The organism is Agarivorans sp. OAG1 (genome assembly GCF_037076485.1).
In the GTDB taxonomy this organism is placed as follows: Bacteria; Pseudomonadota; Gammaproteobacteria; order Enterobacterales; family Celerinatantimonadaceae; genus Agarivorans; species Agarivorans albus.
The window spans coordinates 3,480,004-3,537,674 of record NZ_AP028990.1 but is presented as its reverse complement, the minus strand read 5'-3'; the positions used below and the strand labels follow the sequence as shown (position 1 = coordinate 3,537,674).

Genomic DNA, 57,671 nt, shown 5'->3' with positions numbered 1-57,671 from the left:
TTCACCAAGACCGCCAGCACAGCCGTATACTTCATCTCCAACCTTAAAGTTGTTTACGCCTTCACCAACCGCTTCAATTGTACCCGCGAAATCCATTCCCAAAACACCTGGGAGCTTAGGGTGAAAAGGTAAGGCTTCACCCATGTCACGAATCATCATGTCGATGGTGTTAATACTAGACGCCGCAACCTTTATTAACAGGTGACCTGATTTAAGCTCTGGTTTAGCTATTTCTGCTGTTTCAAATACCTTGCTGTCACCGAATGCGCGAATCACAGTTGCTTTCATGATGATGAACCTCTATCCGTTATTGTTTGTCATTGATTGCGGTTCAGTATAGGCAGCATGTTTAGTTTGATAAGAAGGACAAATACAAAATCAGTTTTAAGTTTTTGTTAATAATGAAGTGTCACTTGGAATAGTGAGACCTATCAGGCCCGAATAACATTTTTGAAGTAGGTTTTTCAGCGACCTTACCTTAACTACATTATTAATTTTTTATTAACACTGATTCTGCGTTTCACTTTCTTATCCCTGCTCAGACATAGCAGTAGACTTCTCGGCGATAAACGCCCTAGGTTGAGGAGCCTAATATGCATTATGAAGGTAAAATCTATCGTCCTTGGATGGAAGCCAAGAGTGTACTTATTCAAACCACGCTAGGTTGCAGCAATAACCAGTGTACCTTCTGTACTATGTTCGACGACAAACGTTTTAAAGTGCGTGAGCTTGAGGCGATCTTTAAAGACATTGATGAAGCGAGATTGTTACATCGCAAGGTCGAGTCAATATTTCTTATCGACGGCAATGTAATGGCGATGCGCACCGAAAAGCTGTTAAAGATCCTTGATAAAATTAAAGTGACCTTTCCTGAGCTAAAGCACTTGGCGCTGTATTCGGGCTTTAATGATTTTCGTCGTAAGAGTATGTCGGAGCTAAAAGATTTGCGTTCGGCGGGGCTAACTACAGCTTATTCTGGATTAGAGTCTGGCGATCCTATTGTGCTGGAGCGGATTAAAAAGGGCATGACACGTGAGCATGCAATTAAAGGTATGGAGATGGCGCGTGAAGCAAATATTCAAGTGCTTGCCTCGTTTATCTTTGGTCTTGGTGGCAAAGAGCGTTCTGTTGAGCATGCAAAAAACACCACTAGTTTGCTTAACATTATGCGTCCAGATGCGATTGCGCCAATGGCGCTTGCTATTCAACCTGGTAGCGAGTTGGAGCGGGAGCTACATCGGGGAGAGTTTGCTCTACCCACACCGCTACAGATCTTAGAAGAGGAAAAGTACTTGCTGGAAAACATGGATGATTTCCCGTGTTATTACTGGGGTGACCATGGTAACAACATAGCGTCTATGCGCGGGGTTTGGCCCGAGGTTCGCCAATCTTTCTTGCAGAACATTAATCAGCATATCGCGCATAATCCAATGGCGAAGAAAAATGCGATTGAGACCTATGCATGGTAGAAAGTTGCCCAGAGATTTAATCTAAAAACATTCAATATCAAGTTAATAAGCGGCTGCACTAGAGCCGCTTTTTTATTGGTTTAAATAAAGCTTAAAGTGACTTTTTAATGCTAGTTTGCCAATCACCACCACCTGTTATTTCTCAAGGTTTTTCTTATTAAGCGAGTTTCGGTTTGTAGTGATGAACTGCATTTTTTATGTTCAGGTTAGAAACACTTTTCGACCTTGCTGTAGCCATTCATTAATTAGGTTTCTCTTATGTTTAACCTCTATATTAATCATTAAATTCAATGGCTTATATTGTTAATCTTTTCTTTATTTAGTTTCGTTTTTTCTTTGATTGTTTAAACAATGAGCTAGGAATACTTTGTAGTTAGTTATCCACGGGCTGATAACGAAACAATCATAAAATGGAAGGAACTGAATATGGCTTACCAAGGCTACACAACATTTAGCGCAAAACAAGATGACGCGATTTTATATGTCACTTTTGATTTTGGAACGGTTAACGTACAAGGCCAGGAGATGCTAGCTGACCTAAATGGTTTGGCGCTGCGTTTAGAACGCGACCGCAGTGTAAAAGTGGTGGTATTTCAATCGGCAAATCCAGAAATTTGGGTATGTCATTATGATACGGACTTGCTTAAAGACATGTCGACTGAGGCGGTATCTCGCGAAGACGCAAAACTACTCGACTTACAAGCAGTACTTGAGCGCATTAGCAAGTTGCCTCAAGCGACCATTGCTAAACTTGAAGGCTTTGCCCGTGGCGGCGGTCATGAGTTTGCCCTAGCTTGTGATATGCGCTTTGCAGCACGCGGCAAATACAAATTCATGCAAATGGAAGTGGGCATGGGCATCTTGCCATGTGGTGGCGGTGCTTCACGTATGGCTCGCCAAGTGGGTTTGGGCCGCGCTTTAGAAATTGTATTAAGTGCACGTGATTTTAGTGCTGACGAAGCAGAAGCTTACGGCACCATTAATAAGGCTTTAGAACCCGATGAAATTGGTCCTTATGTTGATGCGCTCGCGCAACGTATATCTAAGTTCCCTGCAGAATCAATTAACGCTTGTAAGCAGATGGTGTACGAGTCAATCGATAAACCGATCGATGAAGCGCTTAAAGCAGAAGCATATTGGCTATACCAAGCTACCAGTAAAACACCTGCAGTTAAGCGTTTCCAAATTGCCGACGAGCAGGGCTTAGAGCACGATATCGAGAACCAGCGTAACTGGGAACAGTTAGTTATGAACGTTCAAGATATTAACTAGAACAAGCTAACAAGAAAGCTCCTACGGTGTTAACTCGAAAGAGAAACGCGGAGCTTTCTTATTTCTATAGCTCATCAAGCCAAGCGCTAAAGCGAATAGTTTATTCACCCCAATCAACAAAATAAGAGGTTCACTATGCTAGGTGAAAGCCATTCATTACTGCACGAATTTCCCAAGTCTAAAGCAAGTATTTTAAGCTTAGTTAACAGCGACGAAAATTTTGCTAAAGATGCTCAGCACTACGAAGACTTAGACAATAAAATTAGAGATTTAGAACTCAGCAATTCACCGATTGACGACCAAGCTATGCACCAGTTGAAGCACGATCGCTCCTTGCTAAAAGACTCGCTTTATCAGCGGATCTTGCAAGTGGAAACGGAACAGTAAGAGCAAATAGTTAATAGGCTCAAGCCTTAGCGCTTGAGCCTACTGCTGTGATTAGTTGTTTAAGGCGCTGGGTATTCGTTGATAGCAAACGCCGGTGTTGCTACACCCTTAATATCTTCAAGCTCTACGGCAAAAACGCCGCCACTTAGCGGATAATCGCGTAGCTGTTGCTCACTCATGCCTTCACGAGCGCTCACCACATATAAGGTGCTTAGGTTTGGTCCGCCAAAGGCACATTTAGTGACATTAAGAGCTGGAATGGCAATTTGCCGTTCTAGTTTTCCTTCTGGCGTATAGCGGCTTACTTGAGCACCATTGTAGTGGGCTACCCAAATGTGTTGCTCTGCGTCGATAGTGATTCCATCGGGGTTGCCAAAGCTGCGGTCAATCTCCAGCCAAGGCTCTAATGCTGATGCATCACCATCATCAGTTAACTTGCTGCGAAGAATGGTAAAGTTTTCGGTATCTACAAAATATCCATAGCCTTGTTTATCACAAAAGGTTGGGCCATTGGTAACCCAGTATTTCTCACTTAACGAGCTAAGGCTAAGCGCTGGCGTTAAGCGGTAAAACTTTCCTGAGTCTTGTTTAATTTGGCAATCCATTGAACCTAACCAAAGATCACCATTTGGAGCAACCCAAGCATCATTAAGACGGTTGTCTGGTAACTGAGGTTCTGGGTCTAGTAAAGGATAAACCGTTCCGTCGCGTAACAGTTTAACGCCGTCGGCATAGGTGGCGACAAAGGTGGTGCTTTCTCCGGGTATCTGGGTCGGTAAAACTGCGCTAATCATTGGCTTTTGCGACCAGCTTTGTTGCTCTCCTGAGCTTGGCTGATAGCGGTGTAAAGTTTCTTTAAGAATGTCTACCCAATAGAGCGCTTGCTCTTGCTCTATCCATACAACGCCTTCGCCTAAACGCGCTTCGGCTGGCCAAATACATTCCACAGTATATTGCTTCGACATTCTTGTTCCTTTGCTACACATGCCCACTGAATGGGATTATCTCATCTCATTTAACCCTTATCGATGGTAACACTTCGTAGCTTGGGGATGTTTTGTTTCATCGGGTTTCAGCATCTTTGTGAGTTAAGGACAGGTGGAGTTACGAGGTGCTTGTAGAAGAGGGCGTTATTATTAAGAGCGCTTAAACACTTGACCGAACAGCTATAGTCGGCCAAGTGCTTTAACAGCTTATTTCTCTCGCTTAATGCCAATATCTTGGTAGTTAACTTGGCTAATGGCTAAACCCTGCCAGTTACCAAAGGCTTTAGCTTGGCTTGTTTTAGCTTGATAAAAATAAGGTTGGCGCAAAGCGGCTTGCTCTGCGGGCATGGCAAAGTACAAACGGGCACTTTCGCCATTTAGTTGAGCGCTAGTGAGATAGGCGACGAGTGCATGCTCGAGCGCGTGGTAATCACTTTTCCAAAGATGAATTTTGAGCCCCTGATTGGCAACCGGATAGGTGCCGCCATCTTCGGCGATAAAGCGCTCAAACCATTGTGGATAGGTATTGGCTAGGTAACGTTTAGCCTTAGGTTCGACTAAAGCTAGGCTCGCCGCCGCCTGATCGAGTTCTGCATACTCCCACCAAATAGCTGGAGCGCCATTGGGAAGGCGACGCCATCCGCCTTCGCCTTGTTCAATAAAGGCAGCTTGCAAGGTGGCCTGAAGGCCTTGCTTACTTTGGTTAACAAGTTGCTGTTGGCCTAAATACTCGGCGGCTAACCAACTCATCCACCAAGATTTAGCCGTATGACCAAAATCATTATGGCGGGCAGAGTCTGGTTGGTAATTATCGCCATGCTTGGTGCCCCAAAAACGGAAATCATCGGGGCGCAAAAACTGCTGCGTGATGGTGTTAAGCAGTTTTGAAAGATCATTATCCCACTGGCTTTTGTGAGGCTCTGGTAGCAATGGCGATATTAGCAACATATAGGCGTTTATTTGGTCGAGTTGCGCCACAAGCTCAACTTCTTCTCCAGTGCCGTTGGTGGATGCCGCATTTACCCAGCGCAAGCGCTGTTGTTGCTCGTCCCAATATTTATCAAATATATAATCTTTAACTTTTAGTAGATCATTGAGTACTGCTTTATCGCCGGCTAAGTAGTAGTAAAAGGCCATGCCTAATTGAGCGTAGGCAAGGTCTTGAGTGGTACGTTGTTTAGCTGAAAATTTTGATTGTCCGTTTTCGGTCACGCTCACTACCGAGCCTTGCTCTTCTAGTAAATGCGTGCGTAAGTAGTCAACGCCAGCCTTGGCGAGTTGCAAGGCCTGCTTATCACCAGTGAGGTGAAAGATCACGCCATAAACAAAGGTGTGCCTAGCCTGCATGCGGGTGTAGCTTTCTCCTAAATGGGGCTTCATCCAGCTGGGAGCCGTGTTGAGCTCAGAACAGGGGCTAGCTTGAGTAAAAGCTGAGCCGTCGTTACAACGAAAAGTTGGAAAGTTACCTATCGGTGAACCATGGGCATCTTGGTGTAACCAAAAAGGAGCCAGCTCGTTTTCTACGCTATCAAGCCAACGCTGGGCAGAAGGGATTTGCAAATCGCCCGCTTGGGCATTGCCGTTAGCAATTAAACACACACTGAGTAATACTCGTTTCACAGTCTATTTCCTCAAGCTAAAACGCCATCGCTTAAGAGTTTATCTGAGCATGAATAGAAAAAATCAGTGTTAGTACACAGTTTTAGGTGACTTATTGATAGATAAGATGGTTGGAAGATAGGCGATAGCAATGCGCTATCGCCTATAAGGTTTACCCGCGTTGTTTCAACTGCTTAACACTGTTTTGAACACGTCGATAAAACTTGCCTAAGTCTCTATCGGTGGCTCGTCGCTCAGCTACGCTGGCGGCGTTAAACTGTTGCTCACGCATTAGTTTGTGGTAGTTCACTAAGCGCCTTTCATCTAATAAGCCCTGGCTTATGGCTTGCTGCACTTGGCAGCCGGGCTCACTGTTGTGTTGGCAATCGGCGAACTTACATTGCTCGGCGAGCTCAGTAATATCGTTGAAGGTGGCATTTACCCCTTCTTCACAATCGCTGAGTTGTAGCTCACGCATACCGGGAGTGTCTAGCAGTAAGCCGCCGTTCTCCATTAGATGCATTGAGCGCGCCGTGGTTGTGTGCCTGCCTTTGCTATCGGCTTCTCTAATTGCCCCTGTTTGGCTAGTTTGTTCACCTAACAGCGTATTAATTAGGGTAGATTTTCCCACCCCTGAAGAGCCCATAAAGGCAACCGTTTGGCCCTGCTTACACCAAGGGTTAAGTTTGGCCACCTCGTTGGCATCCAGCGAGTTGACTGCTTCAACCATTAACATGGGATCAAGCTTTTGTACTTGCTGGATAAAGCTGGGTACGTCGTCACAAGTATCGGCTTTAGTTAGCACCACCACTGGGTCTACTTTTGCTTCATTAGCTAAGGCCAAATAACGTTCAATACGGCTTAGATTAAAGTTATTGTTCAATGAACATACGATAAATACCGTGTCTACATTGGCGGCAATTAGCTGTAGTTCAGCACGGGTACCTACTGCCTTACGGCTAAATAAGGTAGCGGGTTCGAGTTGCTTTACAAATTTAGCCTCGGGTGTATTGGCTTGCTCTAACAATAACCAGTCACCTACGGCCATTTTAGGCATATTTGGGTGAATGGTGATGCGTTGTAAGCCAAGTTCACTGGCGACCAAATATTCACTGCGGTGCTGTTCAAATACGCGCGCAGCAGTGTACGAACTTAGTTCGTCTAAATTAAGTTGTTGTTGAAAAAAGGGTTTCCATCCAAGTTGAGATAGAGAAAAAGAAATACCCATTTGAGATTACCCCAAGCACAGTTGTGCTATAAAAAGAATATAGGGGTCGTTGTTACGCCCCGGTAATAACCGGGCTGAGCAGGAGTAACAGAGTTACGCTTGTTCCTGAGCCCGAGAAGGTGTGATTACAATCATTTTGTATCCTCGCTATTGACTAAAAATCGGCTAAATAATAGCAAATGATGTGGGCGAACCCCACAATTACTTGAATAACTATTGAGACAAATCAGGTCTTGGATCTTTAAGGCTTAACAGCCACACTGTTTAAAACGATCTTATGAATAACTGCGTATAGCTTATTAAAGCTTAATTACTAACACGAGCAAGAGAAGTGGAGTAGGGTATGCATTATTTTCGACCCGCACGTGAACGCGGATCTGTTGATTTAGGTTGGCTTAAAAGCCAGCACAGTTTTTCCTTTGCCAATTATTACGACCCCAAACACATGGGGTATTCAGTATTGCGAGTTATTAATCAAGATAGTGTTGCGCCCAGTAAGGGTTTTGACACCCATCAGCACAAAGATATGGAAATCATTTCCTACGTAACCCATGGCGCCGTTGAACATCGAGATAGCATGGGTAATCGTTATCAAGTTCCTGCCGGTGATATTCAAGTGATGAGTGCAGGCACTGGGCTTAGTCATTCCGAGTTTAATTGCTCTGATGTTGACGATTTAGAGTTTTTGCAAATTTGGATTAAACCGCAGCAAACGGGTTTGGCTCCTGCCTACCAGCAAGCGCGGATTAGCCAAGGGGAGTTACTAACCCCACTTGTTACTCCTGATGGCCGCGATGGTTCACTAATTATGAATCAAGACGCAGCACTCTATCGCCTTGCTCTTAAGCCGAATAGCCAGTTTGAATTAGAAGTGATGAAAGCGTGTGGCTATTTGCATGTGGTAAGCGGTGCAGCAAACTTGCAGCAAGCTTCTGGTAGTGCTTATACGGTTCGACCCGGCGATGGGGTTGGTGTATCAGGTGAAGAAGCCTTAAGCATAAAAACGGAAAGCTACGCCCTAGAAGCGCTTTGGTTTGATTTGCCCAGTGCCTGAACCGCGTAATTGGCAGATTTTATTATCCATTAAGTAATATCTATTTCTTAGTTAAACCCTTATGCATAGGCAGTGTTAGCGTTAACAATTGTTTGTCTTGTTCACAAAAAAAACATAAAAACGTACAATTTTTCATCACTCATAATGATAGATTGCATTTTAACTTGGGCTTTTTCCTCTTACTGCTATGGTTGCGCTGCATATAAAAGCAACTACAGCAAACAACAAACAATTACTTGAGCTGTTAGGTGAGGGGTGTTCATAGCCTTAGCCAACACCTGCCACTCAGGGCCAACTATGTAAGAGGATAAATGGAATGATCTCAAATAAACCCGTGCTGGCTTTATTGAGCCTAGCGCTATGGTCGCCATTAAGTTCAGCAGAGTTACTACAAAAATTTGAGCTGGAAAATGGAAGTTTGTTACCCGGTTACTCAAGCGCAATTGATAGTCCGTTTAACGGTGTTGCAGCTTATGCAAACAATGATGGCGTGCAAGCAACAGCGCAAATTAGTAATACACCCGGCCAGTTTCGGTTAGATATTAGTGGCGCAAGTAGCGCCAATAATGCAGCGGGTATTAGTGTTTACCTTGATGATAAAAAAATAGGTGCAACAGAGTTTGTGGGCACTGCTGCATCGCTGGGTAGCATTAGTTTCAAACTAGACACGATGCCGCTTAACTCGAGCCTTTCGTTTAAATTAGAAACCGATGATGGCAGTAACGATACCTATTTAGATTGGTTTGAGCTGCATCGCGTAGGCGATATAGCTGCTTTGCCTGCGGCGCCAGTATTGCCAAGTGATGGGGCATACAATACCGGCGTATACCGCAATATGTTTGCCGAGCTTGGTTACTCAAAAGCTGAGGTTGAAGCCCGTGTTCAAGCGGTATATGACCAGCTATTTCATAGTACTGATACCACCAATAAAGCGATATTTATTCCGGTGGGGGATGATATGGCCTACATCTGGGATGTAGGCAACAACGATGTTCGTAGTGAGGGCATGTCTTATGGCTTGATGATGGCGGTGCAAATGAACCGTCAAGACGACTTCAACAAGCTTTGGAAATGGGCGCACACGTACTCACTAAACAAATCGGGTGTAAATAAAGGCTACTTTGCTTGGAAGGTAAGCACTGCCGGTGATGTACAAGATGCCTACCCAGCGCCCGATGGTGAAGAATACTTTGCCACAGCTTTGTTTTTTGCTTCTCACCGTTGGGGTGATGGCACGGGTATCTACAATTACAGCGTGCAAGCTAATCAGATCCTTGATGATATGTACGGTAACGGCGAGATGCGTTACAACAATCAAGGTCAGTTAGAAGAAATTAGTCTGTTTGATCACAATGAAAAACAAATTGTGTTCTCTCCAGCCACACCTTCCGACAGAAACTGGACTGACCCTTCCTACCACCTCCCTGCATTCTATGAATTGTGGGCGCGTTGGGCGAACAACAACAATCAATTTTGGGCGGACATTGCTACTACCAGCCGCGCATTTTTGAAAACCACCGTTAACCCAGCCAATGGTTTAAGCCCCGATTATGCTTATTTTGATGGCACTCCGCATGGCGAGTTTCAAGCTTGGAAAACCACCTTCCAATATGATGCTTGGCGCACCGTTGGTAATGCCGCAATGGACTTTGCGTGGTGGCAAAAGGATCCCTGGCAAACTCAATATGTAAATAGCTTGCAAGCCTTCTTTAAGAGCGAAGGGATAGACTCGTACTCAAGCCTGTATGAGCTTAATGGTACGCCTTATCAAAACAATAGTGACCACTCACCTGGTTTAGTAGCGATGAATGCTTTAGCTAGCTTAGCGGCTAACGATCAACAAGCTTGGGAGTTTGTGCAAGCCCTTTGGGATACTCCAGTACCTAGTGGTCAGTGGCGTTATTACGATGGCACCTTATATATGTTTGGCATGCTGGCATTAAGTGGTAACTATCAGATTTATTGCCCTGCTGGAGAATGTGATGCGGTAGTTCCACCTACCGAGAATCGATCCCCTGTGGCGGTAAATGACAGTGTTACAACTGCTCAAGATACGCCGCTAGTGGTTAGTGTTTTGCAAAATGACAGTGATCCGGATGGCGATACTATTAGCATTGTGAGTTTTACCCAAGCAAGCAACGGCAGTGTTAGCCAAGTAGGTGACGGTTTAAGTTACTCGCCAAATAGCAATTACTCGGGCAGCGATAGCTTTAGCTATACCATTAGCGATGGGCAACTAGAGGCAAGTGCTACTGTGTCTGTTACGGTAACAGACACTACGGTGAATAATCCCCCTAGTGCCTGTTTTACTGTGAGCAGCGAAGCGACAACAGTTGGTCAGTCAATTGATTTTGACGCTAGTTGCGCAAACGATGTAGACGGTGATGTGCTGAGTTATGCTTGGAGCTTTGGTGATAATAATGGCGCCACAGGGGCTACAGCTAGCCACAGTTACAGTGCTGCTGGTACTTATCAAGCAAGCTTAACGGTAAGCGATGGTAAAGGTGCTAGTGATATTTATAGTGTAAGCATTGATGTTAGCAACTCAGATAATGGCCCTGGCGGCGCGGTGTGTAGCTATACGGTAGATAATGATTGGAATAGTGGCTTTGTGGCCAGTATTACTATTAGCAACCAAGGCACAACTGCGATGAATGGCTGGCAAGTGAGCTGGTCATACAGTGACGGCTCTTCCGTTACTAGCAGCTGGAATAGCACGTTAACAGGTAGTCAGCCTTATGTGGCTAGCTCGTTATCTTGGAACTCGACCATTCAACCTGGGCAATCGGTGACCTTTGGTTTACAAGGCTCTAAAGGCACAGTAAACACACCAGCTGAAGTTGTCACACTTGGTGGCTCAAGCTGTAATTAAGCCAATTGATTAAAGCAAAATAATTTAAGAGAGGCATTAGCCTCTCTTTGGTTTTTAGCGCTCTAATGCAAAAATCCTTATCATAATTTTGTGAATGTTAACGTTAACTTTTTGTTAACCTTGTTCACAGTTCTGTATAAAATTTGTACGTTATTTCTTTTCTCTTTCATGATCACTTTCATTCTGCCTTGGATAATTTTTGAGCGCTGCTATGGTTTGTGCTGCATTCAGCCTTTGCTCTAGTTACCAATACTAATATGAGCGATCTAATCGTTTAAAAACCAAATAATATTCGATGGCTGAACTGCGTTATTGCATAGATGAGGATAAAAGGAATGATCTTTAAAAGAACAGTATTAACGCTGTTAACTATTGGGGTGTTATCTCCAGTATGTTCGGCCGAAGTACTACAAAAATTCGAAATGGAGAATGGCAGTTTACTGCCTGGTTATTCGGGACTAATTGACAGCCCATTTAATGGTGTAGCTGCTTATGCCAATAATGATGGGCTTGAAACATCGGCTCAAATATCAAATGTTCCGGGCGAGTTTCGCCTTGATATTCGAGGAGCAAGTAGTGCCAATAATGCCGCTGGTATTAGCGTCTATCTCGGCGGCCAAAAAATCGGTGCTACAGAATTTTCGGGGACGAGTGCCTCAGTAAATAGCATCAATTTTAAGCTCGAAACTCAGCCAAGTTCGGCTAATCTTCAATTTAGACTAGAAACCGATAACGGAAGTAATGACACATTTCTCGACTGGTATGAGTTACACCGAGTCGGTGACATTGCACCGCTGCCCGATGCCCCCGTTTTACCTAGCGCAGGCGCTTACGACACCGGTGTATATCGCAACATGTTCCAAGAACTTGGTTACTCCAAAGCCGAAGTAGATGCCAAAGTACAAGCGGTTTACGATCAGCTATTCCATAGCAGCGATACGACTAACCAAGCGATTTTTATTCCGGTTGGCAACGACATGGCCTATATCTGGGATGTGGGCAACAACGATGTGCGTAGTGAAGGCATGTCGTACGGCATGATGATGGCGGTACAAATGGGCCGTCAGGATGACTTCAACAAATTGTGGAAATGGGCGCACACCTATTCGCTCAATAAATCGGGTAACAACAAAGGCTACTTTGCATGGAAGGTGAGCACTTCAGGCAATATTCAAGATGCTAACCCGGCCCCCGATGGTGAAGAGTATTTTGTAACCGCCTTATTTTTTGCCTCTCACCTTTGGGGAGATGGCAGCGGTATTTTCAACTACAGCGCGCAAGCGAATCAAATCTTAAAAGACATGTATGGTAACGGCGAGACCCGTTACAACAACCAAGGTCAGTTAGAAGAATTTAGTTTGTTCAACCATGCGGAAAAACAAATAGTGTTTTCTCCGGCCACACCAACCGACAGAAACTGGACTGATCCTTCATACCACTTGCCAGCATTTTATGAGTTGTGGGCGCGTTGGGCCGACAATAACAATGCGTTTTGGGCTGATTTAGCGGTGACCAGTCGCGCCTTCTTAAAAACAACGGTTAACCCTGCTAATGGTTTAAGCCCCGATTATGCTTACTTTGATGGTACGCCACATGGTGATTTCCAAAACTGGAAAGATACCTTCCAATACGATGCTTGGCGCACCGTGGGCAACGCAGCAATGGACTTCGCTTGGTGGCAAGCCGACCCTTGGCAAACTACCTACGTAAATAGTCTGCAGAGCTTCTTTAAGAGTGAAGGCATCGACTCTTACGCGAGTTTGTATGAATTAGATGGAACGCCTTATCAAAACAATTCTGATCATTCCCCAGGCTTAGTGGCCATGAATGCGATGGCGAGTTTGGCCTCTAACAACCAACGCTCATGGGAGTTTATTCAAGCTTTTTGGGATACTCCTGTACCAAGCGGAAAATACCGCTACTACGACGGTACCTTGTATATGTTTGGCATGTTGGCACTAAGTGGCAACTATCGAATTATTTGTCCAGCGGGTGAGTGTGATGTAGTTACCCCTCCACCATCTGATGGGAATAACCCTCCAAACGCCAATAACGACAGCAGCGCGACCATCGAGGATACCGCGGTAAGTATTGCAGTGCTGCAAAATGATAGCGATGCCGACGGTGATGCTTTATCTATTACCAGCTATACCCAAGCGGGCAACGGTAGCGTTAGCCAAGTTGGTGATTCGTTAAATTATTCTCCTAACAGTGGTTTTGTTGGCAGCGATAGTTTTAGTTACACCATTAGTGATGGCCAAGCCAGCGCTAGCGCAACCGTGACTATAACTGTTACAGCCAATGATAATGGAGGCACACCGCCTACAGAGGGAGAATTACTTGAGCAAGTTGAGTTGGAAACTGGGGGGATTACACCGTCTTATCGCCAACCTATTACGTCACCATACGCTGGCGTTATTCTTTACGGAAATGGTGAAGCGATAACGGTTAGCAGCAGTAACTTAGCAGCTGGCGACTATAGCTTGGTGATTAATGGCTCATCCAGCAATAACACGGCAGCGGGTATTAGTGTTTATGCCGACAATGTAAAAGTAGGGACAGCTAGCTTTATTGGTACCAGCAGAACCGAGCAAACGATTGGTTTTAGTTTAACTAGTGCAGCAAGCTCACTTAAATTTGTATTAGAAACCGATGTTGGGCAAAACGATACCTTGCTCGATTGGTACCAGCTATATAGCGGCAGCGGCACTGGTGGGGGTAATCCGAGCACTCCTAGTGAAGTACTCATTCAAGCAGAAGACTATAGCCAATATTACGATACAACTAGTGGCAATGCGGGTGGCAGTTACCGTAGTGACGATGTAGATCTACAAATCACTTCCGATGTAGGTGGCGGTTATAACCTTGGTTGGACCGCAGCAGGGGAGTGGCTCGAGTATTCGGTTAATTTGCCTGCAGGCAGCTATAACATCGAGTTTAGAGTAGCTTCTAATCCAGGTGGCGGGCGTTATAGCTTAGAGGCCGATGGTCAAACTGTAGTCTCGGCTAGTGACGTGGCGGCTACCGGTGGTTGGCAAAACTGGGTGAGCCAGAACAAAACCAACATAGCGCTAAGTGGTGGTGCCCAAACCCTTCGTTTTAATGTTTTGCAGGGTAACTTTAATTTAAATTGGATTAAAATCTCTCCCGCAAATTAAACGATATTGACTGATATGGCAGCGTCAGCTGCCATATTTCTATACTTATCATTAATGTGAATTGTATCGCTGCAAATCTCACTTTCTATTCGGCAGCTTCCAAGTAATAGACTACTCTTTTAGTGAGTATTTAAGCCAAGTAGCTCTCTACTTCTTACAGTAAATCATCAGCTTAAATGCCCGTTGAAATTACACATCAGACTTGGATAAAGGAATATGCTGAGCCGAATCACCGCTGCAATTGTAGCGATATTAAGTTTACTGCTAGCTGCCAACGCTTGGTCTCAATCTCAAGTTGAAGAGTTTACTCAACAAGAAAAACAATGGATTGCTGAGAATACGGTGGTGTCAGTGGCCCCCGATGCAAACTTTTACCCCTATGCATTTATTAACCTTCAAGGTGATTTTGATGGAGTGACTCGCTCGTACCTTGATGTTATTGAAGAAATTTCTGGGCTTCGTTTCGATTACAAATTGGGTATGCAATGGAAAGACATGTTGCAAGGCCTAAAAAGCGGCGAGTTCTCGTTGATTCCAATGATGTACTTAGACTCAGCCAAACAAGACTTTGTTAATTACTCACATCCATTTTTGCTACATACCGAATATGTCTTTACCCAAAGCGACGTTCCTACTATTGCCAGTGTTGATGATTTAGCCGGAAAAGTGGTTGCCATTGTTGAAGGCTTTGAGCAAGTAAATTGGTTAAAAACAAACTTTCCCCAGCTAAAGTTTAAAACCTATCCAGAGCTGTCGCATACACTACAAGCAGTGGCCGACGGTGAAGCCTATGCTGCTATTGCCGAGCTGAGTTCCGCGCTGTATATCAAAAACAAGTTGCGTTTAAGCAACATTAAAAATAACTCTGTGGTGTTGGGGCGGAAAAACATTCCTATTCATATGGGCTTGGCTAAACACTCTCCAGTATTGCTATCCATCATCGACAAGTCGATCAAAAAAATAGACATAGCTACCCGCAACAAAATTCGTGGGCGTTGGTTAACAGACAGTTCGTCTCAGCAGCTGCTACCGGGAGCATTTGGTTTTGGTCGGCCCCCCTACATGTATGATCAAAGCTCTGAAGTGGGCCTCGAGCTGGAAATTGTTCGCGAAGTCTTATCCTCTATTGGTTATCAACTAGGGGACATAGAACAAATTCCTACTGTGCGGGCTCATGAAATATTAAGTGAAGATCAAAGCTTAGATTTTTCGGCCGGCTTGGTGGCAAAAAAAGATGATGAGTTATTTTATTCCGATAACATCGTGCAGTTTCACAATGTGGCATTAACCCGTAAAACCGATCAGCTCAATATTACTAAGGTCTCTCAGCTTGCTGAGTTTAGCGTAACGGCCTTTGAGGGCGCATCTGAGGTGTTAGGTAAGTCTTTAGCCGGCGTTGCTAAGGTATCCTCGAGCTATCAAGAATATGGTGTTCAAGAGCAATCCTTGGAGCAGTTCTTTTCAGGCAATGCTCAAGTGATTATCGCAGACCAAAACTTGCTGGAGTGGACGATAAAACATTCGGGATTAACGGCCTTACTGCAAAGTGATTTTGTGGTTCACGACATTTTTGAGCAAGCCGACGTGGGTTATGCCGTTGCTTTTAGAAATGAATATTATCGCGACATTTTTAATCAAGCTTTACAGGAGTTTAAGCAAAGTGCTGATTACTCCAAACTGAATGACTTATACGCTAAATCAGACTTTAGTAATCAAATAAAGCGCGCCAGTTTATTGAGTGATGTGCTTGCGCCATACATTTTCAATGATGACCTTAAAATCATTAAACATATCGCGGGTGTTTTTCAGAAGAACTCGAATATAAAAGCCATTGTTGTTAGTTCAGACTCTCCGCCTAAGGTGATATTTAAAGCTCAAGAAATAGACGGTCAACTCAAAGAAGTGGATGTGCTGCAGATTAGCCACCTGAGTAAGCTGTCTAAAGAGAGCTACTTTGTGCATAACAACAACCCCGATAAAGTGGGAGAGGTTATTCTGTATTTCGAAGCCACAAGCTCCTCGCAAATTGGTAGCCCTAGCATTCCAAATATCAGTCGATTTACTTTATTAAACGAAGAGCAAACAGCCGATCTAAGAGATAGTTACGAGCGCCATCAATTGTCTGGTCAGCAGATAAATTTCACCAAAGAAGAATTAGCCTGGATGGCTGATAATCCTGAAGTTGCGGTAGCTGTTGATCCGTCTGCCTTACCCTATGAAGCCTTCGATGAAGATGGCAACTACATTGGGATAGTGGCTGATTATTTGCAGCTATTAAGTGTGAGCACCGGTTTAACGCTTAAACCCGTGCCTGTCGAGAGTTGGCAAGATTCTCTTAAGTTGATTCAAAATCGCGAGGTAAAGCTGGTATCTGCGGCACTTAATAATAAGTGGTTAGAGTTGGATTACCATCCTGCGCTGCCTTTGGTGGAAAGCGAGTTGGCCTACATGGGCTTAGAGCGAGATGGCTTTTTTGGTTCAGCTGAGCAGTTGGCGGGTAAGAAAATAGGCATTATAAAAGGAGCTTCGCAAACCCGCAGTATTGTTAATCGTTATCCCGATATTGACTGGCAATACCCAGAGAACACCGAGCAAGGTTTTATCGCTGTAGCCGATGGTGAATATCACGGCATGGTCGATAGCTTGTTGGTGCTTAACTACCTGATTCAAACGCGTGGTTACAGCCAGATGGCGATCGCGGCTGACTTTGACCGAGAGATTGTATCTACGTTGTTTGTGATTAAGTCAGAGCCTTTGTTACATAGCATCATTAATAAAGCGATTGATGCTGTAACTCAACAGCAAAGTGATGACATTACTTTAAGCTGGGTACCTAACAAACTGGTTGAAAAAGTAGACTACGGCTTGGTTACTCAAATTTCTATGGGTGCCTTGGTATTAATATTTTTAACGCTGTTTTGGAACCGAAAGCTGGCCTCACATATCAAAGCCAGAGAGTTAGCAGAGCAAAAAATCCAACAACGCGAGCAGCTGCTGTTCGATATGCTCAATGCTGCGCCGATTGGGGTAGCCATTGTACAAAATAACAAAACTGTTTTTTCCAATAAAACCTGCCGTGACATGTTTGGCGTGGAAGCAAACGAGCTGGATGATTTTCAAGTTACCAATATTTATTGTGATATTAGCCAGCGCGATGAATGCTACAGAAAATTGGCGCAAGGAGAAGCTGTTGCCAATGTCGAAATGAACTTTAAACGCACCGATGGTAGCCAATTTATCGGCTCGGCTAACTACTTAAATACCCAGTTTAAAGACCAACCAGCGGTATTGTTTTGGTGTTACGACATTAGTGAACTTAAAGACCTGAATAATCAGCTGAGCTTGGCTATTGATGAAGCCGATAATGCCAACAAAGCTAAATCAGATTTCTTGGCTAATATGAGCCATGAAATTCGTACCCCAATGAATGCCATTATTGGCATGACGCACTTGGCGCTAAATGCGGAGCTGGACCGCAAAACTCGCGGTTACCTAAATAAAGTTTCCCATGCTGCGGCTTCTTTACTTGGAATCATTAACGATATTCTCGACTTCTCGAAAATAGAAGCTGGCAAACTAGACATGGAATGCTTAGATATTAGCATTCAAGATATCTTGCAAAACCAGCTCAACTTAATCGAGTTAAAGGCTCAGGATAAAGGGGTTGAGGTGCTCACAGTGGTCGAGCCTTCGGTGCCGCATAACCTAATGGGCGATCCGCTTCGCTTAGGGCAAATATTCACTAACTTGGCTAGCAATGCGATTAAGTTTACAGAGCAGGGCGAAATAGCTTTCTCAGTTAAGTTATTGGAACAGCAAACCAACCGTGCCAAATTGCAATTTTCGGTGCGCGACACGGGCATTGGTATTTCGCCCGAGCAACAACAAAAACTGTTTCAATCATTCACTCAAGCTGATGCCTCTACCACTCGTCAATACGGCGGAACCGGCTTAGGTTTAACTATTTGTAAGCGATTAGTTGAGCTAATGGAAGGTGAGATTTGGCTAGAGAGCGCCTTGGGTGAAGGCACCGAGTTCTTGTTTACTGCGTGGTTTAAGCTAAACCATGAACGGCCTGCCATGCGCAGTGCGATTAGCCCAAGCAGCTTAGAGAATATGTGCATTTTAGTGGTGGATGATAATGAAAGTGCGGCTGAAATTATGGCCTCTATCGTGTCGTCTTTTGGCCCAGAAGTTAGCGTGGTACATGCTGGCTCAGAAGCACAGGCCTTAGTGGCTAAACACCCTAACAAGTTTGATGTAGCCATTGTTGATTGGAACATGCCAGATATGGACGGCGTTGCCACTTGTGAAGCAATTCGCCAAGAAGCTGGCAGTCATCCGGTTAAATTTATTATGGTGTCGGCGTATGACCATGCCCGCTTTAAAGCGCAAAGTGAAGATGCTGGCGTTAGTGCATATTTAGCTAAACCAATTACGGCTTCGGAAGTCTTTAACGCTATAGCTGAAGTAAGTGGGCGTGATGTTGCCTTGTATACGCCGTTGGCCAAACTTAGCGACAAACTCACTTTAGCCAAACAGAAGTTGCAGGGCGCACATGTGCTGCTGGTGGAAGATAACGAGTTAAATCAAGACTTAGCCATAGAACTACTTAACAGCATAGGGGTAAGTTGCGAGTTAGCAGAAAACGGCAAGTTGGCTATAGAGAAGCTACATCAAAGCGCTTTTGATGGGGTATTGATGGATATCCAAATGCCGGTCATGGATGGCTACACAGCCACCCAAAAGATCCGAGAGTTTGATTTAGAGCTGGTGATTATCGCTATGACCGCTAACGCCATGAGTGGCGATAGAGAGCGAGTGATAAGCGCAGGCATGAATGACTACATCAGCAAACCTATTGATGTAGAGGCTATGATAAACACCATGGCCGAGTGGATTAGCGCTTCTGGTTTGCAACAAACAGCACCTGTTAGTGCGCAAGAAGAGCCAGTGCCTACGGGGATTACCGAAGGCTTAAATCCCGAAATTATTGTTCAGACTGCTGGTTTAGCAACGTGTAATGGCAACGCCAACTTGTACTTCAAACTGCTGAATAAATTTAGTATTAACCAGCGCAGTTTTGCGGAACAATTTGAGCAAGCCTGCGGTGAGTCAGACTGGGTATTAGCTACACGTTTAATACATACTTTAAAAGGCAACGCTGGGAATATTGGAGCGCTTTCATTGCAAGCCGCAGCTGCCGAACTTGAAGCGGTTGCTGCCAGTATCTTGTCGGCAGAGGGCAGCAACAGTTATAAAAATAGTCACGAGCGGATCCAGTCTTTATTGTCAGATGTAAGCACTTTGCTAGAGCTGGTCTTTCAAGAAATAGACTTGTTACTACCTAAAGGCACTACTCATGAGATAGCTGAAGACGACAGCCAACAACAAAACAACATGCAGCAACTTAAGGCCGAACTGAGCACCCTAGAAGCACAGTTGGAAGAGTGCGACGTTGATGCAGTAGAGCGAATAGATGAACTAGCAGAGCTTGCTTTTCCACCCGAGGTGAAAAAGCAATTGTTGGGCATTAACAAGGCCGCAGCTGAGTATGACTTTGAAGCTGCGAGTGAGCAGTTGCAGAGCTTAAAATCACTACTCAGTTGATGCATATCATGAGAACCTGTGTTTCTGCTGCAAGCGCTCGATTATTCACCTAGGCTAGGGGCTGTTTATCTTTCGCGATTAAATTTTGTTCGTGAAAAAATCGTTTTAGGCGCGGCAAGGAGTGTGTAGCCTAGCATTCTAAGTAAACAGGCCTTAACAAAGCATAAAACGATTTTAGCCGAACCCTTCGGGCAGCGTTTGTGGCTTATTTCTACTGCGTTATCAGCTTCTCATGTAGGCTCACTACACATCAAAGCTTCTGCCTTGTATAAATAGTCCACAAACAGCTGCAAAAATCAGCTCGAAAGATAAACAGCCCCTAGTAAATCGCATTTGGAAAAGGATAAACCAATGATTAAGCCATTTTGCCTCAGTGTTGTTGCAATGCTTAGTGTGCTAGTGAGTTTGCCAGCGGCTGCATTTCCACAAACTTCGGTATCATCTAATCAGCAATTATTTGCTCAGTCGATTATTTATCATTCACTAAGTGGCCTTTGCGCAGCAAAACCGGGAAACAAAAGTTTAACTGGTGATTTTCAAGCCTGGCTATTGGGTAATCAAGAGGCGATTAAACTAGGGCGAGAAGAAGTTGCCGCTATGGCTAAACAGCAGGATAAACCTATGGATTCGGTGGTGTCTAACCTAGTTCACGTTGCTGAGCAGGAGTGGGGCCAGCTTGATAGCCAACAGCGTCAGCAAAAATGCCAAACCTTGCAGGTTTTTCTTACTCAAACAGAGGATTCTGTTCATTAAGTTGAGAGTAGGGCCCGCTTAGCCAATTCGCACTCACGGGCAGTAAGACTTAGATAGAGGCTAACTGATAGTGCGGGGTAATTTGGCTTTTAGCTATATGCTCTGCAACATCTAAACCACGCAAAAAGCCGTGCTGTGTGACCAGTACGGTTTTAAAACCCATCGCATTGCCACCCAATATATCGGTATGCAGAGTATCGCCAATCATCGCTATGCGCTGCGGATTTACTTCACCATAGCTTTGTTTTATTCGGCTGAGTGCTTCTTCAAATATTGGCGCATAAGGTTTACCAAAACAGCGAACGTTAGGGTAAAGCTCTTTAGGCAGGGTAAGGGTAAAACTACCTGGCTCTTGTGATACACCATCTTCTAGAGGCGCAATTAGGTCAGAGTTGCCCACCCACACTCTGCGAGGGTTGTTATTAAGCTCGGTGATAAAACGCTGTTGCAAGCTTTCGTTCCAAGCCTGCCCACTTAAAAACAAAAACTCTTCGGCTTGCCAAAACTCTTGGTCCTCTGGGTATAAACAAGGGCGTTGAATATCTAGGCGAAACTCAGGGAGGGTGATTACCCCTAAGCGTGAGTTGCTGTGTAAATCCATGTATTGCAGCAATACTTCTCGGCTGTTTACTATCTCTTGGTCACTAAAATCAAAACCAAGTCGAACAAACTTGTTGAACAGTTGCTGCTTGTTTTGGGTGGCGGCATTGGTGACCACCATTACTACTTTACCAGCTTGTCGTAACTTATCGATTTGCTGTTTAGCCCCATCTATCGCTGTTCCACCAACATTTAATACGCCGTAGGCATCAAATAAAAAAACATCAACTTCGTCTACGATGTCAGTAATGTTGTTAATGGTTTGACACTTCTCTACTGGAACATTTTTAGGCATACGCTCAGGAATGCTTAAATAGGCGTTAAATGCCTCAGATGGGCTGTAAAACATGGTAAAACCTCAGCAAAAAATAGAGCGCTACTTTGGCAGGTTTTTAACTAAATTAAAACTCGAATTTGAGCTTAATCAGCATCAATTATTCACCATCAAATTTAGTCTTTGTTAGCCAGCAATTGTTCTTCGAGAACCTTTTTAATGAGTTGGCTTAACCATAGTTGTACCGGGTTGTTACGGTTCTTGATGTGATACAAGCTTTGTATGCTTTCATTATAAATCAAGTGGCTTTGTTCTATCTTTAAGACTCTTAAATTGGGATAAAACTCCTGAGGAAATAAGTTTGAATGAGGTAAAAACATGTTCGTGTGTAGTACAACATCAATCAGTGCCATCATTATTTCAGACCGAAAGCCGACCCTACTAGTTAAGCCTTTTTCTTCCATAACCTTTTGTAACCAAACAAAATTATCGTTCCAGCCTGGGATGATCATTGACGCAATGTCGTACTTTGCTAATTCAGCTAGGGTGACAGTTTGAGCTGCTAAGGGGTGACCTTGTCTAACAATTGCTCGTCCTTCGAGTTGAACAAGGCGCTTACTATATAGCTCTTTGGGATGTTTTAAATCGTAGTTCACACCAAGTAGCGTTTTTCCTTTTCTTATATCTTCAAGTGTTGAGCTAGACCACGCAGTTAACACTAGCTTGGCGTTTGGGGCTTGCTTGGTTATGGCTTTATATAGAGAGCCAGAAAGGCAAGCCATTACAACTGGCGAAAGAGCTATTTCGAGAGTTTGATTTAGTGATTGAAGATCAAGTTCGATGTTTTTGTTTATAACACTTTCTAAGCCCGACAGGTGTGGATAAATATCAGCTTTTAGCTCATCTGCAAATGCAGTGGCTTCTAAGCCTGCAGATACTTTTACAAATAATTCATCATTGAAGTGGTAGCGTAATTTTTTTAAGGCTTGGCTTACGGCCGGTTGCGATATAAACAAGCGTTCAGCTGCTCTACGCATGTTTAGTTCTTCATATAAGATCAAAAAAGTTCTAAGTAGGTTTAAGTCTAATTGCTGGTAAAGGTTGTGATTCATTTTCATTTCATCCGGAACTTAGGTTCTCTTATGAGTTTTAGCTTTGTGATAAGTATAGCTTATGATCTTAATTTGATTTACTAATTAGAACTGCAAAATGTATCAAATAATAATGTCGCCAATTTACTGAGTTTATTAGGAAACATTATGAAAAATACGTTATTGGCATTAGTAATTGGCGGTTTGACCAGCCATTCTGTATTGGCCAATGAATTTTTCATTGGTGGTGGTGCTGGCTATCAAAATGTGAAAGTTGATGCTTCAGACACACTGCTAAGTAATTATTCGACTGATGCTGGGCGAGCTGCTATCCACGTTCGTGGTGGTGTGTATTTAAGTGAGAACCACCGTGTTACTGCAACGGTAAACTACATGAGCGACGCTACTGTCTATCGCAATGCTTTAGGAGAGTACCCAAGCCATTTTGATTCTAAAGCCCAATTGGCGCAGAACGAATACTTACTTTCGTATGACTATCTTCATCCATTGAGTGAAAACTTCTCTTTATTTGGTGGCGCTACAGTGGGGCTAGTGAATAACAAGGCTAAGTTATCGATTGAACACAAGCCGCAAGATGGTAATCCAAGCTCGCGTTATTCTCATCAATCAAGTAAAACCGATTTTACCTATGGCTTACAGCTTGGCATGCAATACAAGTTAACTGAAAGCCTATCTGTAGATGTTCAGTATCGTCATATGTTTGAGAGTTATTCCGAAGGCTTCACTAGAGAAAGTGGAGAGTCTACATCGCTATCTTTACCTTATAGCAATACTTACACTGTTTCTTTAGATTATCGCTTCTAGGTAATAATCTAATTGCTATTTGCATAGATGATGCAGGTTCTAGGCATTTAGCTTGAGTCGCTACGCTCTTTCACGGCAAGGGATGGTTTCTTTGCCTTGCTGTTGAGAGAGGGGGAAATGGATTTAGTCATTCTTCAATTAAAACGCCTAATGTAGAGCCTCCACTATAGATGAGCAGCTAAGATACTCCCTTACAGAGTCTCATCCTAACTAAAAAGCTGCAAAAAGAATTGGGCTTAAATTGAATCTTTACATGATGTCGATTTTATTAGCCACACTGAAATTCTTTCATATGTAATTTATTTGTTAACAAGTGGGCAGGCTTCGATTTTTGTTCTCAATTTTAGAATTTATTTGTTAAAAATAAAATTATTACTTGTCTTTAGGTGTTTAGTTATTTCTGTTTATTTACTCTGTGGTATATTCTCGAATTACTTAACAAACTGGATGTTTCTATGAAAAGTGTACACTACCGAATAGGTTTACCTGTTATCGGCTTGCTATTTCTTTCTGCATGTTCCACTCAATCTCCGCAAGTTGAATCTAAAGAGAATCAGAATTCTCAACAGCAGCAGCTTGAAGCTCAAAACCAAACTTTGGCTAAGCCTACACAGCCTTTACTTAAAAGGAAAGTGGCATTAGGTCGCATAACTAATGAAACAATTTATGGTAAGAGTTTGCTGAGAGACTCAAAGGGCGATGTGTTAGGTAAGCAAGTAACTGATATGTTGTCAAAGGCTTTAACAGAATCAGGTAGTTATTTGGTATTTGAACGCCCCGACATCGAACGTTTAAAGGATGAAGCAGAACTCACAGGTGAAAGTATTGAATTAATCGGCGTTGATACGCTGATTATTGGCTCTTTAACTGAATTTGGTAGAAAAACAGAGGGCGAGTCGGGGTTCTTATCTTCTACAAAGACTCAAGTTGCTCACGCGAAAGTCGACTTGCGCTTAGTTGATTCGAAAACAGGTCATGTCTATCACTCACTTTCTGGTGCCGGCCAAGCTTCTACCGAATCAGCTTCAGTTGCAGGTTTTGGCTCTAAAGCTTCCTATGATGGAACACTCAATGATTTAGCTATCTCAAATGCAATCTCTGACGCCGTAAATAAATTGACTGCTCAAATTCAAAAAAGGCCTTGGAAAACAGATATTTTAGCGATTGAAGATGGCTTGGTTTATGTCAGCGGCGGTAAAAGCCAGGGGGTTCGTGAGGACATGGAGTTCAGCATTGTTACAAAAGGCAAGGAAATAAAGTCTAAGCAAACAGGGTTCCTAGTAACGCTCCCGGGTAAAAAAATTGGGGCTATTAAAGTTATTCAATTATTCGGAGAAAGCGAAACCAATGAGGGCGCAATAGCAGAGGTCGTTGAAGGCTCGATTGATAATTTAGATATTACTACTGTTGATATCATGGAGATAAAGTAATGATGAAGGCTACCGTATTTGTTTTATTGTTTAGTTTTCTTGGTTTAGCTGGTTGTGTTCAAATGCCTACTACTACGAGCACAACTGTTGACAACCGTCCGCAGTTATCTTTTATTGCTGCGTCGGATAATGTTGTTCTTAGCGAGTATAAAGTGTGGGTTGATGGTTTGGAATCTGGATTGGCTTCCGATTATAAGGCGGACTCTGCAGCACTGCGACTATTGCCGGGTTCCCATGTTATTGAGCTAAAAAGAAATGAAGAGGTGATCCTTAAAGAAAAGATTTACCTAGGTGATGGAGTAACTAAACAGGTGGTTGTTAACTAATGAAGTTTCTTAAACTAGGGGTGATTTTGATTACAACAATTCTTGCTGGCTGCGCATCTACACAAACGACCTTATATGATTGGGGAGGGTATGATGAAGGTATATATGAGTACTACTATGATCCAGTGGAAGCCGCTAATTTTCCTGAGTTGGTTGAAGCTCACATTGTCCAGCTTGAAAGTAATAGTCAAACCCCTGCTCCTGGCCTTTATGCGGAGGTTGGAACGTTTAAATTAAAGACGGGCGATATTGAAAACGCAATTACTTATTATAAAAAAGAAGCTTCGACTTGGCCGGAGAGTAAAGCGTTGATGGATGCTATTGTTCAAAACTTAGAAAGACAAACTGATACAGAAGAGAAAAACTAAAATGTTTAAAAGAATAATTCCATTTGTCATTCTTATTTTCGTTAGTGCTTGTCAAACTACTCCAGAAGTTACACAAGAGTTTGATCTTGGAGACCCAAGTTCGATTTTGATTTTACCTGTAGTAAATCATAGCGTAGATGTAAATGCTCCACTGTCTGTATACAGCTCATTGCCAGTAATGTTAGCTGAGAAAGGTTATTACATATTTCCTATCAATACAGTTAAAACTATATTGGAGTATGAAGGACTATACGAAGCAGAAGAGATCCATCAGTTACCTAGCAATACTATTGCTGAAATGTTTGATGCTGACAGTGTTTTGTATGTAACCATCAATCAGTGGGATACGACTTACTTGTTGCTTGCTAGCACCACCATTGTTGATATTTCCTATGAAATTAGAGGGCGTCAAGGAGAGGTTCTTTGGCAAGCAGATAAGCATATGGAATATACACCACAAAACTCTTCTACAGGAAACGCTTTAGCTGACCTAATAGGTGCAGTGATTACGGCGAGCATAAATAGAGCCGCGCCTGATTACATGCCTTTAACTCGAACCGCCAATTATCAGGTTTTTTATTCTGACGCAGCTACATACTTACCTAGTGGTCCCTATTTAGTTGATGTAGCAAAGTAGTATATTTGCAAGGTCTATAAGCGACTAGTTCGCTATATACCTAATATGAATCTTTAAAAAGCTATTGATATCGATGGTTTAATTTCGTTCTGAGATATGCTCTAGCTTTTGTTCCCTACTCAAAGAACATCTATGCAGTATTTATTGTCGATAACCCTATTGTGGGCTTTTTCTTTTAGTTTAATTGGCGTGTATTTAGCTGGCCAAGTAGACGCTTGGTTTTCGGTGTTAATGAGAGTTGCACTGGCAACACTGGTCTTTCTGCCGTTTTTGAAACCTAAACAAGTTAGCCGGAGCTTAGCTTTAAAATTAATGTTGGTGGGGGCTATTCAATTAGGCTGCATGTATGGCTTTTATTATCAGTCATTCTTATTCTTGTCGGTTCCTGAAGTATTGCTGTTTACAGTGATGACTCCCATTTACGTCACCTTGGTGAATGATGCTTTTGAGCGACGTTTTAATTGGCAGTTTTTATTAAGTGCTTTTATCGCTACTTTAGGTGCGGTGGCGATCCGTTATGAAGGGATAGACCAAGGTTTTGTGACTGGTTTTTTATTGGTGCAAGGCGCCAACTTATGTTTTGCTACCGGCCAAGTTGCTTACAAACGGATCATGGCTAATGAGCCTAAGCACTTAGCCCAGCAAACCGTGTTTGCTTGGTTTTTTGTAGGTGCTTTGGTAGTGGCTGTGATTGCCTATTTGGCGATGGGTAATTCAGAGCGCTTGCCAACTACAGCAACCCAGTGGGGAGTGTTGGTGTATTTGGGTACAATAGCCTCTGGCTTGGGATACTTTGCTTGGAACAAAGGCGCTACCTTAGTCAATATTGGTGCATTAGCCGTTGCTAATAACTTACTTATCCCAGCGGGCATTGCGGTAAATCTGTTGATTTGGAATCATGATGCCGACATTATGCGCTTAAGCATTGGTGCTGCCATTATATTAGCTGCACTGGCGATTAATGAGCGTTGGGCAAAGCGAAGAATGACTAAGGTCTAAAAGCGGCTGGCATAGCTTTGCTACAATCACTGTTTAATTCAAGCGCTAAATATTGGAAAACTTGATGAAAGATTTGCAACAAAACAACCCCTTGCACGGCTTAAAGCTGGAAGTGCTGCTCGATGAAATTGTTGAGCATTACGGCTGGGAAACCTTAGCGTTTGCCTTGAATATGAATTGCTTTCGCAATAACCCAAATACTAAGTCTTGCCTTAAGTTTCTGCGTAAAACTGACTGGGCTCGCGAAAAGGTAGAGAGTTTTTATCTCTATCGTTTTAAGCATTTACCGCGTCCCGATGATGTTCAATATGCACTGCCGCCTCGCGACCGTTTAGTGCCCTTAGATCAAAAGCCTCGCGCACCAGTAGTGATAGATATTACTGCCAAGCCTCAAGTGCAAAACAAGCCTAAGCCAAAAGCGAGACCTAGCCGTCCGGCTAAAGCTCGTAGCGCAAAACCTAAAGCTGAGAAATCTAATCAGATTGATAGTGCAGACCCATGGGCTAATTCGCCTAAATAAGCTGTTCTCAGGCTAATTAGTTTGCTCTAGTGAGTGGGGCGAGGCAGTAAATTCAGTTACAATTTCGCCTCGTTGATTTTGCTGTAATTAATACTGCGCTCTTCTTATAGGTTTTATCGATAAATATGTCTCAAAAGTTTGTTCAAATTGGATTAGTTAACCCTAAAAGCCCTAGCAATGTGGGTTCGGTAATGCGTGCCGCTGGGTGTTTTGGCGCTAATGCCGTGTATTACACCGGCCAGCGTTATGCACGTGCAGCCCGCTTTAATACCGATACTAAAAACCAAAGTTTGAACATACCGCTAACCGGCGTTGATGAGCTTGCTGAGCAAGCTGGCGATCAGGTAAAACTAGTGTGTATAGAGTTAGCCGAAGGGGCTACGCCTTTACCGGAGTTTGTTCACCCAGAGCAGGCTTTATATGTGTTTGGTCCCGAAGATGGCTCAATTAGCCAAGCGTTAGTCGATAAAGCTGATGAGGTGGTTTATGTTCCCACCAAAGGCTGTTTGAACTTGGCCGCCACGGTGAATGTGGTGCTCTACGATCGCTTAGCAAAATCAGATAAAGCTAGCGGTGGCGAAGCACTTATTCGTAGCAGCCGCGATGTGAACAACCGCTTAAAGGCTAAGTGATTAAGTCAGGCTTGTTAGTTGATAGCTAACAAGCCCCAGCTACTCACTATTTTTTGTCGGCTCGTTGCGCTTGGCGCAGTTGCAGCTTTTGCTCTCGGCGCTGTTGGCTATGTTCTGCTGCTTCCATCCCCACATGTTGCTCACCACGCTGCTTAGCTAGGCGAACTTGTTTTTCACGTTCTCTAAAACGCATTTTTTGCTCATCGCTTAGCTTGTCATGGCAGTGCGGGCAGCTAACGCCTTGTTCAAATTTGGCGCTTTGCTTATCACTGGGTGAAATGGGCATTCTACAACCGCTGCATAGTTTGTAGTCACCTGGTTGTAATTGATGATCAACTGTTACGCGTTCATCAAATACAAAGCAGTCACCTTGCCATAAGGAGTTCTCTTCAGGCACTTCTTCTAGGTATTTTAGAATGCCACCCTCTAAGTGATAGACCTCTTCAAAACCTTGCTCTTTTAAATAAGCGGTGGATTTTTCACAGCGAATGCCGCCAGTGCAAAACATTGCTACTTTTTTGTGTTTTCCTGGGTCTAGCTCTTCAGCGACATAGTCTGGGAATTCGCGAAAGGTATCGGTATGTGGATTAACCGCATGCTTAAAACTACCCAGTTGAATTTCGTAGTCGTTGCGGGTATCAACCACCATCACTTCTGGATCAGCAATTAAGGCGTTCCAGTCTTCAGGTTTAACGTAAGAGCCAACCACATGGTTTGGGTCTATACCCTCCACACCCATGGTTACAATCTCTTTTTTGAGCTTAACCCGAGAGCGGTTAAAGGGCTGCTGCTCGCTGTACGAGCGTTTGTCGGTAAGTTGGCTTAATCGACTGTCGCTTTTAAGCCAAGCCAACACCGTGCTTATGCCAGTGTCTGGACCGGCAATGGTGCCATTTATGCCTTCTTCAGCCAGTAATAATGTGCCTCGCACCTGTTGTTGTTTCATTAACGCTAACAATGGATCTTGAAGCTCTTTATAATTATCTAGGCGAACAAATTTATAAAGGGCGCAAATAGTTATTTCTTTCATAGACTTAGCTTCCTGCCTTTTGGGGCGTAATCCCAGAGCATGATTTTTAAAGAAGGCCATTGTAATGAAAATGCTAAAAGATGCAGCAATCTTGTGGTGCTTTGTTGAGCTTTTGTTGTGAGCTTTTTCCAGAAAAACAGCTAAAATTGTGTTCTAGCCCGCTAAATCAAGTCTCTACAGCTACTTGCGTTTTTGCTCAGTGGTATGAGATGTCTATAATGAAGTAATTATCTAACATGGAATAGGTTGAGTAGTATGTCTAGTGTTTTAGCCACAGTGGATCAACGTACCAAACTTGTCGGCGAGAACCGTTTAGAACTGTTGATTTTTAAACTCAACTCTATGCAGTTGTTTGCGATAAATGTATTTAAAGTTAAAGAGGTAGTTAAGTTACCTCGCATGAACAAACTACCGGGTTCTCACTCACATATTAGTGGGGTAGTAACCATTCGTGGTCATTCCATTCCGGTTATTGATTTACGTGCTGCGGTAAAAATGCCACCGGCCAAAGAAGAAGCCAAAGTCGACTGTAACCTAATCATCACTGAGTATAATCGCAGCGTGCAAGGTTTCATGGTGGGCGAAGTAATGCATATTGTGAATACATCTTGGAAAGACATTTTACCTCCACCAAGCTCGGTGGGACGCAGTAACTACCTCACCGCAATCACCCGTATCGAGCATGAAGAAGCCAGCCGAATTGTAGAAATTATTGACGTAGAGAAAGTGCTGGCAGAAATCGTTAGTTACAACATCGCAATTTCAGACGAAGCCTTAGACGAAGAAGTCTCACATCTGCTTAATGGTAAACGAGTATTGGTCGTTGACGATTCTTCAACCGCCCGCGGTCAAGTAAAAGCCACTCTAGGCCAGCTCGGCATGGAGATTATAGAAGCTGAGAATGGGCTACAGGCCTTGAACATGCTAAAAGCTTGGGCCGATGAAGGTAAATCAGTTTACGATGAAATCTTACTAATGATTACCGATGCCGAAATGCCAGAGATGGATGGTTATCGCTTAACCGCAGAAGTACGTGGTGATGAGCGCATGAGCGAACTGTTTATAGCCTTAAATACCTCACTTAGTGGCAGCTTTAACGACGCCATGGTGGAAAAGGTGGGCTGTAATCGCTTTATCTCTAAGTTCCAGCCAGACTTGTTAGTAGACGTAGTGCAGCAGCGAATGCGCGAATCGTTAAAATAACAGCCAATAAAAAACCAGCCATTAGGCTGGTTTTTTGTTTTCTAGCATTCTTTATTTAAAGAACAGTTGGCTAAATGGATTGAGTAGCGATGCTAAGCCTGAGGTGAAATGCAAAGGTGCATCCAACAAGGTTAAGCATAAGCAATCTTGGTTAGCGGCCGTTCGCGGCGTATGTTTGTTTTGCGCATCTTGAATGATGAAGTCACCCGGTACGTAGGTTCCAGCGTCATCAATGAAGGTGCCTGCCAGTACCAAGGTTATTTCTTGCCCCTGGTGTGTATGCTCTGGCAGTGCGCTGTCTTGATCCATGTAAATGAAGTTCATTTTACTGTCACTTACTGCATCCACTCGAGCACGTTGAATTTTACCCGGTAAACGACCCCAAGGACCAATATGTTGCGGGTGAGCTTGCAAGGCTCGGGGCATTGGGAAACGCTTATTGCCAAGGGTGATTTCTTGCTGCAAGGCGGACTGAGGGCTTTCAATCACGCTGTCAGGGCTTTGCTGCATAATCATCGCTAACATCGAATCGAGTTCGCTGTTCATGGCTTCGGGCTGGGCTTGCTCAAGTTGAGTGGCCATCTTTTGCTCAGCAGCCTCTACGCGGCGGCGGCATTCTGGGCAGTATTCTAAGTGAGCACTAACCATAATGCTCATGGCTGGGTCCAGTTGACCGGCGGCGTAAAGTTCAAGGCTTTCATCAGCCGGATGAAATTGAATGTTAGTCATCCAATGCCTCCTTCATTTTTTTCAGCGCTAATCTTAGGCGACTTTTTACAGTGCCAAGCGGTAGGTTTAATATTTCAGACACTTGCTGTTGTGATTCACCGTGTAAGTAAACCCGCCTTACGATATCTGCTTGTTCTTCTGGCAACTTAGCAACTAAGTGTTTTAGCTCGTTGGTCACCAACTCTTGGTCTTCGGTCGACACTTTATCAGCGTCTTCTTCTTCACTAAGAATCGGCCATAAGTCATCGCCTTGCACCCAACTCTGCTGATGCTTGCCTTTTCGCATCAAATCAAACTTTACGTTTCTTGATACCGAAAATATCCAAGTCATTGCATTACCTTTGGACGAATCGTAAAGACCCGCTTTAAGCCAAAGTTTAAGCATGGTTTCTTGAACCATTTCTAGGGCAAGAGATTCATCAACAAATTGCTTCCTAGCCAAATTCAATAAACGTGGTGCTACTTGGCGGAACAATAAGTCATAACTTTTACGACATTGCTCACTGGCAATGTTTGCCAACAACAAAGCGATATCATCGTCGTTATTGGGCTGAGCTACTTGACTAGCCATAGGTGATTTGGGTCCACCGATTTTTGATACTGAACTGTGTATTTCCATATTGCCAAAATCGTTTGCGGATTGATAACAAGTTAACGAGCAAGGTGTGTAAAACGATCACTTTGTCGCAAAATAAATCCTAAATAACGAATACACAAAGAAGCAGAGGGTGATTTAAGCAAGCGCTGTTTGGTGCAAATGGGCAGCGGTAGCAGCTCTAGCCAACGCCAGCAAAGGTTTTTTACTTGCTCGCTTTGCACGCTTTGTTCTAAGTTGGCGGTTTGTAATTCTGGGTACTGTAAGTTGATGTTAGCCAAAGCGCTTTGCAGTGCTGCAGTGTTCTTTTGTACGGAGGTGTTGGGCCAAAGCTCAATTTTGTCGGCGCAAAGGGTAGGCGATACCCAAATAGAAGAAAACCCCGGTTTGCTCGACGTTACTTTACCCCAATGCAGAACTTTAAATTCCACTTCAATTTGTGCTTTGCTTAACCAATCAATATGGCTGACTTGGGCAAAACTCACTAAGTCGTTAGCTTGTACCGCACTATTTCCATCACTGTCTTGAAAGGCCAGCCAAACCCCACCGGCTTTTTCAGCAGCACGCAAACTGGCGATAAAAACCACGCCTTGCCCCTTCATCCGTGCAAAGCGCTGCGGCATAAAGTGCTCACGAGATATCATTAATGGAAAACAACAACTACTGCTCAAGTAAATATTCCTAGAAATGGATGGTTTGTCTTATATAACGCTAAAAGTTGCCAAAAGGATGAATGATCTTTCTTAATTTATCTGACGTACTATGATTAACGACAATAGAAACAAATGCTTAGATTTGTTTGGTAAAGGAAAATTGAATGAGTATCACGGCATCTGCACCGCATATTGTTAAGCAACTAGAGCAGTTTTACAGTGAGCTAGGTATGGCGCAGGTTGAGCGCCTCTCTGATATTTATGCCGACGATATCGAGTTTATCGACCCTCTGCATCATCTTCATGGCTTACAAGATTTACGAAGCTATTTTGAACATCTTTTACAAAATACCAGCCAATGCCATTTTGAGTTTCACTCTCGGCTAATTGCAGAAGGTGAATTTAGCCTTACTTGGCAAATGCAGTTTGCTCATCCCAAATTAGGTAACGGACGTATTTTGTCGCTAGATGGCATAAGCCACCTTAAGTTTAACGACAAAATTTATTACCACCGTGATTACTATGATGTAAGCGCGATGCTGCATGACCATATTCCGGTAATTGGTTGGCTATCCAAAAAGCTTAAAAATGGGCTAGCACAATGAATATTCTAATCACTGGTGCAAGTTCCGGCATTGGCAAGCAGTTGGCGCTTGATTACCAAAAGCTAGGCCATTCGGTGTGGGGGCAGGGGCGTAACCAACAGCGTTTGCAGGAGCTAGCCGAACAAGGCATCACGCCGCTTCAAGTAGAACTTGGCGAGCTAGAACAGGTGCGCAGTAGCTTTGCCGATTTGCCAGCAATGGACCTCATTGTGTTGTGTGCCGGCAATTGTGAATACTTAGACCCTCAGCGTTTCGACGCCAAACTGTTTGAGCGAGTGTGGCAAAGCAATGTGCTTACCATCGCTAATTGCTTAGATGCCCTATGGGGTAACCTAAAGCCCGGCTCTCAACTGGCGTTAGTTGGTAGCCTTGCTCATTTACTGCCCTTTAGCCAAGCTGGCGCTTATGGCAGTAGCAAAGCCGCGGTGTATTATTTAACTCAAGCCCTAGGCACCGATTTGGGTGACAAACAGGTGAGTGTTCATTGTATTCAACCAGGATTTGTTAAAACCCCGCTTACCGACAAAAACAACTTTGCTATGCCCAGTATTATTAGCCCCGAGCAAGCTAGTCAAGCAATCATCAAAGGCCTCAACAAAGGTAAAACTGTGATTAACTTCCCTAGCTTATTCAGCGGCTTTCTGCACATACTCAATTGCTTGCCATATCGCTGGCAGCAAAATATCTGTCGCCGTTTAGCTCACAAGGAAGGAGCATAGATAGAATGAAAATCGCCATTATAGGTGCCGGCATCTCCGGCATGACCTGTGCGCACTTATTAAAAGAGCAGCATGACGTAACGCTATTAGAACAAAATGACTACTTAGGTGGCCACACCGCCACTAACCAAGTCACTATAGAGGGCAAAGAGCATGCAGTAGACACTGGCTTTATTGTGTTTAATGACCGCACTTATCCTCTGTTTAATAAGTTGTTAGCCAAGTTGGGCATTCAAGCTCAAGAAACTGAAATGAGCTTTAGTGTGGTAAACCCCGAGCTCAACTTGCAGTATAACGGCCACGATTTAAATACACTGTTTGCCCAACGCAGCAACTTACTCAAACCCAGCTTTTATAAGTTTATCAATGAAATACTGCGGTTTAATAAGCTAGCTAAAGCAGCGGTAGACATCGATACCGCGGTAAGCCTCGGCCAGTTTTTAGAGCAGCATCGCTTCTCGCGCATGTTTCAAGAGAACTACTTATTGCCAATGGGCGCGGCCATTTGGTCTTCTTCGTTAAACGGCATTATGCATTTTCCGATGCAGTTTTTTGCTCGCTTTTTTGTGAATCACGGTTTGTTAGACGTAGCCAACCGGCCGCAATGGTATGTCATCCCCGGTGGCTCAAAACAATACATTAAGCCGCTGTTAGCGGGCTTAGATGAGCAGATCCGTTTGAATAGCCAAGTGAGTAGCATTCACCGAGATGATACTGGCGTTAAGGTTACAACCAGCGATGGCTGGCAATGGCAGGGTGATGCGGTAATTTTTGCTTGTCATAGTGACCAAGCTTTGTCGGCATTAGGCGCTCAGGCCAGTGATGACGAGCGTTCGGTACTGGGCAAACTCAAGTATCAAAATAACGAAGTAATTCTGCATACCGACGAGCGCTTGTTGCCAAGCATTCATCGTGCGCGAGCCAGTTGGAATTACCTATTACCACCTAGTGGTGATAGAGGCGACCGCCTAGCCAGTGTTACCTACGACATGAACCGTTTGCAGGGCCTAAGCGATGCGCCGCAGTTTTGCGTTACCCTAAATCCCCTAGAGCCGATAGCCGAAGATAAAGTGATTAAGCGCTTTAATTACATGCATCCGGTGTTTTCTATAGATGGCCATCAAGCCCAACAACAACGCGACGATATTTGTGGGCACAACAACAGCTATTTTTGTGGCGCTTATTGGCACAACGGTTTTCACGAAGATGGCGTGCGCTCGGCTGTGGAGGTGTGTCGTAAGTTTGGAGTGGACTTATGAGCATAGAGCACTCCGCTATCGCCTTTGGCGATACCTTTCATCAACGCTTTGTGCCGCGCAAACACGGCTTTAATTATCGGCTGTATTACGCCTGGATTGATTTGGCCGAAGAACAAACCGTGCAGCAAGAGCTGCAAAGCTTTGGGCGTGTTTTACCTTGGTTTCGCTTAAAAGCGGGCGACTACTTAGGCAGCGAACAAGGCACTATCCGTGATAAAGCCTTGCGCGCTCAGCAGCGTTTTCAGCCCGACTACCAAGCCAAGCAAGTGGTCTTGCTTGGTCAACTGCGCTGCTTAGGTTGGTACTTTAGCCCGGTTAACTTTGTGCTCTATGGCGACGGCGATAAGTTTGATTATATGCTGGCTGAAGTCACCAATACTCCTTGGAAAGAAAAGCACCAATATTGGCTGGATTTAAACGAGTTAAAAGATCACGACAAAACCTTTCATGTTTCCCCTTTTAATCCCATGGACATGCGTTATCACTGGCAAGTAAAGCTAGTGCAACAACAGGTGAATATTGTGATTAATTGCTGGCGCGAACAGAAAGAATTTAGTGCTGGCATAAATTTAATTAAGCAGCCGTTAAACTCTTCTAGTCTTCGCCGCGTAATAAGTTCATACCCTTTAATGACTCTCAAGGTTGTTACAGGAATTTACTGGCAAGCATTGAAGCTATGGATGAAAAAAGTGCCTTTTTATGGTCATCCAGCCAGTGCTAAAAAATAATTAAAATTGCCCTAAGGAAAAACTATGGCTACTGCAAAATCGCTTTCTTCTGCTTCAGTTTCCAGTGGTTTAGATTGGACCCGCCACCTTGTATTAAAAACCTTTGACGGTTTAAAAGGCGGCGCCATTTTAATGAGTCAAGCAGGTTACGAGTCAGTTCATTTAGGTGAAGCAGACCACCCCGAAACCGTTGAAGTTCATATCCTCGATTCTCAAGTTTTTTCTCGTATTTTAAAAGGCGGTAGCATTGCCGCGGGCGAAACCTACATGGAAGGGTTGTGGCGCTGTTCTAATCTGCACCGCTTACTGCAGCTTTTGGCCGACAACCAAGACCACCTAGATTGCTTAGATAGAAAACTGCACTGGTTTACCGATGCGTGGTTTAAAGTGCAGCACTTCTTTCGCCGCAACAATAAACGCCAAGCGAAAAAGAACATTCTGGCTCACTACGATCTTGGCAACGATTTTTATCAATCGTTTCTTGACCCGCAAATGCAGTATTCATCAGCCATTTTTGGCGGCCAAGACATTACCTTAGCCGAGGCGCAAGACAACAAACTTAAGCGCATATGCGAGCAGCTAAAGCTTGAGTCGGGTGATCACCTTTTAGAGATTGGCACCGGGTGGGGTGGGTTGGCAATGTATGCGGCCAGCCACTATGGTTGCAAGGTAACCACGACTACCATTTCCGACAAACAGCACGCCTATGTGGTGGACAAGGTAGCTGAGCGTAAGCTGAGTCACTTAGTGACTGTGCTAAATAAAGACTACCGCGATTTAGAAGGCCAGTATGACAAACTGGTCTCTATCGAAATGATCGAAGCAGTAGGCGAGAAATTTTTACCGGGTTTTGCCGAGCTATGTGCTAATAGGTTAAAGGCCGGAGGTTTAATGCTTATTCAAGCCATTACCATTGATGATCGCCGCTTTTCGGCCTATCGTAAAAGTGTCGACTTTATTCAGCAGTATGTATTTCCTGGTGGCTTCTTGCCTTCGCCATCGCTGCTCAAACAGCTATTTTCCAAGCAAGGCTTACAATCTCTACAGCGACTAGAGATAGGTATCGACTACGCCGAAACCCTGCAGCACTGGCATCAGCGGGTGCAGCAGCAACACAATAATAACCAACGCTTCGGCTTCGACGAGCAGTTCTACCGCCTATGGCATTTCTACTTTGCTTACTGCGAAGCAGGTTTTAGAAGCCATAACATTGGTACCGAGCAACTTACTTTGGTTAAGGCCTAAGCTCATGCAATGGCCGGTATTGCTGCTATTTAAACTTAACTGGTTAGCGGCCTTCTTTTGGGGGCAGCAAGCGGTGATGTTTATGGCGCTGGGGTTAATCGGCTTAGTGGCCTTGCAAGTTCGCCGTTACCAATGGGCGGTGCTTATTCCCTGTGCCATGCTCAGCGTGGTTGGCGTTATTTTAGATTTCAGTTTGGTAAAAATGGGCGTGCTGAGCTTTAGCTCGTCCAATTTACCGCTGTTTATGATGTTGCTTTGGGCAAGCTTTGCCTTGTTATTGCCAAGCCTAGCCAGTTTCCCCAAACCCTTCATGCCCTTATTTGTGGCGGTAATGGGCCCGGTGTCTTACTACCTAGCCAGTTTAGCGCAGGTATTTGCGATACAGCCCGATGCAATATTAGGTCTGCTTATTCTGTTCCCCTTGTGGGCGGCCTTTGCTTACTTAGCTAATTCGCTATTGGAGAAACGCTATGTTTAAAGCCATGGCATTAGCCAGTATTTTATTGGCGTTTTCTAGCCAAGCAGAAACACAAATGCAGCTGGTGGGTAACGCCAAACTGCAAGTATTGTTTTGGCCCATTTACACGGTTAGCTTGCACAGCCCAGATGGGCGTTACCAGCAAAATCGTTACCCAATGGAACTCACCATTGATTACCTACGCAAAATAAAACGCGGTAAGTTGCTAGAAGCAACCGAGGACGAATGGCAGCGCCTAGGGGTATGCGAGCAAGCACCTTGTGAACAATGGTTAGCAGAGCTTTCACAACTTTGGCCTGATTTAAAAAAAGGCGACCAATTAAAGCTGGTCGCCGAGTCAGCTAATCAAGGTCAGTTTTACTTAAATGGTAAGCTGCTAGGTTCGTTAGAAGATAAGTTATTTAGCCAACACTTCTTGGGTATTTGGCTATCCGAAGACAGCCGATTCCCTAAACAGCAACGTAAACTGATTGGCGCTAACTAAGTCTAACTAGCTTTTTCTAGGCATTTGATTATCTGAAGACAGCCGCTTCCTTAAGCTGCAAAGAAAGTTGGTGGGCGCTAACTAGCGCTGTTGGTACACTCGTTAATTACCTGTAGTAAGGTTTCCACAGGCTGCGCGCCAGACAATAAGTAACGATTATTAAAGATAAAAGCTGGCACCGCTCTAATGTTCTGATTTTGCCACTGCTGCTGGCTGTCTCTTACCGCTTCAACATACATTTCATCTACCAACACTCGCTCGGCTAAATCTCGGCCTAGGCCAATGCTTTCAACCACATCTAACAAGGTATTGCGGTTTGAAGGATCTTTAGCTTGGCTAAAGTAAGCATCAAACAATGCCAGTTTTAATTCGGTTTGTTTGCCGTAAGGCTGTGCCCAATGCAGCAGTTGATGAGCTTCAAAAGTGTTGTAGATACGAGAATCAGGGCTGAATTTAAAACTAAAGCCAAGTTCATCACCCAAGCTTTTTAGTTGTTCTCTAACCGCTTCACTTTGCTCAAGGGTACTACCGTATTTCTCTTGAATATGCTCACGTAAGTTTTGCCCCTCGCTTGGCATGTTCGGATTTAGCTCAAAGGGGTGCCATTCAATATGTGGGCGAATACTCTCGTCAACTTGGGACAGTGCTTGTTGCAAGCGTAAGTAACCCACAATGCACCAAGGGCAGACCACATCCGACACAATATCGATGCGCAAAGAAATACCAGCAGACATAAGCAACCCCTTCATTAAACCAGCTTAGAGTATGCGGAGTTGCCGAGAAATTGGCAACCATCGCGCTAAATTGGGCGCTCAGCTTCTTTGCCGCCAGTGCAACATTAATTTGTTGTTTTTGATCTAAATAGATAACTGAGCAGTTGCTATTATGCTGTTAGCAAATGACTAGGAACCTCACTAATGACCACATCATTGTTTGACACAATAAAGCTTGGTACCCACACCCTAAATAATCGCATCGTTATGCCACCTATGACTCGCTCTCGTGCTACTCAGCCTGGCGATGTAGCAAATCAAATGATGGCCAGCTATTACGCACAACGTGCCAGCGCTGGTTTAATCGTTTCCGAAGGCACTCAAATCTCGCCAATGGGTAAAGGCTACGCTTGGACACCGGGCATTTATAGCGAAGAACAAATTGCTGGCTGGAAACAAGTCACCGATGCTGTTCACGCCAAAGGCGGCACTATGTTCGCTCAGCTCTGGCATGTAGGGCGAGTGACCCACCCAGACAATATTAACGGTGAGCAGCCAATTTCATCTTCTGCTATTAAAGCTGAAAATGTAAAAGTGTTTATTGATAACGGTAGCGACGAACCTGGTTTTGTAGACGTAGCCACCCCGCGTGAAATGACTCAGCAAGACATTGATGAAGTTATTCAGCAGTTCCGCCAAGCAGCGCTTAATGCCATTGCCGCAGGCTTTGATGGCATCGAGCTTCACGCCGCCAACGGTTACTTGATTAACCAGTTTATCGATTCAGAGTCTAACCAACGCAGCGACAAATACGGCGGTAGCTTAACCAACCGTCTGCGCTTTTTAGATGAAGTAGTTGCTGCCATGGTAGACGCCATTGGCGCCGAGCGAGTAGGCGTGCGCTTAGCTCCGCTCACGACTTTAAATGGCACCGTAGACGCCAAGCCGGAAGAAACCTACACCGCCGCGGCTGCGCTGCTAAATAAACACAATATCGTGTACTTGCACATCGCCGAAGTAGACTGGGACGACGCGCCAGAAACGCCAAAAGCCTTTAAACAAGCACTGCGTGATGCCTTTAAAGGTGTACTTATTTACGCTGGCCGTTACAAAGCCGACAGCGCCCAACAAGCTATTGAAGAAGGCCTCGCCGACATGATTGGTTTTGGCCGCCCCTTTGTAGCAAACCCCGATTTACCCGCACGATTACAACACGGTTACCCGCTGGCCGAACACGATCCATACAGCCTGTTTGGCGGTGGCGAAAAAGGCCTAACGGATTACCCAAGTTATAAGGCCTAGTTGCTAGGGTTTTGGTATAGGAGCCAGTGGGCAAGGTAATTGTTCACTGGCTTTTTTGTTTGCACTTCTAATGAGGCAACTTAAATTTGTCCTATCAATGAAGTTGAATGTTCCGCCTCCAAGATCTTGCCATCGCTCCCAAGCTTCCTACTTAGTGGGTAAATGAAAAGTGAGCTAACTCAAGTAAAGGGTATCTTGTTGATTAAATAGTTATTTGCAGTGTGTTGTTACTATATGATTAAACGATGTTTTTCTAGCAACAGTGGGTGCCTGAGGGGCGCAGATTACTAGCCTTTAGGCTAGCCCTGGTTTGTTTGGTCACAGTAATTAAATGTTATATTTTTATATGGAAATACTATGCAAATTATATTCTTTATTATTGGCGTTTTACTTTACCTTTTTGGGGGTGTTGTTTTTTCTGGGGCGAAAAGTTCGGTTCATGAAACAGTAAGTTTACTAATTTTTTTAAACGGTACTTTATTTGTTATTGGCGCGGGTATCATTGACGCCATAAGTAAAAGTAATAAACGAGAAAAAAGCAGCTAATTGAGTTCCTCCTGCTGGTTTGGTGACCTTAAGCATACCGTTGAAGCGATTTGCTAAAGAGAGGCTCAATGATTATCAAGTTGATCTAGCCTACCGCTGACTCGTCGGCAGATTGAGGCGTTAATATTAAGGGCATCCATTGAAATCCGAAATACTAAAATATTTTCAAGAAAACATTGAGTATCTAGAAGGGTGTGATGGTGGCGGCCTGTCATTTTCGTTGCCAAAATTTGATTTGCGTCCTAAGAACTTTCTGACATTTTCTGAGCTGGATCTCAATGGAGAGCACTCCCTGCATAGCCTAGTTAATGCTACGGGTAATCTGAAAAGAGCAATGGACTGTGAGCTTGATACACTTATGTCTGTTCTTGGGCTTGATGATCTTTATAGAAAAAAGCGTTTGGGAGTGGATAAAAAACTCGGATTTTTAGAGCGTTCAGGCGTGTTTAAGGCAAGCTCATTGGATAGGATAAACAAGCTAAGAAATAGACTTGAACATCATTACGAAACTCCGAGTATTGAGGATGTTCAAGTGTACTTTGATTTGGTGACTGCTTTTATTTCTATAGGGGATTCTTTTCTATACAAGCTTAGAAGCATAAGTGAGGTTAACTTTAGCTACCTTGATTACAACCATTATGCTGTTAAGTCTTCAATTAGTTTAAGGCCAACTAAGGTAGACCTTGTTATATATAATATCGAGAAAGAAATAGTTAACGAATTTGTTGTCAAAATTGACTCTAATTCAACGGTTGATGATCTATATGATTTTTCATATTTGTTGAAGGTCAATCAGCTGCTCGGAGACTTTTACCATAAGAACATGTCTAGGAATGAGTTTGTTGACTTTTTGGGGGGTGAAATTTAACAAACAAAATTAGTCGGAATGGTTATATTAAGAAGAATAAATGGAGTAAGAATCAAATTATATCAATTGATTTGCTCTACTCGTTTTATAGTTAGGCTTGATAAATAATTTGTTAAAGGCATCGTTAAATGCACATCACCATTTCTGAAGTTACAGTTGCCGACTTAAACTCCATTGTCGAGTTAGGTATCGCCATCAATGAAGCCGATGTTATTCCTCACTTAAGCGAGCAAGGCAAACAAGCCATGAGGAGTGCTCGGCGCCAAGATATGAGTGCCGTTGCCGATAAAACGCTTTATCAAGCCTTAAAAGCAGAGCTCAATGGCAAACTAGTGGCTTATGTCGCGTGGCGAGAAGGCCATTACATTGCACAGTTATACGTGGATAGTGCTTACCAACGCTCGGGAGTTGGGCGGCAATTGTTAACAGCAGTTAAACATCGAGTAAGTGCTAGGACTATAAAGCTAAAAGCATCATGTAATTCTCTGGGCTTCTACAAAAAACTTGGCTTTGTTGAAACTGCTGACCCTCAGTGTAGAAATGGTATTAGCTTTGTTCCTATGGCGTTGGAGTTGCCTGAATAACACGGAATCAAAACCCCCGCGATGTTTCACGTTAGCTTATAAAGCTCTTATCATTTACCCCCGTGCTACTTATTTGTATTGTGCCAGTTACCTCGTTTACTTAGTTTTATCTGACCATTGCTCGTGATGAACCAGCTGGTTTAAGTTCTCTCGCTCTAGCCAGCCAAATTGCTCCAGTTCTGGTTTGTCTTCAAAGCCGGATACATAGCCGATGCACAGGTAGCCAATAATTTCTAAACGCTCTGGAATGTTAAGGGCAGAGCGAAGAACCTCGTCGTGAATAATGCTTACCCAGCCTAGGCCAAGGTTTTCGGCGCGGGCGGCCAGCCACATGTTTTGAATAGCACACACGGTGCTGTATAAGTCCATCTCTGGCTTTATGGTGCGGCCAATTACCACTGGGCCGTTGCGTTCTCTATCGCAGGTAACACAAATGCCCAAGGGCGCTTCTAAAATGCCTTCAAGTTTAAAGCTTTGGTAGGTCTCGCGTTTATCATCAGCAAACTGTTTAGCAGACTCTTCGCTGGCGGCTTGGTAGCCCTGTTTAATCGCTTGTTTGGTTTGCTGTTTACTTACCAAAATAAAATCCCAAGGCTGACTAAAACCTACGCTGGGCGCGTGATGAGCAGCGGCTAGAATACGTTGAATAACGTCGTCGTTAATTGGGGTGCTTAAGAAGTCTTTACGCACATCGCGGCGGGAGTAGATGACTTTATACAGGGCGTCTCGTTCAGCTTGGTTGATATGCATACAGCGCTTAATATCAAAAATTTGCCCTATTAAGCCTTAAGCGCAGATTGACTGCAACGCCTAGCAGCCAGCTTTTACCTGTTTGTATTAGGGGCTGTTGATCTTTGCTGATGGTTTTTGCAGCAATTTATTAGCCATTTAGGCAAGGCAGTGAGTGTGCAGTTAAGTGGGCTTAATAATCACTCGCTAACGCTGAATTAATGGCTAATAAATGCTGCCCGAAGGGTTCGGATAAGCGAACTTTACTCTTTGTTAAGCACTTCTTGCTTAGCCCACTAGGCTTCTAAGTGCTCGCCGCGATTAAAGCCCGCTTATCTCGAACAAAATTTCAACACCAAAGATCAACAGACCCTAATGACTATTGCTTAAAGTCGTCTTGATAGCTTTTAGGTGGCGGTGTCCAGCCGCGTTCGGTAAGCGAGTGACCGTCGCTGCGATCTTTGCTCATGGCTTTGCCTAGTAACTCTTCTAACTGCAAAAACAGTTCGCGGTAGTCGTTGCTAAAGCGGTTGTCTTCGTTACCCGCTAACCAAGTTTGGTAGAGCTTTTCTTTATTGTCTTTTTCTATTTGGTCAAAAGCGGCTTTAAGCTGTTCAGACTTAAAGGGATGAAAGCCCAATTCGTTAAGTGCTCGGCCACCCATTTCTAGTGCAGAATAGTAGGCCTCGGTAATTATGTGATCGGCACCTAAGCTGCGCAGTTCGTAAGCATGGCCGCGGTCAAACGCCCGCACCATTAAGCGCACATGCGGGTGCGCGTGTTTTACGTATTTAACGATGTCGCGCACCTTTTCTTTATCATCGATGGTGACCACCATAAGCTTGGCTTCTTCTATTCCTGCTGTATGCAGTAGGTCCGGTTGGGTAGCATCGCCAAAGTAGCTTTTAATGTTAATTTTACGCATTAATTCTACTTGGCCCGCTTGGTGATCGAGCACCACAGTTTTAATGCCGTTGGCCACTAAAAAGCGGTTGATAATTTGCCCAAAACGACCAATGCCCGCCACGATTACCGTGCCTTTTTCATCAATTTCATCGGGTTCTTGGTGGTTCTCGGAGCGTTCGTAACGTGGCAAAATGACTTTGTCATAGAGTATGAACAGGCTCGGTGTTAAGAACATTGAGAAGGCCACAACTAAGGACAGGATTTGTGATAAGTCATGCGGAATAACATGGTTTTGCACGGTGTAGTTAAGCAGTACAAAGCCAAATTCACCGGCTTGAGCCAAGCTAAGGGCAAACAGCCAGCGGTCGCTGTTTTTAATCTTAAAGATAATCGCTAGAACAAATAAAATAGTGGCTTTGATTAGCATAATGGCTAAAGCCATGGCGATAACTTTACCCCAGTGCAATTGCAATACGCCAAAGTCGACACCAGCACCCACTGTGATAAAGAACAAGCCTAACAGCAGCCCTTTAAAAGGCTCGATGGTGGATTCTAATTCATGCCTAAATTCACTGTTGGCGAGTACCACGCCAGCTAAGAATGCGCCTAAGGCAGGCGATAAACCTACCAAGCCCATTAGTGCGGCGATACCAATAACCAGCATTAAAGTGGCGGCGGTAAATATTTCGCGAAGCCCAGAGCTAGCAACGTAACGGAACAGTGGGCGACTAAGGAAATGGCCACCAACCACTAAAGCTACAATGGCCACAACCACCACAATGGCGTAAGCCCAACCAGGCAGGTGGGCCACTAGGTTTAAGCTATCGCCGTGTTCTGCGGCTGCTTCACCCAGTTTTTCGGATAAGGCCACGAGCTCTGGCAAAGCTAGCAAAGGAATAAGTGCCAACATGGGGATTACTGCAATATCTTGGAAAAGCAATACCGAGAAGGAAGAGCGCCCTCCATCGGTTTTACCTAAACCTTTTTCGTTAAAGGTTTGCAGCACAATGGCGGTAGAGGAGAGCGAGAATATTAAACCAACCGCTAAAGCGACCGACCACTGCAACCCAAAAGCTAAGCAGGCTAACATCACCACCAAGGTGGTGATGCCTACTTGCAAGCCACCAAGGCCAATGAGTTTATGGCGCATGTTCCAGAGCATTCTAGGCTCTAGTTCTAGGCCTACCACAAATAACATCATCACTACGCCAAACTCGGCGAAGTGTTGAATAGTGGCGGTTTCGGCGCCTACCAAACCAATCACAGGGCCAATAATTACCCCAGCAATTAAGTAGCCCAGCACCGAGCCTAAACCTAAACGCTTGGCCAATGGCACGGCCAGCACGGCGGCAATTAAGTAAACAAAGGCTTGTAAGAAGTAACCGGTCATAGCAACTCCTTAATAAGGTCAATATTTTGCACATCTAGCTTGGCTAAGCCTGCTGCAAGTTCAAAATCGAGTTGGTTGTTTACTAATGCGTTAAGTAGCTGAGTCCAATCTTCTAAATGCTTTTTGTCGCGACTTTCTTCGGCCGCGGTACGAGAGCTAAATAGGGTGAAAGGTGCTAGGTAGCGCATACCGATGAGTGAGGCAGTTTGCTCTAATGGATGCAGTAATTCACGAATAGTAAAATGGTTATAACCCTCTTTTCTATAAGCCGCTTCTGCACCACCTGCGGTTATGGCGCAAAGCAAGGTTTTACCATGCAGCATGGTGCCGTCGTGCCCATAAGCAAAGCCATATTCCAGCACCAAGTCTTGCCATTCTTTTAAGATGGCTGGGGTGGAGTACCAATAGAGCGGAAACTGCATAATCACAATATCGTGCGCGAGCAAGCGTTGTTGCTCTTTGTCTACGTCGATTCGAAAAGTAGGATACTCGCGATATAAATCAATGGCGGTTACACCATCTATTTTACTGGCAAGCTTGAACATAGGCTTATTAATTTCGGAGCGATCTTGCGACGGGTGCGCAAATAGCAGTAATACTTTATTTTTCTGCTTTGGCATTGGTAATTCCTTTTAGCCTTGCATGACAAGCGACAATAAAAACTAGTTCCAATATAGGTAGTTTTAGCAACAAGGTTCAAGTAAAAGCGAATAAAATTAACTTATTAGCTTTACTCTTTTAAGCCACTATTCTGCAGTTGCTGTATTGGCTTGTGACAAAATGCTAAAGATTTGCTGCTTGAGTTGAACGCGTTGTAGCTTCATTTGCATGAAGTATTGGTCTTCTGCGGGAACTTGCGTGGCTTCTAAGCCGCGTATTTTATGGTCGAGTTGATGGTAGCGCTTAGCCAGCGAATTAAAATCGCTGTCTGCTACTTTAAGTTGATGAATTCTCTCCCGATGTTCCGGAAACTCGAAAATAAGCGCGTGGTTTTCACCTAACATGTTTGCCTCGTTAGCTTGCTGGCCTACCTTTCAGCTTAGTCGAAACTCGTTAAGCTAGGGCAGTTAAGCAAGCCTTAGAGGCTAAAAATTTCGTTGTTGGTCTGCCCTTTAAGGCATTAAACAAGGACAAGAGTCGGCCACTATTAGCGGCAAAGCATTGGGAACAACGTCAAAGCGCGCGTGGCTAAATTTATGCGGTTCGCCGTCGAGGTTGGTGGGAATAAACTGTTCAGATTTTGTTTCTAACCAAGGCGTTTGCCAAGACACTACATAGTCGGCATTTATTTGTTCGTCATTACCAAAGGCTGATGCTTCTTGCAGCACTTGGCTTAGCGCGGTAGCGGGGAAATCGCGAACTAAACAAATGTCCATTAAACCATCGTTTAGGTAGGCATTTGGCCCCAATACTTGGCCTCCGCCAGCCTGCTTACCATTACATAAGGCGCCAATGATGATACCGCCAGAAAACTGTTTGTCGGGGCTATTTATCTCGCCGATATAAGGTTTAAAGTTTAGCGCTTGCACAATGCCAGAGAGGGTATAAGCGCCACCCCCTAAAAAGTTTTTAAGCTCAACCGGGGTTTCTGCGGTGATTTGGGCGCCAAAACCTGCGGTGAGCACGTTCATAAAATAGAATTTTTGCTGATTTTCTAAATCGGTCGCTTGGATTACATCAACCGCTTTGGCGTTATTTGATAAAGCAAACTCTAGCGCTGCTAAGGCGGTATCGGGGATTTGGCAGGCAGTGGCAAAGTCATTGGCTGTGCCAAGGGGCAATACGCCAAGGCTTGGGCGTTGCTCTGCGGGATATTGCATAAGCGCAGATACAACTTCTTGCACCGAGCCATCACCACCACCTATAACTAGTTTTTTGTCTGGTGAATTCCAACCTTGCCGGTGGGCCTCGGCGACTAAACGTTCAACGTCTCCACCTTCCCAGGTGACTCGTACCTGAATGTCGTGCCCTTGCTTGCGCAGTTGCTGCACGGCTTCGCGTATCTCGGGCAGGTGAGCTTTCTTTCCGTTGAGTATTAGTCGAAGTTCCACGTTTAGCCTCTATTTAGTAATCAGCAACTTAGCTGCTTTATTACTATATGCTCGATTTGCATCGCTCGCTAGCGACAAGGTGTTGAGCGGTGTTAAAAACTTATGCTAAGCCTTTCATTCGTAGGTATAAACGTTCTACTTTGTCGCGTGCCCACTGCGTTTTACGCAAAAACTTAAGGCTAGATTTAATGCTTGGGTCGTGGGTGAAACAGCGAATGGTAATGCGCGCGCCTAGTTCTTCCCAACCATAAAATTCAACCAGTTCTTCGAGAATACTTTGGAGAGTTTTGCCGTGCAGGGGATTGTTTACTTGGGTCATGTTGAAGCCTATTGTTTTCTTACCGAGTAATTGTATCAGCTTCAATTAGTCACAGCTAAAGCTATTATACCAATCGTACTAAGTACCTGTTCATTCTATCTGGTTAAAATACTCGATAATAGCGTTTGAATTTTAGGCTGTAGAATAACTATTTATCGAAAAATCCTGCCTTATTCTCGAGCATTTTTCCTGCGTTATTTCTGATCACTTACTTAGCGTGATTGGTATTAATGGTTTTGCCGCGGTTTACGCAGACTAGGCGCTAGAGATAGGTTATGGTTGTGCGAGAAGAATCAACGGGAAAATGGCTTAAATGGAAGGTTTTTTACGCTTTGTTCGAATACTCACTGCCTTGGGTTTGTTTGCACTAGCCGCAGCGATTGTATTTTTTACCTTAGAGCTTCGCCAAGTGCGGACCCAATTACCGAGCATGTTAGAGCAGGTGGATAGTACTGCTCAGCGGGTTGACCCAATTGTGGCGCAAATCGCAGAGCTTCAAACCTTTATTCCGCAAATTATTGAGCAGAGTGAAGGTTACCAAGAATTGATCCCCGAGGTATTAAGCCGAGTTGATGACATCAACGCTCAACTGCCTTTAATCATTGATGAAGTTGCCGCAATTAGCCAAGCCATTGAACCGGTATTAGAGCAAACAGAAGCGTGGCGCGAAGAACTGCCGGGGATCCTCAAGCGAGTGGATGAAACCAACACTACGGTGCGTGGAACCAATAAAGAGATTGCTAAAGTGGTGCCACAAGTGCCGCTTATTTTGGCAGAGAGCGAGGCCTTGAGGATTGAAATCCCCGAAATGATTGCCAGTGCCGATGATTTAGTGAGCAAAGCCGAAGATGCAGGTAAAGAAGCCAGCAAAGGTTTAGTGACAGGGTTTGTCGGTGGAATACTAACCTCTCCGTTTAATCTAATTGGCAGGATTGGCGACAGTACTACAGAGCGTTTAGGCCTTAAGAGCACCGACAGCATTACTGATGAAGATCGAGATGAATACGAAAAGGCCATGAAGAAGCTGATGAAGCAGCCAAAACAAGGTGCTAAGGAGCAATGGAGTAATCGCAAGTCTGGCAACAGTGGAGTGATTACCATTAAAGCCTTGGCGATGCAGGGTGGGGTGCCGTGCTATCAGTTTGTTAGCGATTTTGTCATTGCCGAAGGTGAAGATAAAGGCGAGCACCAACTCACAACAGAAGCTTGTGATAACTAAATAGCAAATTTTACTAAAGAAAAACTCAGTATTGCCGCTATAGGCTTGATGTCCAGGAATAGGAGGTAGAATGGAAATCAGTGGAGCAAGCACTTCGCAATCAATGGAAGTGATTTCAGCCAAGCTGGCGAAAAGTCAGCAAGAGCAAGACGGTAAAGCGGTGCAAGAATTAGTGGCCGCAGCTGACGTACCAGAAGCCGCACCTGCGACTAGAGCTGGACTAGGCGAAAATATAAATATAAAAGTGTAAATAGACTAAGCCGCATTTGCGGCTTATTTTTTATCTGCGTCTTCAACGCTTAAGTTGTCATACATAAAGCCTTATCTCCCTAGTAGACTACCCTGTAAATATCGAACTTCCAAAAATCGTAGACCTCCTCTTTGTTAGGTAGCGGGTAAATTGAAGTGCTGGTATCACTACTACAATCATCACGGTGCTTGACTCAAGCAAAATAGGGCGCATCATTTTTGGTGAAATCGCCTACTATAAACCGCTGAAGTAGAACAGACCCATACAAGCGCAAAGGCTGTGGCCAATCTCAAATGGCAACTTGAATCGCCTAGGAAACGGGTAAATATGTGCTATTTTTTTGAACATAGATCACTATTGCGGACCGCAGGATTAGATCTTAATCGCATTTATCAACATTCATATATATTTGTATTATTAAATTATATTATCTTTGTGGTTCATTAGATTTGAAAACGCTCTCGTATAGGGTTTCAGATAATGTGGAAACGGAGATAGCTGTTATTTCCACGTCAACACACAGCACTGAGTCGATTATATAAAAAACTATATAGTTGATTTATACAACATTAGGTGAATGGATACATGAAACATATCTATCTTAAAAGCTTGTTAGCAACTTCTGTTTTTTTAGCCGTAGGCTGTACATCAACTTCTACTCCTGATTCTGTTGAAAAGTTTACGAATAACAAAGAAACAGGTGAAGCTCTATTAACGCCAGTAGCCATTACTGCAAGTAGCCATGATGGTAACGGCCCTGACCGTTTATTCGACCAAGACATTACAACGCGTTGGTCTGCCGCCGGTGATGGCGAGTGGGCAATGCTAGACTACGGCTCAGTTCAAGAGTTTGATGCTGTTCAAGCTGCCTTTAGTAAAGGTAACGAGCGTCAGTCTAAATTTGATATCCAAATGAGTGTTGACGGTGAAAGCTGGACCACTGTTTTAGAAGCTCAAGAGAGCTCTGGTAGAGCCCTTGGTTTAGAGCGTTTTCAGTTCGAGCCTGCGGTAAATGCCCGCTACGTACGATACGTAGGACACGGCAACACCAAAAACGGTTGGAACAGTGTAACCGAACTCGCAGCCGTTAACTGTAGCATTAACGCTTGTCCATCAAGCCACATCATTACTAGTGCAGTAGTTGCAGCTGAAGCTTCAATGATTGCAGAAATGAAAGCGGCAGAAAAAGCACGTAAAGCAGCGCGTAAAGACCTTCGTTCAGGTGATTTTGGTGCGCCAGCCGTATACCCTTGTGAAACCACAGTAACGTGTTTACGTTCTGAGCTTCCTCCAACTCCGGCTTTACCAGAAACGCCACTACCAGGTAACGCGCCAAGCGAAAACTTTGACCTGTCTTATTGGTACTTATCGCAGCCTTTCGACCACGACAAAAATGAACGCCCAGATGACGTGTCTGAATGGAACCTGGCAAACGGTTATCAGCACCCTGAGATCTTCTATACAGCAGACGATGGTGGTTTAGTATTCAAGTCATACGTGAAAGGGGTTCGTACCTCTAAAAACACCAAGTATGCGCGTACCGAGCTTCGTGAAATGCTACGTCGCGGTAACATGTCGCACAAAACTAAAGGTGTGAACAAGAACAACTGGGTATTCTCAAGCGCTCCAGAAGCAGACTTAAAAGCTGCCGGCGGTATTGATGGCGTTCTAGAAGCCACTCTTAAAATTGACCACGCCACCACTACTGGTGCGGCTAACGAAGTAGGTCGCTTTATTATTGGTCAAATCCACGACCAAAACGATGAGCCAATTCGTTTGTACTACCGTAAGCTGCCAAACCAAGCAACTGGTGCTGTTTACTTTGCTCACGAAAGCCAAGACGCTACCAAAGAGGATTTCTATCCGCTAGTAGGTGATTTAACGGCTGAGGTTGGTGAAGATGGTATCGCGCTAGGCGAAGTATTTAGCTACCGCATCGAAGTTGTTGGCAACACCATGACTGTTACCGTTTCTCGAGAAGGCAAAGAAGACGCTGTTCAGGTAGTTGACATGAGCGACAGTGGTTACGATGTTGGTGGTAAGTACATGTACTTTAAAGCCGGTGTTTACAATCAAAACATCTCTGGCGATTTAGATGATTACTCTCAAGCAACTTTCTATAAGCTAAAAGCAACTCACGATAGCTATACAGAGAAATAAGCTTTAGTTGTCACCTTGTTTAAAAATACCCCGCTCTACAGCGGGGTATTTTTTTGGCTTGCTAAACTTTGCGGCTTATTTTTGTTGGTAATCTAAACCTAGATAATCGAACACGAAACCCATCAGCCAAAGCGGACCTATTAGTAGGTACTGAATATCTTCAAAGAAGGAAGGTTTAGCGCCTTCTATTTTGTGGCCGATAAATTGGCCAATCCAAGCGACGACAAAGATTATTAGGCTCACTTGCCATATGGCAATTGGGCTAAATTGAGTAATCAAATCACAAACTAAAAAGCAGCTTACAGTAAACAGCGCCATGGCTAAGCAAAGGGGTTTAGATAAGCGGAAATAAAAAATGTGGACTGGTATGGCTAGCAAGCTGGCTAGATTGAGCCAACATAGCGCATTACTGTTGGCCGAATTCGTTCCCGGTAGGGGGACTGACCACAACAAGCCCACAATGCTAAAGTAGATGGCCGGCACCATAAGCCAGTGGATGGCCTTGTTTGTAGGATGTTGATGGCTACGCGCATATTCCTTAAACCATTGCTGGACTGGCTTTGACACAATAAGCTTCCTGCTCACTTGTTAAAAAACTGTTACTGTAGCAGTTGGAGCTCTGACCAGTAGCCTTGGAGCGTTAGTTTGCGAGCTAGATCTCGCAGCATTCACTGTTCGTCAATAAATTTGAGCTGTTTGATAAAGCGTTCAATCGCTTTGTCGTCATGACTAGAGAACTGGTACTTGTTATGAAAAAACACGCTTAGCTCAAGCTGGGAGTTAGCAACAACAATGGTATAACCGTCCCAGTCTGAACTGGCACTTAGGCCTTCATACAAGTAGTGCTCTTGCTGCTTTTTTCCTAAGCGACAAATCTTTTCGTAGACCCGAAGTACTAAGTTGACATCGATTAGTCGTTGCATCTTAAGGCTGCCCTTGTTGGTCAATCAAACTGTTTGCCCACGCCGCAGCTTTGTTCATCGCAGCGCTCTTTACCGGTTAACAGCTTAGATATTTTGAAGCGGTTTTTGGCAAAAACCAAATAGGCTTTGTCGGATACTTTGCGCAGTAAGGGGGTGCGTAACAGTTGTATCCAAGGTTTCTGATTGACCAAGCCCCACGCTTGCGCGGTAACGTCTAATCCTAGCAGCAAGGTGCCTTCTTCTGTTTCCGCATGCAGTATGTCGCTGGCTTCGCTGCGATCAATATGTGGATATTTGCTGGCGAAATCTGCCTGATTAATATCTTGCAGCTCAATCAGTTGGCGATGGTCAAAAAACTTAAGTTGACGCATTTCCTCTGCGCAAAGTGGGCATTGGGCATCATAAAAAATTCGTAATTGCATATAGGCTCCAGATTACTGATGACTAAGAACCACAAGGTGGCAAAGTACCACTACTGTGGTGAGTTTAAAGCGCATAGATTGGTAGCTTTTACCTAATCGGCTGGGATTAGCACTGTGCCATTCACAGTAGTAAAGGTAGCTAAAAGCAAAGGCTAATATTGCGAGTGCAAAAGTTGGAGAGTTAATGGCCAAGCTACCACAAGCTAGCAAGGTAAGGGCATTGCTTGTAAATAACTGAGCGGGGCCAAATGCATTTCCCGAGACGGTTTGCGCCCATAAGCTACCGGACAAAAAACACAAAATGCTGACGCTGTAATACAAAAATAATTGGGTAGGCGATGGGCCAATATTTGTTGCTCCAAATACTACCGCCAATGCCAAAGCGATAAAAACACTTAAGCCAGCGTACCCGAGTAACTTGTAGTTTCGTTGCAAACTATCCAATCTTCCACCTCATCTAACGCTTATGAGTAAAACGCATTAAGGTGGCAAATAGATCGCTTAACTAGGCTCTAAAGATAAACAGCCCCTAGTTGTTGCTGGCAGACTTATCTAATGGCAACACGTTGCAGAACAAGTCCTTTTCGTATTGTTTTTCTAGGTGTTCGCGCCAGTTTCGTTGGCTTATTGGCACTAGGTAGAATGTTTCTCGATTGGTATCGGTAACAAAAGCCATACCATGGGGCATCAGTTCGTAGTGAATATCGTGTACAAAACTTAACGAAAAGCTTTGCCGACCAGTAAGGTGATTGACGTCTTCTCGTGATAAACACACCCCTTTTTTGTCTTCGCCAAAGCGATCTCGTAGCCAGCTTGAAAACTGTTTAGCGCTAATCATTGTCATAGGAAGCGCCTCCTTAGGCTTGGGTGAATTTTGAACAATTAAACATTAAAGTTATAGCAGAACAATGGGCAGGTGAGATGAGTAAGCCTAGGAAGGTGTGTTGATTTTGCTGTAAATAGATATAAGAAACAAAAGCTTAAGAATTTTGAGGGTAAGGCTTAATAACCTTACCCTCAATGACGCTAGAAATTAGCTAGGAAGAATGGAATTAGCAGGGCATTCACTAAATCGATAAAGAATGCACAGACCAACGGCACAATGATGAAGGCTAGGTGAGAGTTACCGTAGCGTTGCGAAACCGCCGACATGTTTGCCATTGCAGTGGGAGTAGAACCTAAAGAAATACCACCAAAGCCTGAACATATCACCGCTGCATCATAAGATTTGCCCATGGCTGGGAACACCACAAAAATATTCACCAAGATAGCAATCAAAAACTGTGCGGCAAGGATCGCTAAAATTGGGCCGGCTAAATCAATTAAGGTCCATAGCTGCATGCTCATTAATGACATAGCTAAAAAAGTACCTAAGGATATGTCGGCAATTAGAGCAACCGCTGGTTTGCGAGAAGGCCACTGGGTACCGGTTAAGCGCGGAAGCGACTGAGGTACCAAGTTGGTCATAACGATACCGGCAAACAAACAGGTAACAAACAGCGGTAGTTGCAGACCTGCTTGCGCAATGGCTTCGTTTAACAAGAAGCCAAGAATAATACATACATGAATGGCTAAGATCGCATCTAAGAAATCAAAACCGGTAATGCTGTTGTTCTTGTTTTCTTCAGCTACACCTACATCCAAAGGCTCTTCTTTTTTGGGCTTTAAGTTGTGTCGATTAACTAAGAACTGGGCAATTGGACCACCCATTAAACTGGCTAGTATTAGGCCAAAAGTCGCACTGGCAATACCAATTTCCATGGCGTTACTAATGCCAAAGTCTTCAGCAATCCTAGGCGCCCAAGCAATAGCGGTGCCGTGACCACCAATCAGCGACACACTGCCACCCAGCATACCTACAGCAGACTCTAAGCCAAATATTTTGGCAACAGTGATACCGGTTAAGTTTTGCAGGATCATGTAACCGATTGTAATACCTAAGAGAATAACCAGTGGCATGCCGCCTTTGAGCAAATCTTTAAGGCTTGAGTTAATACCAATAGTGGTGAAGAAATACACTAGCAAAATGTCGCGGGCCACTAGGGTAAACTCGATTTCAACAGAAGTGAGGGCGTAGATTAAACCAATCATTACCGAGAACAGAATACCGCCGGTAACGGGTTCGGGAATACTAAACTCGCGCAGAAAACCTACCGCTGCATTTATTCGTCTACCGATAAATAGCACCAAAATACCAATGGTGGCGGTAAAAAAAGAGTCAAATAGTAGAACTCCATTGTCAAACTCAATACCCATATAACTTCCTATAGCAATTAATTATTTAAGCACACGTACAATATGCCGAGCAGGATCCGTCCTACTTAGGTGTATAAGTGGTGGAAAAGTTGCATTTTTTCGCAAACATTTCGCATTCAGTGTAGAGAGGGATTGTTGTTGAGTAAATCTAAACTGGCTATTTAATTTAGCGTAGAGTGAGCTTTGGCGTGGCTTGTAGCAAAAGAAACAAGCTTGCTTGTCTAAACAAATAATTTGCTTTTACCTGACTTTTTTTAATTAAAATTCGTTTATTGTTATCTTTTGTAGTGCATGATGCTGTTTGATTCGCATTTATGCAGTTTGTAATCAACTAAAGATAGACCCGCAACCTTTGCTTGCGCTAGAGTCTTCTCTCAGTTTGAAAAGGTAAAGAGTAATGCGACGCATCATTTTAGTTGTGGTGGCGCTTCTTACTGTTGTTACATGGATGTATTACAGTGACGACGCGGCTCAAACAGAGCAAACATCAAGTAAACCCGTTACCGTAGAAGTGGTAACGGTAGAGCAAGGCAAGCTCCGCGAACAAGTGCATTTATTAGGCAATGTATTCTCTGCTCATTCGGTAAATGTGAAAGCAGAGGTTGATGGTCGCATAGACACGATTGCTGTTAGCTCTAGCCAAGCTGTGCGTGCAGGCCAATTGTTGGTTCAATTGGACGACCGCCATCAACGTGCAGTGTTACAGCGTGAGCAGGCACGGCTTGATGATATTCTTCGTCAGCATCAAAATCTGCTGCAATTATTACCCAAAGGGGCTACCACCCAAGCCGAAGTTGATCGTTACGAATCTCAAGTTGCCATGCAACAAGCCGAGCTCGCGTTAGCAGAAGCTGCATTGCAAGACAGGGCTATTCGCGCGCCATTTAGTGGCAAACTCGGCCTTGTTGATTTAAGCCCTGGGCAGTTAGTTGACTCTGATACTGTGCTCACCACCTTAGATGATGCCAATACTTTACGCCTTAACGTTCCCGTTGCCGCGCGCCATTTAGGCCGAATTGAGGTTGGGCAGCAGGCTAAGCTGCACCAAGCGGGTTTAAGCTCACGAATATTTAATGCCTCAGTGACTAGCATTGACAGCCGAGTGCGCGGCGAAAGCTTAAATGTGTACATTCAACTGTCTATCGACAATCAGCAAGCAGGCATTGCTCCAGGCACTTTGGTTACGGGTGAATTAGATTTAAGTGCTAGCGAGCGGGTGTTAATTCCCCTACAGGCGATTGCTTATAACGGCGATCGCCGTTTTGCTTACCGGGTTAATCAACACGTTGCAGAAAAAGTTGAGTTGGAGTTAGGCCAGCGCGGCGACAACTTAGTCGAAGTGCTTAGTGGCTTAAATGCTGGTGAACAGGTCGTGAATAAAGGCCTGGTGAAGCTGCATGATGGCATCGAGGTTGAAGTACTCAACTAATGAAAATATCTGATCTGTCGATGTATCGTCCGGTAGCGGCGATAGTATTAAGTTTGCTACTTATGCTGTTTGGGGTTGTAGGCTATAGCCAGCTGGCAGTGCGAGAAATGCCCGACATTGAAAGCCCTGTGGTGTCTATTGGTACGCCTTATCGCGGTAGTGCCTCTTCTATTGTTGAATCACAAATCACCAAGCCGATTGAAGACGAGCTTAGCGGAATTGATGGCATTGACTATATTTGGTCATCGTCGTGGGATGGCTGGTCAGGCATTACCATTACCTTTAAGCAAGGTTCGGATATGTTGGCCGCGGTGAGTGATGTGCGCGATGCGGTGAGCCGAGCGCGTAATCGCTTGCCCGATGATGTTGATGAACCCGTGGTGCGCAAAAACGACAGCGAAGAAGCCCCGTTTATGTGGCTTAATCTCACTGCTACTTTGCAAGACAGAGTAGAGCTTAGCGATTTTGCCCAGCGGATCTTAATTGAGCGACTTAGTTTGTTGCCCGGCGTGAGTGCGGTAAATACCTCGGGCTTGGTTGAGCGAGTGATGTATGTGGAGCTAGACCCCACCGCAATGGCTGGACGCGGCTTAACCACCAACGATGTGATTGATGCCTTAAACCGTGAAAACTTACAATTGCCCGCGGGTTATGTGCGTAACGACAGTTTAAATATTGTGGTGCGCATGGAGCGCATGTACCAACAGGCAGATGACTTTGCCAAGCTACAAATTGCCAACTTTGACGGTGACCACGTTACTTTGTCAGACATCGCGCATATTTACGTTGGCGCTAAAAAAGATACCACTACTTTTAAAAGTAACGGCGTGGACAGCATGGGCTTGGGCATTGTGGCAATGTCTAAGGCTAACCCGCTAGAAGTAGCAGATACGGTAAAAAAAGAGTTGGCGGAGTTGCAGCGCTTTTTACCCACAGGTGCAGAGCTTACGGTTGATTACGACAGCACTGTGTTTATTCGCCAGGCCATTAGCGAAGTGTATTCCACCTTGTTAATTTGTGCGCTGCTGGTGGTGGCGGTGTTGTACCTGTTTTTGGGGCGATTAAGCGCAACCATTATTCCAGCAGTAACCGTTCCGGTATCGCTAGTCGCAGCGTTTTCAGTGGCTTATTTATTTGGCTATAGCATCAATTTAGTGACGCTAATGGCTTTAATTTTGGCCATTGGTTTGGTGGTGGATGACGCGATTGTGGTGGTGGAGAATATTATTCGCCACCGCGCCGCTGGCGAGCCGCCATTAGTTGCCGCATTTCGAGGAGCTAAAGAGCTCAACTTTGCAGTAATTGCTACCACCGTTGTACTGGTGATGGTGTTTTTGCCTTTGGTATTCATGCAAGGAAAAATTGGTGATCTGTTTACCGAATTTGCTGTATTGCTGTCTGCTGCGGTGATTTTTTCTTCTTTAATCGCTCTTACCTTAGCGCCAGTAATGGCCGGTAAGTTGTTTGAAAAAAATCCTAACAAAGCCACCTGGATGAGCCGCTCGGTGGGGCGCGCCATGACCGCTCTGCAGCAGGCTTATGCCACGCTGTTGACTCGAGTTATTAACTTTAAATTTTCTGCACTTGCCGTTGTGGCTTTATGCATGGGTTTATTGGTGTGGGCCTATCAACAGCAACAACCTGCCTTTGCACCAAAAGAAGACCGAGGTGTGGTTAACGTCTATGTTGGCGGTGTAGAAGCAACGAGCTACCAGCGCATGGTTAAAAGCATGGCTGAGATTGAGCAACGGCTATTGCCGATGATGAGTGATGATGGGCCAATCGA

55 protein-coding genes and 1 pseudogene (2 of these 56 only partly in view) are annotated in these 57,671 nt (G+C 44.3%); 33 read left to right on the top strand and 23 right to left on the bottom strand.

Annotated features, from left to right (window positions below; translation table 11 throughout):
• Positions 1-288, bottom strand: partial view of a zinc-dependent alcohol dehydrogenase family protein gene (locus OAG1_RS16150; protein WP_338621995.1) — the beginning only. The gene continues 702 nt to the left of window position 1, outside the view; only the first 288 of its 990 coding nucleotides appear in the window; its start codon is at positions 286-288; its stop codon lies off the left edge, out of view.
• Between the two features lie 305 nt (positions 289-593).
• On the opposite strand from OAG1_RS16150, the gene OAG1_RS16145 reads away from it, so the two are divergent.
• The 3 genes from OAG1_RS16145 (at position 594) to OAG1_RS16135 (ending at position 3,128) form a co-directional block, all read left to right on the top strand.
• Positions 594-1,469 (top strand): radical SAM protein, encoded by an 876-nt coding sequence (locus OAG1_RS16145; protein ID WP_338621994.1) that lies wholly within the window; start codon positions 594-596, stop codon positions 1,467-1,469.
• A 426-nt stretch (positions 1,470-1,895) separates the two neighbouring features.
• The gene (locus tag OAG1_RS16140; protein ID WP_016400918.1) at positions 1,896-2,741 is read left to right on the top strand and encodes an enoyl-CoA hydratase/isomerase family protein; all 846 of its coding nucleotides are present in this window, start codon (positions 1,896-1,898) and stop codon (positions 2,739-2,741) included.
• A 135-nt stretch (positions 2,742-2,876) separates the two neighbouring features.
• Positions 2,877-3,128 carry a YdcH family protein gene (locus tag OAG1_RS16135; RefSeq protein WP_338621993.1) on the top strand — a complete coding sequence of 84 codons (252 nt, stop codon included), beginning with the start codon at positions 2,877-2,879 and terminating at the stop codon, positions 3,126-3,128.
• Positions 3,129-3,187: 59 nt separating this feature from the next.
• Here OAG1_RS16135 and OAG1_RS16130 read toward each other — a convergent pair whose 3' ends face one another.
• From OAG1_RS16130 to rsgA, 3 genes are all read right to left on the bottom strand, one after another.
• Positions 3,188-4,093, bottom strand: coding sequence for an SMP-30/gluconolactonase/LRE family protein (locus OAG1_RS16130; protein WP_338621992.1), 906 nt, complete (start codon positions 4,091-4,093; stop codon positions 3,188-3,190).
• Between the two features lie 228 nt (positions 4,094-4,321).
• Positions 4,322-5,734 (bottom strand): hypothetical protein, encoded by a 1,413-nt coding sequence (locus OAG1_RS16125; protein WP_338621991.1) that lies wholly within the window; start codon positions 5,732-5,734, stop codon positions 4,322-4,324.
• A 151-nt stretch (positions 5,735-5,885) separates the two neighbouring features.
• Complete coding sequence (gene rsgA, locus OAG1_RS16120) at positions 5,886-6,941, bottom strand: ribosome small subunit-dependent GTPase A (protein ID WP_338621990.1); 1,056 nt, start codon at positions 6,939-6,941, stop codon at positions 5,886-5,888.
• 343 nt (positions 6,942-7,284) lie between these two features.
• Here rsgA and OAG1_RS16115 point away from each other — a divergent pair, with 343 nt between their 5' ends.
• The 5 genes from OAG1_RS16115 (at position 7,285) to OAG1_RS16095 (ending at position 20,388) form a co-directional block, all read left to right on the top strand.
• Positions 7,285-7,995, top strand: a complete 711-nt coding sequence (locus OAG1_RS16115; protein ID WP_338621989.1) for a pirin family protein — start codon at positions 7,285-7,287, stop codon at positions 7,993-7,995.
• Positions 7,996-8,311: 316 nt separating this feature from the next.
• Positions 8,312-10,867: a glycosyl hydrolase family 8 gene (locus tag OAG1_RS16110; protein WP_338621988.1), complete on the top strand. Its 2,556-nt coding sequence runs from the start codon at positions 8,312-8,314 to the stop codon at positions 10,865-10,867.
• A 335-nt stretch (positions 10,868-11,202) separates the two neighbouring features.
• The gene (locus OAG1_RS16105) at positions 11,203-14,025 is read left to right on the top strand and encodes a glycosyl hydrolase family 8 (RefSeq protein ID WP_338621987.1); all 2,823 of its coding nucleotides are present in this window, start codon (positions 11,203-11,205) and stop codon (positions 14,023-14,025) included.
• 216 nt (positions 14,026-14,241) lie between these two features.
• A complete protein-coding gene (locus OAG1_RS16100; RefSeq protein ID WP_338621986.1) occupies positions 14,242-19,635 on the top strand; it encodes a transporter substrate-binding domain-containing protein in 5,394 nt (1,797 codons plus the stop codon).
• A 351-nt stretch (positions 19,636-19,986) separates the two neighbouring features.
• Positions 19,987-20,388, top strand: coding sequence for a hypothetical protein (locus tag OAG1_RS16095; protein WP_338621985.1), 402 nt, complete (start codon positions 19,987-19,989; stop codon positions 20,386-20,388).
• 49 nt (positions 20,389-20,437) lie between these two features.
• Here the strand turns inward: OAG1_RS16095 and OAG1_RS16090 are convergent, their stop codons facing one another.
• Both OAG1_RS16090 and OAG1_RS16085 read right to left on the bottom strand, forming a co-directional pair.
• Positions 20,438-21,337 (bottom strand): HAD-IIA family hydrolase, encoded by a 900-nt coding sequence (locus OAG1_RS16090; protein ID WP_338621984.1) that lies wholly within the window; start codon positions 21,335-21,337, stop codon positions 20,438-20,440.
• 101 nt (positions 21,338-21,438) lie between these two features.
• Entirely contained in the window at positions 21,439-22,374 is a 936-nt protein-coding gene (locus tag OAG1_RS16085; protein ID WP_338621983.1) for a LysR family transcriptional regulator, read from the bottom strand.
• Positions 22,375-22,521: 147 nt separating this feature from the next.
• Between OAG1_RS16085 and OAG1_RS16080 the strand changes: the two genes are divergently transcribed.
• The 8 genes from OAG1_RS16080 to OAG1_RS16045 all read left to right on the top strand — a co-directional run bounded on the left by OAG1_RS16080 (position 22,522) and on the right by OAG1_RS16045 (position 28,090).
• Positions 22,522-23,178, top strand: coding sequence for an outer membrane beta-barrel protein (locus OAG1_RS16080; protein ID WP_338621982.1), 657 nt, complete (start codon positions 22,522-22,524; stop codon positions 23,176-23,178).
• A 455-nt stretch (positions 23,179-23,633) separates the two neighbouring features.
• Complete coding sequence (locus OAG1_RS16075; protein ID WP_338621981.1) at positions 23,634-24,608, top strand: CsgG/HfaB family protein; 975 nt, start codon at positions 23,634-23,636, stop codon at positions 24,606-24,608.
• Positions 24,608-24,934: a hypothetical protein gene (locus tag OAG1_RS16070; RefSeq protein WP_338621980.1), complete on the top strand. Its 327-nt coding sequence runs from the start codon at positions 24,608-24,610 to the stop codon at positions 24,932-24,934. The genes OAG1_RS16075 and OAG1_RS16070 overlap by 1 nt, the downstream gene beginning before the upstream one ends.
• Positions 24,934-25,302 (top strand): DUF4810 domain-containing protein, encoded by a 369-nt coding sequence (locus OAG1_RS16065; protein WP_338621979.1) that lies wholly within the window; start codon positions 24,934-24,936, stop codon positions 25,300-25,302. Before OAG1_RS16070 ends, OAG1_RS16065 begins: the two co-directional genes overlap by 1 nt.
• Position 25,303: 1 nt before the next feature.
• Positions 25,304-25,939 (top strand): GNA1162 family protein, encoded by a 636-nt coding sequence (locus OAG1_RS16060; protein ID WP_016400934.1) that lies wholly within the window; start codon positions 25,304-25,306, stop codon positions 25,937-25,939.
• A gap of 132 nt (positions 25,940-26,071) precedes the next feature.
• Positions 26,072-26,938: a carboxylate/amino acid/amine transporter gene (locus tag OAG1_RS16055; RefSeq protein WP_338621978.1), complete on the top strand. Its 867-nt coding sequence runs from the start codon at positions 26,072-26,074 to the stop codon at positions 26,936-26,938.
• Between the two features lie 64 nt (positions 26,939-27,002).
• The gene (locus OAG1_RS16050) at positions 27,003-27,458 is read left to right on the top strand and encodes a VF530 family DNA-binding protein (RefSeq protein ID WP_338621977.1); all 456 of its coding nucleotides are present in this window, start codon (positions 27,003-27,005) and stop codon (positions 27,456-27,458) included.
• A gap of 125 nt (positions 27,459-27,583) precedes the next feature.
• A complete protein-coding gene (locus OAG1_RS16045) occupies positions 27,584-28,090 on the top strand; it encodes an RNA methyltransferase (protein ID WP_338621976.1) in 507 nt (168 codons plus the stop codon).
• Between the two features lie 46 nt (positions 28,091-28,136).
• Here the strand turns inward: OAG1_RS16045 and OAG1_RS16040 are convergent, their stop codons facing one another.
• Complete coding sequence (locus OAG1_RS16040; protein WP_338621975.1) at positions 28,137-29,120, bottom strand: rhodanese-related sulfurtransferase; 984 nt, start codon at positions 29,118-29,120, stop codon at positions 28,137-28,139.
• Between the two features lie 255 nt (positions 29,121-29,375).
• On the opposite strand from OAG1_RS16040, the gene OAG1_RS16035 reads away from it, so the two are divergent.
• A complete protein-coding gene (locus OAG1_RS16035; RefSeq protein WP_016400940.1) occupies positions 29,376-30,323 on the top strand; it encodes a chemotaxis protein CheV in 948 nt (315 codons plus the stop codon).
• Between the two features lie 51 nt (positions 30,324-30,374).
• On the opposite strand, the gene OAG1_RS16030 is transcribed toward OAG1_RS16035, so the two are convergent.
• The 3 genes from OAG1_RS16030 to OAG1_RS16020 form a co-directional block, all read right to left on the bottom strand.
• On the bottom strand, positions 30,375-31,052 hold the full coding sequence (locus OAG1_RS16030) for a ChrR family anti-sigma-E factor (RefSeq protein ID WP_338621974.1): 678 nt from the start codon (positions 31,050-31,052) through the stop codon (positions 30,375-30,377).
• A complete protein-coding gene (locus OAG1_RS16025; protein WP_338621973.1) occupies positions 31,045-31,623 on the bottom strand; it encodes a sigma-70 family RNA polymerase sigma factor in 579 nt (192 codons plus the stop codon). The genes OAG1_RS16030 and OAG1_RS16025 overlap by 8 nt, the downstream gene beginning before the upstream one ends.
• Positions 31,624-31,703: 80 nt before the next feature.
• Complete coding sequence (locus OAG1_RS16020; RefSeq protein ID WP_338621972.1) at positions 31,704-32,318, bottom strand: hypothetical protein; 615 nt, start codon at positions 32,316-32,318, stop codon at positions 31,704-31,706.
• Between the two features lie 146 nt (positions 32,319-32,464).
• On the opposite strand from OAG1_RS16020, the gene OAG1_RS16015 reads away from it, so the two are divergent.
• Genes OAG1_RS16015 through OAG1_RS15985 form a run of 7 tightly spaced genes read left to right on the top strand, consistent with a single transcriptional unit; the run spans position 32,465 to position 37,818 of the window.
• A complete protein-coding gene (locus OAG1_RS16015; RefSeq protein WP_016400944.1) occupies positions 32,465-32,905 on the top strand; it encodes a nuclear transport factor 2 family protein in 441 nt (146 codons plus the stop codon).
• Entirely contained in the window at positions 32,902-33,624 is a 723-nt protein-coding gene (locus tag OAG1_RS16010) for an SDR family NAD(P)-dependent oxidoreductase (RefSeq protein ID WP_338621971.1), read from the top strand. Before OAG1_RS16015 ends, OAG1_RS16010 begins: the two co-directional genes overlap by 4 nt.
• A 5-nt stretch (positions 33,625-33,629) precedes the next feature.
• Positions 33,630-34,883 carry an FAD-dependent oxidoreductase gene (locus tag OAG1_RS16005; RefSeq protein WP_338621970.1) on the top strand — a complete coding sequence of 418 codons (1,254 nt, stop codon included), beginning with the start codon at positions 33,630-33,632 and terminating at the stop codon, positions 34,881-34,883.
• Positions 34,880-35,611, top strand: coding sequence for a DUF1365 domain-containing protein (locus tag OAG1_RS16000; RefSeq protein WP_338621969.1), 732 nt, complete (start codon positions 34,880-34,882; stop codon positions 35,609-35,611). The genes OAG1_RS16005 and OAG1_RS16000 overlap by 4 nt, the downstream gene beginning before the upstream one ends.
• A 24-nt stretch (positions 35,612-35,635) precedes the next feature.
• Positions 35,636-36,856, top strand: coding sequence for a cyclopropane-fatty-acyl-phospholipid synthase family protein (locus OAG1_RS15995; RefSeq protein WP_338621968.1), 1,221 nt, complete (start codon positions 35,636-35,638; stop codon positions 36,854-36,856).
• Between the two features lie 4 nt (positions 36,857-36,860).
• Positions 36,861-37,334 carry a DUF2878 family protein gene (locus OAG1_RS15990; protein ID WP_338621967.1) on the top strand — a complete coding sequence of 158 codons (474 nt, stop codon included), beginning with the start codon at positions 36,861-36,863 and terminating at the stop codon, positions 37,332-37,334.
• A complete protein-coding gene (locus OAG1_RS15985; RefSeq protein WP_338621966.1) occupies positions 37,327-37,818 on the top strand; it encodes a chalcone isomerase family protein in 492 nt (163 codons plus the stop codon). The genes OAG1_RS15990 and OAG1_RS15985 overlap by 8 nt, the downstream gene beginning before the upstream one ends.
• 77 nt (positions 37,819-37,895) lie before the next feature.
• Here OAG1_RS15985 and OAG1_RS15980 read toward each other — a convergent pair whose 3' ends face one another.
• Positions 37,896-38,552, bottom strand: coding sequence for a DsbA family oxidoreductase (locus OAG1_RS15980; protein WP_338621965.1), 657 nt, complete (start codon positions 38,550-38,552; stop codon positions 37,896-37,898).
• Positions 38,553-38,735: 183 nt separating this feature from the next.
• On the opposite strand from OAG1_RS15980, the gene OAG1_RS15975 reads away from it, so the two are divergent.
• From OAG1_RS15975 to OAG1_RS15960, 4 genes are all read left to right on the top strand, one after another.
• The gene (locus tag OAG1_RS15975; protein WP_338621964.1) at positions 38,736-39,833 is read left to right on the top strand and encodes an alkene reductase; all 1,098 of its coding nucleotides are present in this window, start codon (positions 38,736-38,738) and stop codon (positions 39,831-39,833) included.
• A 357-nt stretch (positions 39,834-40,190) separates the two neighbouring features.
• Positions 40,191-40,379 (top strand): hypothetical protein, encoded by a 189-nt coding sequence (locus OAG1_RS15970; protein ID WP_338621963.1) that lies wholly within the window; start codon positions 40,191-40,193, stop codon positions 40,377-40,379.
• 139 nt (positions 40,380-40,518) lie between these two features.
• Positions 40,519-41,247, top strand: a complete 729-nt coding sequence (locus tag OAG1_RS15965; protein WP_338621962.1) for a hypothetical protein — start codon at positions 40,519-40,521, stop codon at positions 41,245-41,247.
• Positions 41,248-41,375: 128 nt separating this feature from the next.
• Entirely contained in the window at positions 41,376-41,831 is a 456-nt protein-coding gene (locus OAG1_RS15960; RefSeq protein ID WP_338621961.1) for a GNAT family N-acetyltransferase, read from the top strand.
• Positions 41,832-41,927: 96 nt separating this feature from the next.
• On the opposite strand, the gene bluB is transcribed toward OAG1_RS15960, so the two are convergent.
• From bluB to OAG1_RS15930, 6 genes and pseudogenes are all read right to left on the bottom strand, one after another.
• Positions 41,928-42,581, bottom strand: coding sequence for a 5,6-dimethylbenzimidazole synthase (gene bluB, locus OAG1_RS15955; protein ID WP_338621960.1), 654 nt, complete (start codon positions 42,579-42,581; stop codon positions 41,928-41,930).
• 358 nt (positions 42,582-42,939) lie between these two features.
• On the bottom strand, positions 42,940-44,856 hold the full coding sequence (locus OAG1_RS15950; protein WP_338621959.1) for a monovalent cation:proton antiporter-2 (CPA2) family protein: 1,917 nt from the start codon (positions 44,854-44,856) through the stop codon (positions 42,940-42,942).
• On the bottom strand, positions 44,853-45,476 hold the full coding sequence (locus tag OAG1_RS15945) for an NAD(P)H-dependent oxidoreductase (RefSeq protein ID WP_016400959.1): 624 nt from the start codon (positions 45,474-45,476) through the stop codon (positions 44,853-44,855). The genes OAG1_RS15950 and OAG1_RS15945 overlap by 4 nt, the downstream gene beginning before the upstream one ends.
• Positions 45,477-45,602: 126 nt before the next feature.
• Positions 45,603-45,860 carry a DUF465 domain-containing protein gene (locus OAG1_RS15940; RefSeq protein WP_016400960.1) on the bottom strand — a complete coding sequence of 86 codons (258 nt, stop codon included), beginning with the start codon at positions 45,858-45,860 and terminating at the stop codon, positions 45,603-45,605.
• Between the two features lie 108 nt (positions 45,861-45,968).
• A complete protein-coding gene (gene yegS / locus OAG1_RS15935; RefSeq protein WP_338621958.1) occupies positions 45,969-46,907 on the bottom strand; it encodes a lipid kinase YegS in 939 nt (312 codons plus the stop codon).
• A gap of 118 nt (positions 46,908-47,025) precedes the next feature.
• Positions 47,026-47,226: pseudogene (locus tag OAG1_RS15930) on the bottom strand (VF530 family protein); the annotation flags it as partial.
• Between the two features lie 313 nt (positions 47,227-47,539).
• On the opposite strand from OAG1_RS15930, the gene OAG1_RS15925 reads away from it, so the two are divergent.
• The 3 genes from OAG1_RS15925 (at position 47,540) to OAG1_RS15915 (ending at position 50,855) form a co-directional block, all read left to right on the top strand.
• Entirely contained in the window at positions 47,540-48,445 is a 906-nt protein-coding gene (locus tag OAG1_RS15925) for a hypothetical protein (RefSeq protein ID WP_338621957.1), read from the top strand.
• A gap of 70 nt (positions 48,446-48,515) precedes the next feature.
• Positions 48,516-48,695, top strand: coding sequence for a hypothetical protein (locus tag OAG1_RS15920; RefSeq protein ID WP_016400965.1), 180 nt, complete (start codon positions 48,516-48,518; stop codon positions 48,693-48,695).
• A 585-nt stretch (positions 48,696-49,280) separates the two neighbouring features.
• A complete protein-coding gene (locus OAG1_RS15915; RefSeq protein WP_152779883.1) occupies positions 49,281-50,855 on the top strand; it encodes a polysaccharide lyase family 7 protein in 1,575 nt (524 codons plus the stop codon).
• Between the two features lie 75 nt (positions 50,856-50,930).
• Here OAG1_RS15915 and OAG1_RS15910 read toward each other — a convergent pair whose 3' ends face one another.
• The 6 genes from OAG1_RS15910 to gltS form a co-directional block, all read right to left on the bottom strand.
• Positions 50,931-51,422, bottom strand: coding sequence for an Mpo1-like protein (locus OAG1_RS15910; RefSeq protein WP_338621956.1), 492 nt, complete (start codon positions 51,420-51,422; stop codon positions 50,931-50,933).
• Between the two features lie 101 nt (positions 51,423-51,523).
• Positions 51,524-51,778 carry a DUF3081 family protein gene (locus tag OAG1_RS15905; protein ID WP_338621955.1) on the bottom strand — a complete coding sequence of 85 codons (255 nt, stop codon included), beginning with the start codon at positions 51,776-51,778 and terminating at the stop codon, positions 51,524-51,526.
• Between the two features lie 20 nt (positions 51,779-51,798).
• Positions 51,799-52,200 (bottom strand): DUF393 domain-containing protein, encoded by a 402-nt coding sequence (locus OAG1_RS15900; protein ID WP_338621954.1) that lies wholly within the window; start codon positions 52,198-52,200, stop codon positions 51,799-51,801.
• Positions 52,201-52,212: 12 nt separating this feature from the next.
• Positions 52,213-52,644, bottom strand: coding sequence for a DUF3429 domain-containing protein (locus OAG1_RS15895; protein WP_338621953.1), 432 nt, complete (start codon positions 52,642-52,644; stop codon positions 52,213-52,215).
• 85 nt (positions 52,645-52,729) lie between these two features.
• Positions 52,730-53,044, bottom strand: coding sequence for a hypothetical protein (locus tag OAG1_RS15890; RefSeq protein WP_338621952.1), 315 nt, complete (start codon positions 53,042-53,044; stop codon positions 52,730-52,732).
• Positions 53,045-53,226: 182 nt separating this feature from the next.
• Entirely contained in the window at positions 53,227-54,456 is a 1,230-nt protein-coding gene (gltS, locus tag OAG1_RS15885) for a sodium/glutamate symporter (RefSeq protein WP_016400972.1), read from the bottom strand.
• A gap of 397 nt (positions 54,457-54,853) precedes the next feature.
• Between gltS and OAG1_RS15880 the strand changes: the two genes are divergently transcribed.
• Positions 54,854-55,885, top strand: coding sequence for an efflux RND transporter periplasmic adaptor subunit (locus tag OAG1_RS15880; RefSeq protein ID WP_338621951.1), 1,032 nt, complete (start codon positions 54,854-54,856; stop codon positions 55,883-55,885).
• A protein-coding gene (locus tag OAG1_RS15875; RefSeq protein WP_338621950.1) for an efflux RND transporter permease subunit crosses the window boundary here: on the top strand, positions 55,885-57,671 show its 5' portion. The gene runs 1,327 nt beyond the window's last position; 1,787 of the gene's 3,114 nt are visible here — the first part of the coding sequence; the start codon lies at positions 55,885-55,887; its stop codon lies off the right edge, out of view. Before OAG1_RS15880 ends, OAG1_RS15875 begins: the two co-directional genes overlap by 1 nt.

Excerpts from the sequence above, each read along its gene's own strand:
- OAG1_RS15990 (WP_338621967.1), top strand. The coding sequence starts at position 36,861 with ATGCAATGGCCGGTATTGCTGCTATTTAAACTTAACTGGTTAGCGGCC.
- OAG1_RS16045 (WP_338621976.1), top strand. The coding sequence starts at position 27,584 with ATGTCTCAAAAGTTTGTTCAAATTGGATTAGTTAACCCTAAAAGCCCT.
- OAG1_RS15960 (WP_338621961.1), top strand. The coding sequence starts at position 41,376 with ATGCACATCACCATTTCTGAAGTTACAGTTGCCGACTTAAACTCCATT.
- OAG1_RS15985 (WP_338621966.1), top strand. The coding sequence starts at position 37,327 with ATGTTTAAAGCCATGGCATTAGCCAGTATTTTATTGGCGTTTTCTAGC.
- OAG1_RS16080 (WP_338621982.1), top strand. The coding sequence starts at position 22,522 with ATGAAAAATACGTTATTGGCATTAGTAATTGGCGGTTTGACCAGCCAT.
- OAG1_RS16000 (WP_338621969.1), top strand. The coding sequence starts at position 34,880 with ATGAGCATAGAGCACTCCGCTATCGCCTTTGGCGATACCTTTCATCAA.
- OAG1_RS16115 (WP_338621989.1), top strand. The coding sequence starts at position 7,285 with ATGCATTATTTTCGACCCGCACGTGAACGCGGATCTGTTGATTTAGGT.
- OAG1_RS16140 (WP_016400918.1), top strand. The coding sequence starts at position 1,896 with ATGGCTTACCAAGGCTACACAACATTTAGCGCAAAACAAGATGACGCG.
- OAG1_RS15940 (WP_016400960.1), bottom strand. The coding sequence starts at position 45,860 with ATGTTAGGTGAAAACCACGCGCTTATTTTCGAGTTTCCGGAACATCGG.
- OAG1_RS16105 (WP_338621987.1), top strand. The coding sequence starts at position 11,203 with ATGATCTTTAAAAGAACAGTATTAACGCTGTTAACTATTGGGGTGTTA.
- OAG1_RS16130 (WP_338621992.1), bottom strand. The coding sequence starts at position 4,093 with ATGTCGAAGCAATATACTGTGGAATGTATTTGGCCAGCCGAAGCGCGT.
- OAG1_RS16135 (WP_338621993.1), top strand. The coding sequence starts at position 2,877 with ATGCTAGGTGAAAGCCATTCATTACTGCACGAATTTCCCAAGTCTAAA.
- rsgA (WP_338621990.1), bottom strand. The coding sequence starts at position 6,941 with ATGGGTATTTCTTTTTCTCTATCTCAACTTGGATGGAAACCCTTTTTT.
- bluB (WP_338621960.1), bottom strand. The coding sequence starts at position 42,581 with ATGCATATCAACCAAGCTGAACGAGACGCCCTGTATAAAGTCATCTAC.
- OAG1_RS16095 (WP_338621985.1), top strand. The coding sequence starts at position 19,987 with ATGATTAAGCCATTTTGCCTCAGTGTTGTTGCAATGCTTAGTGTGCTA.
- OAG1_RS16010 (WP_338621971.1), top strand. The coding sequence starts at position 32,902 with ATGAATATTCTAATCACTGGTGCAAGTTCCGGCATTGGCAAGCAGTTG.
- OAG1_RS16015 (WP_016400944.1), top strand. The coding sequence starts at position 32,465 with ATGAGTATCACGGCATCTGCACCGCATATTGTTAAGCAACTAGAGCAG.
- OAG1_RS16035 (WP_016400940.1), top strand. The coding sequence starts at position 29,376 with ATGTCTAGTGTTTTAGCCACAGTGGATCAACGTACCAAACTTGTCGGC.
- OAG1_RS16100 (WP_338621986.1), top strand. The coding sequence starts at position 14,242 with ATGCTGAGCCGAATCACCGCTGCAATTGTAGCGATATTAAGTTTACTG.
- OAG1_RS15915 (WP_152779883.1), top strand. The coding sequence starts at position 49,281 with ATGAAACATATCTATCTTAAAAGCTTGTTAGCAACTTCTGTTTTTTTA.
- OAG1_RS15950 (WP_338621959.1), bottom strand. The coding sequence starts at position 44,856 with ATGACCGGTTACTTCTTACAAGCCTTTGTTTACTTAATTGCCGCCGTG.
- OAG1_RS16145 (WP_338621994.1), top strand. The coding sequence starts at position 594 with ATGCATTATGAAGGTAAAATCTATCGTCCTTGGATGGAAGCCAAGAGT.
- OAG1_RS16060 (WP_016400934.1), top strand. The coding sequence starts at position 25,304 with ATGTTTAAAAGAATAATTCCATTTGTCATTCTTATTTTCGTTAGTGCT.
- gltS (WP_016400972.1), bottom strand. The coding sequence starts at position 54,456 with ATGGGTATTGAGTTTGACAATGGAGTTCTACTATTTGACTCTTTTTTT.
- OAG1_RS15925 (WP_338621957.1), top strand. The coding sequence starts at position 47,540 with ATGGAAGGTTTTTTACGCTTTGTTCGAATACTCACTGCCTTGGGTTTG.
- OAG1_RS15945 (WP_016400959.1), bottom strand. The coding sequence starts at position 45,476 with ATGCCAAAGCAGAAAAATAAAGTATTACTGCTATTTGCGCACCCGTCG.
- OAG1_RS15980 (WP_338621965.1), bottom strand. The coding sequence starts at position 38,552 with ATGTCTGCTGGTATTTCTTTGCGCATCGATATTGTGTCGGATGTGGTC.
- OAG1_RS15905 (WP_338621955.1), bottom strand. The coding sequence starts at position 51,778 with ATGCAACGACTAATCGATGTCAACTTAGTACTTCGGGTCTACGAAAAG.
- OAG1_RS16075 (WP_338621981.1), top strand. The coding sequence starts at position 23,634 with ATGAAAAGTGTACACTACCGAATAGGTTTACCTGTTATCGGCTTGCTA.
- OAG1_RS15920 (WP_016400965.1), top strand. The coding sequence starts at position 48,516 with ATGGAAATCAGTGGAGCAAGCACTTCGCAATCAATGGAAGTGATTTCA.
- OAG1_RS15970 (WP_338621963.1), top strand. The coding sequence starts at position 40,191 with ATGCAAATTATATTCTTTATTATTGGCGTTTTACTTTACCTTTTTGGG.
- OAG1_RS16025 (WP_338621973.1), bottom strand. The coding sequence starts at position 31,623 with ATGGCTAGTCAAGTAGCTCAGCCCAATAACGACGATGATATCGCTTTG.
- OAG1_RS16070 (WP_338621980.1), top strand. The coding sequence starts at position 24,608 with ATGATGAAGGCTACCGTATTTGTTTTATTGTTTAGTTTTCTTGGTTTA.
- OAG1_RS16085 (WP_338621983.1), bottom strand. The coding sequence starts at position 22,374 with ATGAATCACAACCTTTACCAGCAATTAGACTTAAACCTACTTAGAACT.
- OAG1_RS16005 (WP_338621970.1), top strand. The coding sequence starts at position 33,630 with ATGAAAATCGCCATTATAGGTGCCGGCATCTCCGGCATGACCTGTGCG.
- OAG1_RS16050 (WP_338621977.1), top strand. The coding sequence starts at position 27,003 with ATGAAAGATTTGCAACAAAACAACCCCTTGCACGGCTTAAAGCTGGAA.
- OAG1_RS15900 (WP_338621954.1), bottom strand. The coding sequence starts at position 52,200 with ATGCAATTACGAATTTTTTATGATGCCCAATGCCCACTTTGCGCAGAG.
- OAG1_RS16040 (WP_338621975.1), bottom strand. The coding sequence starts at position 29,120 with ATGAAAGAAATAACTATTTGCGCCCTTTATAAATTTGTTCGCCTAGAT.
- OAG1_RS16090 (WP_338621984.1), bottom strand. The coding sequence starts at position 21,337 with ATGTTTTACAGCCCATCTGAGGCATTTAACGCCTATTTAAGCATTCCT.
- OAG1_RS16030 (WP_338621974.1), bottom strand. The coding sequence starts at position 31,052 with ATGACTAACATTCAATTTCATCCGGCTGATGAAAGCCTTGAACTTTAC.
- OAG1_RS16110 (WP_338621988.1), top strand. The coding sequence starts at position 8,312 with ATGATCTCAAATAAACCCGTGCTGGCTTTATTGAGCCTAGCGCTATGG.
- OAG1_RS16065 (WP_338621979.1), top strand. The coding sequence starts at position 24,934 with ATGAAGTTTCTTAAACTAGGGGTGATTTTGATTACAACAATTCTTGCT.
- OAG1_RS16055 (WP_338621978.1), top strand. The coding sequence starts at position 26,072 with ATGCAGTATTTATTGTCGATAACCCTATTGTGGGCTTTTTCTTTTAGT.
- OAG1_RS15975 (WP_338621964.1), top strand. The coding sequence starts at position 38,736 with ATGACCACATCATTGTTTGACACAATAAAGCTTGGTACCCACACCCTA.
- OAG1_RS15890 (WP_338621952.1), bottom strand. The coding sequence starts at position 53,044 with ATGACAATGATTAGCGCTAAACAGTTTTCAAGCTGGCTACGAGATCGC.
- OAG1_RS15880 (WP_338621951.1), top strand. The coding sequence starts at position 54,854 with ATGCGACGCATCATTTTAGTTGTGGTGGCGCTTCTTACTGTTGTTACA.
- OAG1_RS15995 (WP_338621968.1), top strand. The coding sequence starts at position 35,636 with ATGGCTACTGCAAAATCGCTTTCTTCTGCTTCAGTTTCCAGTGGTTTA.